The organism is Streptomyces sp. NPDC088147, assembly GCF_044741565.1.
Classification (GTDB): domain Bacteria; phylum Actinomycetota; class Actinomycetes; order Streptomycetales; family Streptomycetaceae; genus Streptomyces.
In genome coordinates, this window is the sequence record NZ_JBIUSY010000010.1 from 115344 (window position 1) to 171706 (window position 56363).

The window sequence follows — 56363 nt, forward strand, 5'->3', positions numbered from 1 at the left end:
GTCTACGGAACGTGAAGTGTTCCGCGTATCCGACCACTCGTACCTGACTCAGGGGGATCAATGAACAAGATCCGCACGTTCATGCTGAGGGCCACGGTCGGCGTCTTCGCCGCCGGCACGCTCGCGGCCGGACTGATGACGGCCCCGACCGCCGGGGCGCGGACTTCTCAGGACGTCGGCCGCCAGGCGGTCACCGCGCAGACGCCGGTCACCGCTCAGGCGCCGTTCGCCGCGCAGACGCAACGGGCCGGGCTGACGCCCGCCCAGGCGAGCGAGCTCCAGGGTCGGGTCGACGGCTATCTGGCCGAAGAGCCGGGCGGCAGGCAGGTCTCCGCCAACAGGATCGCGACCCGGGGCGGCGACCTCGTCGTCGCCGCTCCCGGCCAGCGGTACGCCCGCGACCTGGCCGGGCCGGGAGCGAGCGGCCGGGCGCCCGCCGCCTGCGCGTACGGACACCTCTGTCTCTACCGGCCCGGCGACTCGCGCGACTACTACCGGTGCGGGACGTACAGCCTGCCCTGGGTCGGGGACGGCACGTTCAACAACAACCAGACGCGCGGTACCACCGCGAGGTTCCTGAACTCCGACCGCAGCATCCGCTGGACCTCCAGGGCGCCCCAGACCGGCACGGCCACGTGGACGGGGGTCTTCTACGTCGTGCCCTGCTGACGGCCTGACGGCCGGTGGCTCCCGTGGCGTGAAGGCCGGACGGAGCGACGGCCCGAAGGCGTGACGGGCCGAAGGGCGCCGCTGGAGTTGCCGTGGCCGCGGCATCTCCACCGGCGGGCACCCCCCTCGGCCCAGGGCTCCCGGGGCGGCGGCTGTGCGCGAGTCCCCGGGAGCCCGCTGTTGTGATGCCGGTCCGCCCTCGGCCGATCTACCCATCGGGCGACGGATACGGCAGTATGAACACGGAGAGTATCGGAGTCGGTGCGTACGGCCATCACCGGCCGTCGGGGGTGCGGGGTGTCGATGGGGTCTGTCCTGTGGCGTGACTACGCCCATATGCTCGGTCTGGCCGTCGCGGTTCTGGAACACCCGGACCCGGAGCCCGCCTGGTCCTCGGTCCTCGCCGAACTGGCCCGGGGCATGCACGCGTCGGCCGTCTCGCTCTCCCACGCCAGCTACGCGAAGCGGACCGGCCGTGTGGTGGCGTGGAAGTCCGCGCACGCGCTCTCGCAGGACTATCTGGACGGACTGACCACCCGCCAGCTCCGCGCGGACAACCCCCTCGTGGCCCACTACACCTCCGCCCGCGACCACACCCCGCTGTCCGCGAGCCAGATCATGGGGGAGCGCTCCTGGCTGCGCAGCCGGAGCCACCGCCTGGCCCGGCAGACCCTCGGCGCCCATATGCTCGGGATTCCGCTGCCCGCCCCGGCCGGGGTCGCGAGGGGCTTCGTACTGCACCACGCGCAGGACGACTTCACGGCCGAGGAGCTGGCGTACGCCCGCCGCGTCCAGCCCCTTCTGGTCAGCATCGACCGCCACTACAGGGCCCTCGCGCGATGGCGCGCCGCCGCCACCCGCGCCGCTCCCTCCTGTCGCGCCCCGTCCCGTGTCGCCTCCGTCACCGACCCGGTCGAGCGGGCGGCGGAGGCGGGGCTCACACCGCGTCAGCTCACGGTCCTCACACTGCTCGCGCAGGCCATGCCCGCCACGGCGATCGCCCGCCGGCTGCACATCTCGCCGCGTACCGTCCACAAACACATCGAGGGGATCTACCGCAGGCTGGGCACCTGCGACCGGCTCTCCGCGGTCATGCGCGCCCAGTCCCTCGGCCTGCTCCCCCCACCGTCGCCGGACCCCTGAGATTCCTGGGGGTTCCGAGGTCCTGAGGGTCCTGAGGGTCTGGGGGTCCTGGGGGTCCTGAGATCCCCCGGGCCCGCGCCGGACGCACTCGTCCAGGTCCGATCCCGGGCGCCTCGGCGGGCTCAGAGGTACTTCTTCAGCTCCCGCCGCGCCAGCGACCGCTGATGCACCTCGTCGGGACCGTCCGCCAGCCGCAAGGTCCGCGCCGCGGCCCACAGTTCGGCCAGCGGGAAGTCCTGGCTCACGCCGCCCGCGCCATGCAACTGGACGGCCGAGTCGATGATGCCGACGACCGCGCGCGGGGTGGCGATCTTGATGGCCTGGATCTCGGTGTGCGCGCCCCGGTTGCCGACCGTGTCCATCAGCCAGGCCGTCTTGAGTACGAGCAGCCGCAGCTGTTCGACCGTCACCCGGGCGTCCGCGATCCAGTTCTGGACGACTCCCTGCTGGGCGATCGGCTTTCCGAACGCCGTACGGGACACGGCCCTGCGGCACATCAGCTCGATCGCCCGCTCGGCCATCCCGATCAGCCGCATGCAGTGGTGGATCCGGCCGGGGCCGAGCCGGGCCTGCGCGATCGCGAAACCGCCGCCCTCCTCGCCGACGAGATGCGAGGCGGGCACCCGCACGTTGTCGAACACCACCTCGGCATGGCCGCCGTGGTAGTGGTCCTCGTATCCGTACACCCGCATGGCGCGGCGGACTTCGAGCCCCGGGGTGTCGCGCGGGACCAGGATCATCGACTGCTGGCGGCGGATGTCCTCGCCGTCCGGATCGGTCTTGCCCATCACGATGAAGATCGCGCAGTCCGGGTTCATCGCCCCGGAGATGTACCACTTGCGGCCGTTGATGACGTAGTCGTCGCCGTCCCGTCGGATCAGCGTCTGGATGTTCGTCGCGTCCGACGAGGCCACGTCGGGTTCGGTCATGGCGAACGCCGACCGGATCTCGCCCGCGAGCAGCGGCTCCAGCCACCGCTTCTTCTGTTCGGGGGTGCCGAACTGGGCGAGCACCTCCATGTTCCCGGTGTCGGGCGCGGCGCAGTTCAGTGCGGTGGGGGCCAGCTGCGGGGAGCGTCCGGTGATCTCGGCGAGCGGCGCGTACTGGAGATTGGTCAGCCCGGCGCCGTATCCCGTGCCCGGCGCGCCGTGCTCGTCCACGAAGAAGAGATTCCACAGGCCCTGGGCGCGCGCCTCCGCCTTGAGGTCCTCGACGACCGCCGGGGTGTCCCAGGGATCGGCCAGCAGCGACCGCTGCTCCTCCGCCACCGCCTCGGCGGGCAGGACATACGCGTCCATGAAGGCGAGCAGCCTGGCCCGCAGCTCTTCGGTGCGGGCGTCGAATGCGAAGTCCATGAGGGGTACTCAGCCTTCCTGGAGGGTGGTGAGGCCGTGCCGGATGAAGACGGGTACGAGAGCGCCGATCCGGTCGAAGCCGGGCCCCACGGTCTGTCCCAGGGTGTAGCGGTAGTGGATGCCCTCCAGGATCACGGCGAGCTTGAACCAGGCGAACGCCGTGTACCAGGAGATCGCCGAGGTGTCCCGGCCCGAGCCCGCGGCGTACCGCTCGATCAGCTCGGCGGGCGCGGGATGGCCCGCCGCCCCGGCCGTCGTACTGATCGGGGACCCGGGCAGCTCCAGCCGCGCGCTGTACATCACCAGCAGCCCCAGGTCGGTGAGCGGATCGCCGAGCGTGGACATCTCCCAGTCCAGTACGGCCTTGATCCGGTCGTCCTCACCGATCAGGACATTGTCGAGCCGGTAGTCGCCATGGACCACGGTGGGCGCGGGGGAGACGGGCAGCGACCGGCCGAGGGCCGCGTGCAGCTCGTCGATACCGGCCAGCTCGCGGGCGCGGGAGGCGTCGAGCTGCTTGCCCCAGCGGCGCAGCTGCCGGCCGAGGAATCCGTCGGGGCGGCCGAAGTCGCCCAGCCCGACCGCCGCCGGGTCGACGGCGTGCAGCTCGACGAGGGTGTCGACCAGCGCCAGGACGGCGGCGCGGGTGCGCCCGGGTCCGAGCGGGGCGAGTTGCTCGGCCGTACGGTACGGCGTGCCCGCCACGTACTCCATCACGTAGAAGGGGGCGCCGAGCACGGACTCGTCCTCGCAGAGCAGCAGCGGTTCCGGCACCGGCACGGCTGTCGGGTGCAGCGCCTCGATCACGCGGTACTCGCGCCTCATGTCGTGCGCGGTGGCCAGCACATGACCGAGCGGCGGCCGGCGGACCACCCACCGGCGGGCGGGTTCGGCGGAATCGGTGACGGTGTACGTCAGATTCGACCGGCCGCCCTCGATCAGCCGTACGCCGAGCGGTCCGCTCACCAGGCCGGGAAGCGCGCGGTCGAGATAGCCGCGCAGCTGCTCGGGATCGAGTCCTGGCGGGGGGACTGGGCTCATCGTGCGTACCTCCGTGGGTGGTCGTGACCGATACCGATGACTCATGATGCCGACCAGTCGGTATGTCGTCCAGTGCGTGACCCCCCGGCCGGCCGGTGCCGGGCCCCGAACCGGCCGGTGCCGGGGCCCTCGACCGGCCGGTTCGGGGCAGGCCGGACCGGTCAGGCGTGGCAGGCCGGGCGTGGCCGGTCAGGCGTGGCAGGCCGGGATCGCGCCGCCGTTCATCGCGGCCATGTCGGTGGCCACGGTGAGCAGGGCCAGCGGCGAACCCTCGGGCAGCCCGTCCAGCTCCGCGTACGCCCGGTGCAGATTGACCACCAGCCGCTCGCTCTCCCGCAGTGCGGCGAACGTCCCGAGATCGGCGGTGCGCGCCGTCTCCAGCGGGGTGAGGCCCTTGGTGTGGCCCTCCAGGGCCAGCTCGGACACGTACCGCAGATACTCCTCCGTCGCGTCGAACACGGACGGGTCGGTGACCGGACCGTGCCCCGGTACGACGACGCTCGCGTCGAGCGAGCGCAGCAGATCCAGCGCCCGGAGGGATCCGCTCAGTGAGCCCGCCAGGATGAACGGCGTACCGCCCTGGAAGGCCAGATCGCCGGTGAAGACGATGCCGCGCTCCGGCAGGTGCACGATCGAGTCGCCCCGGGTGTGCGCCACGCCCGGGTGGATCACCCGCACCTCGGTCCCGCCGACGTGGAGCGTCAGCCGGTCGTGGTACGTCACGGCCGGCAGAGTGATCGGGATGTCGCCGAAGTCCGTCTCCGGCCAGATCAGCCGGAGTTCATGGCCGGCGGCCGACTGCTCGTCGCGACAGGTGTCATGGCCGATGACGGTCGCCTCGGGCACGAACTGAGCGTTGCCGTAGGTGTGATCGCCGTGGAAGTGCGTATTGACGAGGATCCGGGGAAGCGGGGCGCCGGTCGTCCGGATCGCCTCCCGCAGCAGCAGCGCGCGGTGTTCGGTGGCGGCGGTGTCGATGAGAAGCGTCGTCTCCCCGTCGCTGACGAACCCGGCGTTGTTGAGGCACCAGCCGCCGTCCGGCTGGACGTAGGCATGCACGTCGGGTGCCAGTCGGACGAGATACGGATCGGTGGCAGGCATCGGACCCCTTGGTGCACGAGTGAACGGACGGGGCGATCCTGCCAGTTGACGACTTCCCCGGGGACGCCGCCGTGGCGTCGTGCCCGTTTGATGCCTCCCTGCGCCGCCGTCAGGCCAGGACCCCCACCGCGAACAGGGCCAGCAGGATCGTGCAGCCCGCCGCGGCGATCGCCGCGCGCGACGGAAGCGGCCCCGGCACGGCGGCGGCCAGCGCCAGTGTGCGGCGGTGTGCCACCGCCAGAAAGGCCAGCCAGACCAGGGCGCTGAGCGCGGCGCCGGCCAGTCCGGCCGCCGTGGCGCCGCCATGGATCGCCTGCCGGGCCGCGAGCACGGCGACCACCGTGCAGGAGAGCGTCGTACGCCGCCAGGCCAGCCGGGTCCGCTCGGGCTGGAGCCCCGGATCCCTGACCGGCGCGCCGCCCCCGGCCCCGTCTCCGCCCCTGGCCCCGTCTCCGTCCGCGCCCCTGCCCCCGTCCCTCCCGGCCCCGTCTCCGTCTCCGCCCCCGGCCGGTGCGGTCATCAGCCGGCCCACCCCAGCACCACGATGACCAGCATCGCGACGGCGACCAGCCCCACCGCCAGACTCAGCAGCGTCGGAAAGGCGGAGACGGGCAGATCCTCCTTGCGCCGCATCGCCCGCTCGCACCGCACCCAGTGGTTCACCGCGCGCAGCGCGCACAGCGCGCCCGCCGCGAGCAGCGCCACCGCGAGCCCGACCCGTACGCCCCAGCGCAGGTCCGGCAGGAACTGATCGACCGCGAACCCGCCGCCCACCAGCGCGAGCGCCGTACGGATCCAGGCCAGGAAGGTGCGCTCGTTGGCGAGCGAGAAACGGTAGTCGGGGGTTTCGCCCTCCTCGGCGACACGGCTGGGCGTGACCCACAGCCGCAGGCCGCGCAGAAAGTCGTTCACGTGCCGCACCCTACGCGCGGAGCGCGCGGAGCCGCTCGTACGCCGCGAGCCCGTCCGGTGCCCACTCCCAGCCGTCCGGACCGCGACCGACCCGGCGCTCCAGCTCCGGCTCCGGAAGGAAGTCGTACCAGGCGACCTCCTCCGCCTGTGGCCGCACCGGCAGCGTGCAGCGCACCTCGTACACCCGCGACCACCAGCTCCCGGCCCCGGGCCCGTCGGCGGACTCGTACAGGAACGTGAACAGCGGTACGGGCCGGGGCAGCCCCGACACGCCCAGCTCCTCCTCGGCCTCCCGCAGCGCCGCGTCGTCGTAGCTCTCGCCCGCGCCGACGACACCGCCCACGAACATGTCGTACAGCGAGGGGAAGACCAGTTTCACCGCGGTTCTGCGATGGACGAAGACCCGGCCCTCCGCGTCCCGCGCGAGCACGAACACGGCGCGATGGCGCAGGCCCCGCGCGTACACCTCGCCGCGTGGCGCCCGCCCGACGACGTTGTCGTCCTCGTCGACGACGTCCAGGATCTCGTCAGCGGCGCTCATGAACACCATCCAACCAGTTGACGCGTTACTCGCGCGTACGGAAGATCGGACCACCCGGGCCTCACCGATCCCGCACGCGAAGGATGGCAGTCATGGCGTACGACGCTGATGTGATCGTGATCGGGGCGGGGCTCGCGGGCCTGGTGGCCGCCGCCGAGCTGGTGGACGCGGGCCGCTCCGTCATCGTCCTCGACCAGGAGCCCGAGCGGTCGATCGGCGGCCAGGCGCACTGGTCCTTCGGCGGTCTGTTCCTCGTGGACTCGCCCGAGCAGCGCCGGATGCGGATCAAGGACAGCCGGGACCTGGCCCTCCAGGACTGGCTCGGTACAGCGGGGTTCGACCGCCCCGAGGACGACCACTGGCCGCGCAAGTGGGCCGAGGCGTACGTCGACTTCGCGGCGGGCGAGAAGCGGGCCTGGCTGCACGGGCAGGGCATGCGGTTCTTCCCGGTGGTCGGCTGGGCGGAGCGCGGCGGGTACGACGCGACCGGACACGGCAATTCCGTGCCGCGCTTCCACATCACCTGGGGCACCGGGCCCGGGGTGGTCGAGCCGTTCGAACGGCGGGTGCGCGCGGGCGTCGCGAAGGGGCTCGTGACGTTCCGTTTCCGCCACCGCGTCACCGGACTCGCCACCACCGCGGGCGTGGTGGACACCGTGAACGGCGAGATCCTGGAGCCCAGCGAGGCCGCGCGCGGCACCGCGAGCAGCCGTACGGCCACCGGCGCCTTCGCGTTCAAGGCGCAGGCGGTGATCGTCACTTCGGGGGGCATCGGCGGCAATCACGAGCTGGTGCGCGCCCAGTGGCCCGAGCGGCTCGGCACCCCGCCGCGCACGATGCTCTCCGGCGTCCCCGCGCACGTCGACGGACTGATGCTCGGCATCACGGAGGCGGTCGGCGCCCGGCACATCAACCGGGACCGGATGTGGCACTACACCGAGGGCATCCAGAACTGGGACCCGATCTGGGCCGGGCACGGCATCCGTATCCTGCCCGGCCCGTCCTCGCTCTGGCTGGACGCGCGCGGCCGGCGGCTGCCCGTACCGCTCTTCCCCGGCTTCGACACGCTCGGCACGCTGGAGCACATCATGCGCTCCGGATACGAGTACACCTGGTTCGTCCTCGACCAGCGCATCATCGGCAAGGAGTTCGCGCTCTCCGGGTCCGAGCAGAACCCCGATCTGACGGGGAAGTCCGTCCGCGGGGTCATCGGGCGGGCGCGCGCCGACGTCCCCGGGCCGGTGAAGGCGTTCATGGACAACGGCGCGGACTTCGTCGTGGAGAAGGACCTGGGCGCGCTGGTGCGCGGAATGAACGCCCTCACCGGGGACGGACTGATCGACGAGGATGGGCTGCGCCGCGAGATCACCGCGCGCGACCGCGAGATCGCCAACCCCTTCACCAAGGACCTCCAGGTCATGGCGGTCCGGGGCGCCCGCAGGTATCTGGGCGACAAGCTGATCCGTACGGCCGCCCCGCACCGCCTGCTCGACCCGGCGGCGGGCCCGCTGATCGCCGTACGGCTGAACATCCTGACCCGTAAGTCGCTCGGCGGCCTGGAGACCGATCTGTCGTCCCGCGTCCTGACCGCGGCGGGCGCCCCGCTGCCCGGTGTCTACGCGGCGGGCGAGGCGGCGGGCTTCGGCGGCGGCGGCGTCCACGGCTACCGCTCCCTGGAGGGAACGTTTCTCGGCGGCTGCGTCTTCTCGGGCCGTACGGCGGGCCGGGCGGCGGCGAAAGCGGTCCGGTAACGGCGGACAGGGCGCCGGGCGGAACGGAGCGGGTCGCAAAGAGGGACCAACGGTGCGGGACGGCGGGACAGTTGGCGCACTTCGCATCAAGACACCCCTTGACGGAAAGCGTTACCTACCGCTTGGCTGTCCGCGATCAACGCTCGTTCATGTGCCCTGGAGGATTCCCGCGGATGTCCCCGCCTCCGCCACCACCCCTGGGCCGCTCGCGAAGACGGGGCTCCCGCTCCGGCCAGTTCTTCGATCCGGCCCTCGACGACGCCCGACTCGGCGCCGTACGCGACCAACTGGCCCAGGGCCGCTGGTCCGAGGCGCGCACCCTGCTCGCCGAGACCGGCGACGACTGGGACCGGCGAGGCCACCGCGTCGTCGTCCTCGCACGAGCCTCCGGCGCCGCCGCCTGGACCCGCGACTGGCTCCTCGCCGAACCGGACAGCGCGGACGCGGCCACCCTGCTCGCCTGCGCCACGGTCGTCGGCGCACTGCGCGGCAAAGAGAAGGAACAGCGCGCGCGGGACGCCTGCCGCGAAGCCGTCCGACGGGCCCCGGCCGATCCCACCCCCTGGCTCGGACTCCTGCTGCTGGCCCGCACGCTCGGCACGGAGGACGAGACCTCACGGCTCTTCGACGAGGTCAGGACCCGGCACCCGGACCACCACCACGCGCACCACCTGATGGCGGCACGGCTCGCGGAGCGCCATCCGGACGCCGGCCAGGACCCGTTGCACGAGGTGTACGACTTCGCGGCCTGGGCCGCGGAACAGGCCCCCGCCGACTCGCCGCTCGCCATCCTGCCCGTGGTCGCCCACGCCGAGCGCTACCGCGTCCTCGCCGCGGCCGGACACGAGCCGCGCGAGCCCGCGGCCTCCGGCCACTGGACCGGACGCCGCGCCCGGCAGGTGCTCAAGGTCGCTTTCGACTGGTGGCTGGAGTGGGAGGCCGAGGAGCATCCGCGCTCCCGGGTCGACCTCAACTTCCTCGCCCACGCGCAGTTCCACGACGGGCGGTTCGCCGAGGCCGCCGCGCTGTTCCAGCGGATCGGCCCGCACAACACCGCAGCCCCCTGGTCCTACCCGGACCGGGACCCCCGCACAGCGTTCCTCGCCGCGCGCGCCGCCGCGCTCGGCTCCGCCTGAAGCACCACCGAGTTCCGAAAGGACCCCCCTGTCATGTCGACGGGCAGACCGAGCACGAGCGAGCTTGAGATCAACACGTACAAGGGGCAGGAACGGGCGCTGCGCGCCGGCCGGCTCGGCACGGTGGGCCTGCTGCTCTCCGTGCTCGCCGCGAGCGCGCCGATGCTCGTCGTCGCCGGTGTCATGCCGACGGTCTTCGGTGTCATGGGCATCGTCGGCCAGCCCCTGCTCTACGTGATCCTCGGCGTCGTCCTCGTGCTGTTCAGCTTCGGGTACGCGGAGATGAGCCGGCATGTGCACAACGCCGGAGCGTTCTACGCGTACATCGCCCGCGGTCTCGGCCCGACCGCGGGCGCCGGTGCCTCGCTCGTCGCCCTCGTCGCGTACAGCGCCATGCAGGTCGGCATCTACGGGATCCTCGGCTTCGAGGTCTCCGGGCTCCTCGCCACCTATCTCGACCTGACCGTGGCCTGGTGGATCCCGGCGCTCGTCGCCGCCGCGCTCGTCGGTCTGCTCGGCTGGCTGAAGATCGACCTCAACGCCAAGGTGCTCGGCGTCCTGCTGATCATCGAGTGCGCACTGGTCGTGATCTTCGACATCGCGGCGCTCGCCGATCCGGGCACGGAGGGCATGTCCCTGGCCGCCTTCAACCCCGACACCCTCACCGGCGCGGGACTCGGGACCGCGCTCTGCTTCTGCATCGCCGCCTTCGTCGGCTTCGAACAGGCCCCCGTCTACGCCGAGGAGACAAGCCGGCCGCACGTCGTCGTCTCCCGTGTGATGTTCCTGGCGGTCGGCTACGCCGCGCTGTTCCTGGCCTTCAGCGCCTGGGCCGTGACCGTCGCGGCGGGGCCCGGCTCGGTCGTCGCCGCCGCGGGGGAGCAGGGGCCGGGACTGCTCTTCGGACTCACCGAGAGCCGGCTGGGCGCCACCTTCACCGACGTCCTGCACGTCCTGTTCGTGACCGGGATGTTCGCCGCGCTGCTCAGCTTCCACAATGTCGTCGCGCGCTACGCCTTCGCGATGGGCCGCGAAGGGCTGCTGCCCGCCGCCTTCGGCCGCACCCACACGTCCAGCGGCGCGCCCGCCTCGGGCTCCGTGCTGCAATCCGCGGTCTCGATCGCCGTCATCCTGGCCTTCGCCCTCACCGACGACAAGCCGGTCGGCGACCCGACGGCCCCGGTGCTCCATCTCTTCACCTGGATGGGCAACATCGGCGCGCTCGGGGTCATCGTGCTGATGGCCGCGGCCTCCTTCGCCGTCATCGTCTTCTTCGTACGGCGGGGAGCGGCGCGCCATCAGGCCGCGCGGCTGGTGGCCTCCGGGCTCGCGGGCATCGCGCTGCTGACCATCGCCGTCTACACCGTCAAGGACTTCGACATCCTCGTCGCGTCCGGGCCCGGCTCCGCGCTCAGCTGGGTGCTGCCGGGGATCATCGCCCTCGCGCTGATCGGCGGGGTGGTGTACGGGCTGGTGCTGCGCTCGGTCAAGCCGGAGGTGCACGCCCGGATCGGGCTCGGCAACGAGGCGTTCCAGCTGGAGAAGGCGGCCGAGTCGGAGACGAGGGCCGCGGTGTGACGGCCCCGCCGCGCGGCGGACCGGGCACGCTCCCGCACTTCCTTCCGCGCGTACGCGTACGCGCGGGAGCACGCTGCTGACGAAAGTATGACGAACACCCGCGGTCCCTGGCTTTCACGGGGCCGCGGGTGTTCTCCTCGATGCGTGACCCATCAACCAAGAGAGTCCGAGGGCACGCCGGTAGGACGGCGCCTGGTGCTCTCCATGCTCGGCCTCGGCGCCGCCGGACTCGTCACGGCGCCGTATCTCCAGCGCGGTCTCGAAGCCTTCCTCGGCTCGGCCGCGGACAAGGACCCGACCGGTCTGACCGGACTCCTGCCCAACGGCGGCGGCTTCCGCTACTACTCGGTCACCGGCTCCGTACCCCGCAAGGGCCCGGACACCTACCGGCTGACGGTCGGCGGACTGGTCGACCGGCCCGCCACCTACACCCTCGACGCGCTGCGCGCGCTGCCGCAGACCCGGATCGTGCGCGATGTGCAGTGCGTGACCGGCTGGCGCGTCCCGCACACCCCCTTCGAGGGCGTACGGCTCTCGCGGCTCCTCGACGCGGCCGGGGTACGGCCCGATGCCAGGGCGGTCCGCTTCACCTGCTTCGACGGCGCGTACAGCGAGAGCCTCACCCTCCAGCAGGCCCGCCGTGCCGATGTGATGGTCGCGCTCAGGATGCGGGACGCCCCGATCGAGCACGCCCACGGCGGCCCGGTCCGGCTCTATGTGGCGCCGATGTACTTCTACAAGTCGGCGAAGTGGCTCTCCGGGATCTCCGTCACCTCCGACGTCAGGCCCGGCTACTGGGAGGAGCGCGGCTATGACGTCGACGCCTGGGTCGGCCGGTCCAACGGCCGGGGCGACACCCCCACCGTCTGAGCCCCCGGCCCCCGGCGCGACCGGGCGGATACGGCGCTTCAGCCGGGCGGAGCGCTGGGTGCACCGCGTCACCGGCGCGCTGATGCTGCTGTGCGTGGCGACCGCGGCCTGTCTCTACGTACCCCAGCTCGCCGAACTCGTCGGCCGCCGCGCTCTCGTCGTCACGCTCCACGAGTGGTCGGGGCTGCTGCTGCCCGTGCCCCTCCTGCTCGGCCTCGCCTCCCGGGCGCTGCGCGCCGATCTGCGCCGGCTCAACCGGTTCCTGCCGTACGACACGGAGTGGCTGCGCGCGGTACGGCGGCGCGACGCCCGGCCCGGGGCGCGGCCGGCGGGCAAGTTCAACGCGGGGCAGAAGCTCTACGCGGGGTGGATCGCGGGCGCCGTGCTGGTGATGCTCGGCACCGGCCTGCTCATGTGGTTCACCGGTCTCGCGCCGGTCCTGTGGCGTACGAGCGCCACGTTCGTCCACGACTGGCTCGCCCTGGCCATCGGCGTCGTGCTCGCCGGGCACATCAGGATGGCGTACGGCGATCCGCAGGCGCGGCGCGGGATGCGCACCGGGTCGGTGGACCGCGCGTGGGCGGAGCGGGAGCACCCCCGGTGGAAAGAGGAGTGACCCGCCCCGCCCGGACGCCGGGGACCCGCGGCAGCGACGCGGCTACAACACCAGCGAGAGCAGCAGGACGAAGCCGAGCCCGACCACGGAGATGATCGTCTCCATCACCGACCAGGTCTTCAGCGTCTGGCCGACGCTCATCCCGAAGTACTCCTTCACCAGCCAGAACCCGGCGTCGTTCACATGGCTGAAGAAGAGCGAGCCCGCGCCGATCGCCAGCACCAGCAGCGCCGCGTGCGCCGTCGACATGTCCGCCGCGAGCGGCGCCACCAGTCCGGCCGCCGAGATCGTCGCCACGGTCGCCGAGCCGGTCGCCAGCCGGATCGCCACCGCGATCAGCCAGGCCAGCAGCAGCGCGGGGATCGACCAGTCCTTGGATATGTCCAGGACCATCTGGCCCACGCCCGAGTCGATCAGCGTCTGCTTGAAGCCACCGCCCGCGCCGACGATCATCAGCACGCCCGCGATCGGGGCGAGCGACTTCTCGACGGTCGAGGAGATCCGGCCCTTGGTGAACCCGGCCGCGCGGCCCAGCGTGAAGATGCCGACGAGTACGGCGGCGAGCAGCGCGATCAGCGGGGAGCCGACGACATCCGCCACACGCTGGACGGTGTTCTCCGGATCGTCCACGACGATGTCCACCAGCGCCTTGCCCAGCATCAGCACGACCGGCAGCAGCACGGTGGAGACGGTCGCGGCGAAGCTCGGCCGGGTCTCCAGGTCGTCCGAGGTGCGCTGCGGCACCATCGCGTCGGGGGCCGGGATGTCCACCCAGCGCGCCGCGTACCGGGAGAACAGCGGGCCCGCGATGATCACGGTCGGGATCGCGACGACCACACCGAGCGCCAGCGTCACACCGAGGTTGGCGCCGAGGGCGTCGATCGCGACCAGCGGCCCGGGGTGCGGCGGGATCAGACCGTGCATCACGGAGAGCCCGGCCAGCGCCGGGACGCCGATCCGCATCAGGGAGTAGTTGCCGCGCTTGGCGACCAGCAGGACGACCGGGATCAGCAGCACGATGCCGACCTCGAAGAAGAGCGGCAGGCCGATCACCGAGGCGATCAGGACCATCGCCCATGGCATGGCGCGCCCGCTCGCCCTGGCGAGGATCGTATCGACGATCTGGTCGGCGCCGCCCGAGTCGGCGAGCAGCTTGCCGAGTATCGCGCCGAGCGCGATCAGTACGCCCACCCCCGCGACCGTGGAGCCGAGGCCGGTGGTGAAGCTGGTGATGACCTTGTCCAGCGGGGCGCCCGCGAAGGCGCCGAGCGCCAGCGAGCCGAGGGTCAGGGCCAGGAAGGCATGGAGTTTGAAGACGGTGATGAGCAGGACGATGACGGCGATACCGGCGAGAACCGCTATGCCCAGCTGCGCGTTGCCCGCCGAGGTGATCGGTTCGGCTGCGTCCGCTGCCAGCGTCTCGACACTGAGACTGGTCACGGGAGTCACGGGAACTTCCTTCAGCTTTCGAGCCGGCGCAGCGCGGCGACGGCCCGGTCGGTGATTTCTTCGGGGGTGCCGGACACGTCGACGGCCACGCCCGCTTCGTCCGCGCCCAGGTTCTCCAGGGCGGCGAACTGCGAGTCCAGCAGCGCGGTGGGCATGAAGTGCCCCTTGCGCTCCGACATCCGGGATTCGATCAACGGCCGGTCGCCGGTGAGGTGGAGGAAGACGGCGCCCGGCGCGGCCGACCGCAGCCGGTCCCGGTAGGCGCGCTTGAGCGCGGAGCTGCTCACCACACCGCCGAGCCCGGACCTGCTGTGTGCCCAGGCCCCGATGGCGTCCAGCCAGGGCAGGCGGTCCGCGTCGTCGAGCGGGGTGCCGGCGGACATCTTCGCGATGTTCCCGGGCGGGTGGAAATCGTCGCCCTCGGCGTACGGGACGCCCAGTGCGGCGGCGAGCAGGGGGCCGACCGTGGTCTTGCCGGTTCCTGCCACGCCCATCACCACGACGACGTGGGGGGTGCTCATCGCATGCCTCGCTGTCTTCCTCGACATCGGCTTCAGTCCGTCCCTGGCATCGGGCCGTCGCGCTACTGAAACCTATTAGGTACGACTTATTCAAGAGGCTGTGATGTAAACGTCGTACTTAATCTGGGAGGGGTGCGGCCCGTAGGGTTGTCCCATGACCACTGAAGGTGAAGGCCGGGGCTTGCATACCCGTGTCCTGGACACTCTCGGCCTCGCCATCACCGCGGGCGAGTACCCGCAGGGCAGTGTGGTGCGCACGGACGAGGTGGCCCAGCGCTTCGATGTCTCGCGCACCGTCGTCCGCGAGGTGGTCCGCGTCCTCGAATCCATGCATCTGGTGGAGTCCCGGCGCCGGGTGGGCGTGACCGTACGCCCCACCGAGGAGTGGAACGTCTACGATCCGCGCGTCATCCGCTGGCGCCTCGCCGGCTCCGACCGGCCCCGTCAGCTGCGCTCGCTGACCGTGCTGCGCTCCGCGGTCGAACCGGTCGCCGCGGGGCTCGCCGCCCGGCACGCCACGCCCGAGCAGTGCGCCGCTCTCACCGAGCAGGCCCTCGGCATGGTCGCCACCTCCCGGGGGCGGCGGCTGGAGGAGTATCTCGTCCATGACATCGCCTTCCACCGGGTGGTGCTGAACGCGTCGGGCAACGAGATGTTCGCCCGCCTCGGCGACGTGGTCGCCGAGGTCCTCACCGGACGTACGCACCACCAGGTGATGTTCGACGACCCGGACCCGGCCGCCGTGACCCTCCATGTCCAGGTCGCCGAAGCGGTACGGGAGGGCGACGCCGTGCGCGCCGAGGAACTCACCAGGGAAATCGCCGTCGGCGCCCTGGAGGAGCTGGACGTACTGGCGCCCTGACCGCGCGTACCTCCCCTCGCACGCGCTTGGGTACGGTAGGGCGATTCGGCACGGGATAGTGGGGGATGACGAACGCTCGGTGTGTGAGCGTCCGAGCGTGTGACAGTGTGAGGAAAGGCAGGTCCTGGCAATGGCGCAGCAGGTGCAGGGGGTCGTCGCCCCCGGCAGGAACGAGCCGGTGAGGGTCGAGACGATCGTCGTACCGGACCCCGGTCCCGGCGAGGCCGTGGTGAAGGTGCAGGCGTGCGGCGTCTGCCATACGGATCTGCACTACAAGCAGGGCGGCATCAACGACGACTTCCCCTTCCTCCTCGGCCATGAGGCCGCGGGCGTGGTCGAGTCGGTCGGCGAGGGCGTCACCGATGTCGCGCCCGGCGACTTCGTGATCCTCAACTGGCGTGCGGTGTGCGGCAACTGCCGGGCCTGTCTGCGCGGACGGCCGCAGTACTGTTTCCACACCCACAACGCGGCGCGGAAGATGACGCTGACGGACGGCACCGCACTCTCCCCGGCGCTGGGCATCGGCGCCTTCGCCGAGAAGACGCTGGTCGCGTCGGGCCAGTGCACCAAGGTCGACCCGAGCGTCTCACCGGCCGTCGCCGGACTTCTCGGCTGCGGTGTGATGGCGGGCATCGGCGCCGCCATCAACACCGGCCAGGTCGGCCGGGGCGACTCGGTCGCGGTCATCGGCTGCGGCGGTGTCGGAGACGCGGCGGTCGTCGGCGCGCGCCTCGCGGGCGCGGCCCGGATCATCGCCGTCGACATCGACGACCGCAAGCTGGAGACGGCGAAGTCGATGGGCGCCACGCACACCGTCAACTCCCGCTCCACCGACCCCGTCGAGGCGATCCGCGAGCTGACCGGCGGGTTCGGCGCGGATGTCGTCATCGAGGCGGTCGGCCGCCCGGAGACGTACAAGCAGGCCTTCTACGCCCGCGATCTGGCCGGGACGGTCGTCCTGGTCGGCGTCCCCACCCCCGAGATGACGCTCGAACTGCCGCTGATCGACGTCTTCGGCCGCGGCGGCTCCCTCAAGTCCTCCTGGTACGGCGACTGTCTGCCGTCCCGCGACTTCCCCATGCTCGTCGACCTGCACCAGCAGGGCCGGATCGACCTCGGCGCGTTCGTCACCGAGACCATCGGACTCGGCGATGTCGAGAAGGCGTTCGCCCGGATGCACGAAGGCGATGTCCTGCGTTCCGTGGTGGTGTTCTGATGACCGTCCGCATCGACCATCTCGTCACCTCCGGCACCTTCTCGCTCGACGGCGGCACCTGGGACGTCGACAACAACGTCTGGATCGTCGGCGACGACACCGAGGCGATCGTCATCGACGCCGCCCATGACGCCGCCGCCATCGAGAACGCGCTCGGCGGCCGCACACTGCGCGCCATCGTCTGCACCCACGCGCACAACGACCACATCGACGCGGCACCGGCCCTCGCCGCCGCCACCGGCGCGCCCGTACTGCTGCACCCCGACGACCTGCCCCTCTGGAAGCAGACACACCCCGAGCGGCTCCCGGACGGCGAGCTGACCGACGGCGCCGCACTCACCGTCGCGGGCACCACCCTGACCGTGCTCCACACCCCCGGGCACGCCCCGGGCGCGGTCTGCCTGTACGCCCCCGAGCTGTCCTCGGTCTTCACCGGCGACACGCTCTTCCAGGGCGGACCCGGCGCCACCGGCCGGTCGTTCTCGCACTTCCCGACCATCATCGACTCGATCCGGGACCGGCTGCTCGGTCTGCCGCCGGAGACGGTGGTCCGTACCGGGCACGGCGATACGACCACCATCGGTGCCGAGGCGCCGCAACTGGCGGAGTGGATTCAGCGCGGTCACTGAGACCGCGGCCACTGAGACCGCGGCCACCGGGACAGGGCGAGCCGGCTTTCGAACCGGTGCGGCTCGCCCGTCACCGGATCGGTGAACTCCAGCACCTTCGCGAGGAGTTGCAACGGCGCCCCGTAGTCGTCGGAGTCTTCCTCCCGGACCACCGGATACACCGGGTCGTTCAGGATCGGCAGCCCCAGACGGTTCATATGGACCCGCAGCTGATGGGTTCGGCCGGTGGCCGGCGACAGCCGGTACCGGCCCAACCCGCCCCGCAGCTCCACCCTCTCGATCCGGCTCTCGGCATTCGGCTCGCCGGGGACCTCCCGCGCCGCCAGCACCCCGCGCTCCTTCTCGATCCGGCTGCGCACCGTGACCGGCAGCGCCACGGCGGGATCGTACGGCGCGACCGCCTCGTACTCCTTGCGCACCAGCCGGTCCCGGAACAGCGTCTGGTACGCGCCCCGGTCGCCGGCCCGTACGACGAAGAGCGTGAGCCCGGCCGTGAGCCGGTCGAGCCGGTGCGCGGGCTGCAACGCGGGCAGTCCGAGATCCCGCCGGAGCCGGGCCAGCGCGGTGTCGGTGATATGCCGGCCGCGCGGGGTCGTGGCCAGGAAGTGCGGCTTGTCGGCGACGACGATCCGCTCGTCGCGGTACACGATCCCGATCCCGAACGGCACCGGCTCCTCGGCGGCGAAGTCCCGGTGGAACCAGAGGTACCGCCCGGCGGCATACGGCTCCGCCGCCGCCACCGGCCCGTCCACCCCGACGAACCGCCCCTCCCGGAACATCGCGTCGACCCGGCCCGCCCCGATGGCCTCACCGAACCGCGCGACCAGATGATCCCGCACGGTCGCCCACGCGCTCTCCTCGTCGACGGGCAGCCGGAGCCGCACCGGATCGATCCCGTCCCGCTGGGGGAGGGGCGAGGGCGGCGGGGTGCGGTGTCTGCGTGCCACGGGTCCCGTGTCTTCCTCGCCGGTGGTCCCCGGCTCGCCAAGTGGTCCGGGCGGCTCTCTCCCGGCCGCCTCCGGCGCACGGAGCGCCGACGGTGCGAGTCTATCGAGGGCGGATGGCACCGGCGTCCCTCGTTCGGCCCCGCCCCGGACCGCGCGCGCCGGTATGAGAGCCCCTCCGGAACCCCTCAGCCGCATGATGGACCGGTGATCAGTGTCCTGTTCGCCGTACTGACCGCGATCAGCAACGGCTCCGCCTCGGTGCTCCAGCGCCGCGCCGCGTCCACCGTGCCCGACGCCGAGGCGATGCGTCTCTCGCTGATCAAGCACCTGCTGCGGAAGAAGGTGTGGCTGGCGGGGATCGGGCTGGTGCTCGTGGCCGCGGTGTGCCAGGCGGTGGCGCTCGCCACGGGGCCGATCGCGGTGGTCCAGCCGATCTTCGTCATCGAGCTGCCCGTCACCCTGCTGATCGCGAGCTGTACCTTCCGCGTCCGGCTGACCCGGTCGGCCTGGCTGGGCGTGGCGGCGGTGACCTGCGGTCTCGCCCTGGGCATGGCCGCCGCCGCGCCCGGCGGTGGCAGCGAGAGCGTCCCCGGGTACGCCTGGGTCCCCGCCCTGATCGTCACCGGGGTCTTCGAGGCCGTACTGATCATCTGGTCGCGGCGGCTGCACGGCAACGCGCGTGCCGCGGCCCTCGGTCTCGCCGCCGCCTGCGGATACGCGCTGACCGCCGCGCTGATGAAGGACGCCGTGTCCCGGCTGGACGACGGCGGGGGCGTCCTCGCGCTGGTGACCGCCTGGCAGCTCTACGGCATGGCGGTCGCCGGGGTGGGGGCGCTGTTCCTGCTCCAGAACGCACTCCAGGCCGGCGCCCTGGTCGCGTCCCAGCCGATGCTCACCCTCGGCGACGCGCTGATCAGCATCACGTACGGGGTGACGCTCTTCGGCGAGAGCCTGCGCTCCGGCTGGTGGCTGCTGCCCGAACTCATCGGGGTCGCCGTGATCGCCGCGGGCTGTGTGGAACTGGCCCGCTCGCCCCTCATGGCCGGCGGCACACCCCCGCAGCCCCGGGTGCGCTGAGCCGCGCTTCGGACGACCGGTTCAGGGTGCCTGCTCGTTCGACGTGGCTTCCAGCAGCCGCCGGCGTACCTCCTTCTCCTGGGCCCGCCGCGCGGTGACATCCCGGATGACCGCCCCGACGTGACTCGCGTTGCCCTCGGAATCGGTCAGCAGCACCACGCTGAACTCGATGGAGACGGTCGAACCGTCCGCCCGCAGCGCGGGCACCGCCAGAAGGTCGTCGTCCCCGTACTTACTGGTGCCGGCCGCCATGGCCGCCACGAAGCCGTCCCAGTGACGCTGCCGGTGCTTCTCGGGGATGATCACATCCAGATCGCGACCCGCGACCTCGGCCGCCGAGAAGCCGAAGATCCGCTCCGCTCCCCGGTTCCAGTAGCGGATCAGCCCCGCACGATCGACGATCACCAGACCGTCGGGTGCTCCCGCCGCCATCGCGAGAATCACTTCGGCGTCCAAGTCTCCCATGAGACCTCCACGTTGCGAGGAAGGATCCGTCGCCGACAGCCTACGGATCGCGGAAGCGATTGTATGCAGTCGACGAGTCAAGGATGCCTCGGAAGAACTCGTCGTGAGAGGGCGGATCCGTACCCGGGACCACGCACAAAAGGTGCCGACCGAAAATCGGCCGGCACCATCAGTGGGTGAACTCTTGTGTCCGAGGGGGGACTTGAACCCCCACGCCCGATAAAGGGCACTAGCACCTCAAGCTAGCGCGTCTGCCATTCCGCCACCCGGACCAGGTGTCTGCCGGACGGCCCCGGGCCGTTCCGACGTGGAAAACCATAGCAAACATTCGACGGTGCCCGATCACGGCCCGATCCGGGGGACGGCCCGGTGACGGCCCGGGGGCGCGGCGGGTGGCGGGGCTTGTGACGGGCGTATGACAGGCCGGGGGCTGTCTTGGGGTGTGGGGGTGGGGCGCGGGAGTATGTGGAGGAACAGCAGCGGGAACCACCAGCAACGACCGTGGGAGTGAGCAGCGTGAGCGAGCCGAACGCGGGCAGGACCGTCTCGGGCGAGGACGAGGTCGTCGACCTCTGCCGTGATCTGATCCGGATCGACACCAGCAACTACGGCGACCACTCGGGACCGGGGGAGCGGGCCGCCGCCGAGTACGTCGCGGAGAAGCTCGCCGAGGTGGGCCTCGAACCCCAGATCTTCGAGTCCCACAAGGGCCGTGCCTCCACCGTCGCCCGGATCGAGGGCGAGGACCCCTCCAAACCCGCGCTGCTCATCCACGGTCATACGGATGTCGTCCCGGCCAACGCCGAGGACTGGCGGCATCACCCGTTCTCGGGCGAGATCGCGGACGGCTGCGTCTGGGGCCGGGGCGCGGTCGACATGAAGGACATGGACGCGATGACCCTCGCGGTCGTACGGGACAGGATGCGCAGCGGCCGCAAACCCCCGCGCGACATCGTGCTGGCCTTCCTCGCCGACGAGGAGGCGGGCGGCACGTACGGGGCGCGGTATCTCGTCGACAAGCACCCCGGGCTCTTCGAGGGCGTCACGGAGGCGATCAGCGAGGTCGGCGGCTTCTCCTTCACCGTCAACGAGAATCTGCGGCTCTATCTCGTCGAGACGGCGCAGAAGGGCATGCACTGGATGCGCCTGACCGTGGACGGCACCGCCGGGCACGGCTCCATGACCAACAACGACAACGCCATCACCGAGCTGTGCGAGGCCGTGGGGCGGCTCGGCCGCCATCAGTGGCCGGTGAGGGTGACCAAGACCGTACGGTCCTTCCTGGACGAACTGTCCGACGCGCTGGGCACCCCGCTCGACCCGGAGGACATGGACGCCACGCTCGCCAAGCTCGGCGGCATCGCGAAGATGATCGGCGCCACCCTGCGCAACTCCGCGGCGCCCACCATGCTCGGTGCCGGCTACAAGGTGAATGTGATCCCCGGCCAGGCGACCGCGCATGTCGACGGCCGTTTCCTGCCCGGGTACGAGGAGGAGTTCCTGGCGGACCTCGACCGGATCCTCGGCCCGCGGGTCAAGCGGGAGGACGTGCACGGCGACAAGGCCCTGGAGACCAGCTTCGACGGCACGCTGGTGGACGCCATGCAGACCGCGCTGTCGGCGGAGGACCCGATCGCACGGGCCGTTCCGTACATGCTCTCGGGCGGCACCGACGCCAAGTCCTTCGACGACCTCGGCATCCGCGGCTTCGGTTTCGCGCCGCTCAAGCTGCCCCCGGAGCTGGACTTCGCCGGGATGTTCCACGGTGTGGACGAGCGGGTACCGGTTGACGGCCTTCAGTTCGGTGTGCGGGTGCTGGACCGCTTCATCGACCACAGCTGACAACGGAGTTGGCGGTTCCGGTAATCGACAGCGTGTGCAGGCGCGACTGAGAAGAGTGAATGCGACCATACGCTCGTAGCCTCATTACTTCCTCCTCGTTACAGGTGATGCGGTCCGCGGCTGGGACCGCATTTGCCAACGAGGAGGAACAATGATCAAGAAGGTCGTCGCTGCTGCGGCTGTTACTGGTGGTCTGGTGCTCGCGGGTGCGGGCATGGCCGTCGCCGACGCGGGCGCCCAGGGTGCCGCTGTCGGTTCTCCCGGTGTCCTCTCGGGCAACGTGATCCAGGTTCCGGTCCACGTTCCGGTGAACGCGTGCGGTAACACGATCTCCGTGATCGGGCTGCTGAACCCCGCCTTCGGCAACGTGTGCATCAACAACTGACGTCATATCGCTCTCACCCCGTGAGGGTCTGAGCCCGAGTGGCCCCGGAGTGCGCGCCATGCACTCCGGGGCCGCTGGGCATCCTGCCCCGGCACCGATGCCCAGGGCAGCTCCGGAAGGCAGAAGGCAGGGATCGAAGCTATGAGACAGGTCACGCGCAAGGGCCTGATCACCGTGGCGGCCGCGGGCGGCGTATTCGCCCTCGGCGGCGGCTACGCACACGCGGACTCGGGAGCGAGCGGCACCGCCGCGAACTCCCCGGGAGTGCTGTCCGGCAACAACGTTCAGGTTCCGGTGCATGTCCCGGTCAACGTGTGCGGGAACACCGTCGATGTCGTCGGGGTACTCAACCCCGCCTTCGGCAACAACTGCGCCAATGTGTCCGGCAAACCGGCCGGAGGCGCACACGGCGGGGGCCAGGACGGCGGATACGGCGGCGGGTCGCACACCGGCGGCTCCCACCCCGGCGCCACACACACCGTGCCGGGCGGCGGCTCCCACGCGGGCGGCGGCGCGGCCAACTCGCCCGGTGTCGGCTCCGGCAACGTGGTCGAGGTGCCGGTCGACGTCCCCGTGAACGTCTGCGGGAACACCATCGACGTCGTCGGTCTGCTCAACCCCGCCTTCGGGAACGGCTGCGCCAACGACGCGCCCGTCCACCCGCCGGTCAAGCCCGAGCAGCCCGGCACGCCCGGGAAGCCCGGGAAGCCGGTCGCCCCGCCCGAGCCGGGAACGCCGCCGTCCGAGCGGGCCATCCCGCCGGCGCCGGGTCGGCCCAGCGCCCCGAACAACCCGGAGACGCAGACCGTCGCACAGCCCAAGGGCACCGAGGTCCTCGCGCAGACCGGTGCGGGCGCGCTCGGGATCGCGATTCCGGTGGGCGCGGGCATGCTGCTCGCGGGCACCGTCCTCTACCGCCGCTCCCGGGCCCGTTCCGCCGCGTAGTCACACGGATACACGCCGTACGGGAACGGGTTCCGGCGGAACCGGAGACGGAACCGGCAACGGAACACGGTAGGACAGGGGCGGGCCTCGCAGCAGCGGGGCCCGTTCCGTCGTCCTCACCCTCACCAGGTGGCGCGCACCTGGCGGATGATGCGCCGGCGCAACCGCACTCTGCGACTGCCGTCCCGGTGCAGGCTCAGACGGTCCAATTCCCAGTGTCCGTACTCGGCGTGGTCGGTGAGCAGACGCGCCGCTTCCTTGCGGGAGACCCCGCGCGGCACGTACACGTCGACAAATTCGTATTCCGGCATCGCATCTATTGTGCGGGCAGAGCCCAGGTACGGATAGCGTCTGCACTATGTCTGATGCTGCGCAGCCCACCGCTGCCGAGGTACGCGCTGCCGCCGAGGCGGTCAAGGTAGCTCTGGACCGCCATCTCGCGGCGGTCGAACACCGCACGGGTGAGGACGACCCGGCTGTCTCCGACGCGTTCAACGCCCTCGCCGTCGCGGCCGAGGTCTATGACGAGCGGCTCTACAACCGGTACGACGAAGTCACCCCCTTCGAGATCCCGGACCCGGACGACTCTCTGCCGCCCTACAACGGTCCCGAGGAGCCCAACGCCCTCAGCGTGCTGATCCGGCGTGACTACGCGGTCGTGGAGCCGCAGCGGCTGCTCGCACAGGCACAGCGCATCGTCGATGTGGAAGGGGACACCGACAACGGGGGAGTGGTGGGCGGCAGTGTGCACGCCGCTCTCGGTGTGCTCTTCGGCGAGTACGAACCGGACGAGATCGCCTCCCGGCACAAGGAGTTCGGTCTTGAGGAGGGCGACTCCACCCTCTGGGTGTCGGCCGCGGACGACCTTCCCGAACCGGGGGAGTGGCTCTCGGCGCCCTTCGACCAGGCCGACCCCCAGCAGGTGGTCTGCCGCTTCGATGTCAGCGCGGTCTTCGACGAGGACGATCTCGACGCGGACATCGACGACCTGGAGGAACAGGACGCCTGACGTCCGTACCGCCCGCGCCGGACCCCGGTGGGTGCGGCGCGGGCGGTACGGACGTCCCTGCCCGGTCAGCGGCCCCGGCCGGGTCACCGGCCGGGTCTCGTCAGCGGCCGGGACCGGTCGGCCGAGCCGCGGGTCAGCCCGGCTGTGCCGCCGGCGCCAGCAGGCTCTCGATCAGCGGGCGCAGCCTGGTCGTCCGCTCCTGGAACGGGACGTCCGTCACGGCGTGTGGCAGCGCCTGGTCGACGCCGTGCACCACGGACAGATGGCGGTCACCCCGGCTGAAGGCCGTATAGACCCACGGGCGGCTCAGCCCGCGTGCGGCATCGCCGGGGAGCACCACGACCGCCGCGGGCCAGCGCATCCCCGCCGCCTGGTGCGCGGTGAGCGCCCAGCCGTGGCGTACGGCGGCCTCGACCCGCTCCCTGGGGACGACGACCGCCGTGCCCGCGCAGTCGAGACGCAGCCCGTCGGCGTCCGCGGAGACCACGGCCCCCTGGAGCGTCCTGCCGGGCGACGGTACGTAGGCGATCCTGTCGCCCGGGTCGAAGCCGCCGAACCGGCCGGGACCGGGGTTGAGCCGCTGCTTGAGCGACGCGTTCAGGGCGCGGGTGCCGGCCGAGCCGCCATGGCCCACGGTGATCACCTGCGTCTGCCCGGCGTCCACCCCGAAGGCGCGCGGCACGGACTCGGCCACCAGCTGCACCGTACGGTGCACCGCCTCGCCCGCGTCCCGCACGGGAACGATCACGACCTCCTTGCCGGGGGCCTCGACCTGGTGCAGCTCACCGATGCCGATGCCGGAGACCAGCTCGCCGATCGGCCCGGGGTCGGGGGTACGGGAGGCGACCTGCGGGCACACCCGGGCGGCCAGCAGATCGGCGAACACCCGGCCCGCGCCCGCCGACCACAGCACTCCGGGGTCGCCGCCGAGGACCAGACGGCTGCCGTCGGGCAGCGACTCGACGATCATCGCGGCCGTCTCCACATCGAGCTGTGGCGCGTCCAGCACGATCAGGAGATCGAGCGCGAACATGCCGTCCGCGTCCCGCCCGGGGCCTTCCGTGCCTGCCAGCAGTCCGGCCACGGTCACGGCTCCCGCCGTCGCGTCCAGCCGGTCGCGGCCGTTCTCGCTGTGGGCCGCGACGACCGCGCGCACCCCGAGCGCGCGGGCGGCCCCGGCCAGGGCGACCGGCTCGGCGCGCGCGGCCTCACCGCCGGTGTGCAGGACGAGTCCATGCCCGGCGACCGCGCGGATCAGCTCGGCCGCCGCGCGCGGGGCCGCCGCCGCGGCCTCGTCCCAGGAGCCGTCGGGCCCGGTCTTGACCAGCCGCGCGAGCCCGTCGGCGAGGCTCTCCTCGGCGAGCGCGTACCGGTCGAGGCCCAGCAGCACCGGGGCCGGCGGACCGGCCTCGGCCGGATCCGCACCGTCGGCCGGCTCGTCGCCCCGCACGGCCTCCCCGCCGCGCTCCGCGCCGCCTTCCGAGCCGGTCTCGGACTCATCCTCGAAGCCGTCTTCGAAGCCGTCCTCGAACTCGCCTCCGAAGCTGTCCTCCGCGCCCTCCTGGAACACCAGCACCGCGCCCTCGGCGATCGCGTGCCGCACCGCCTCGTGGGGGTCGGGCACCGCGTGCTCGGCCAGCGTGCCCCGTACCGACGCGGCCTCCAGGGCCGTGTGCCCCTGGAGCGCGGCCCGTTCCAGCAGCCAGCCGACGAGCGCGGCGGCCCGCCGTTCGTCGCCGGGACCGCACGCCGCCCCGAGCAGGGCACGCGCGAACCCGTCGGCCTGTTCGGGCCGTACCCCGGGGACGGCGAGCAGCTGCCACGGGTCCTCGCGCAGCACCTCCGCGGCCCGCTCCCCGAGAACGGCGGCGACCTGCCCGGCGAGCGCCTCCGGCGCGCCGCCCTCGACCAGCACGGCCCGGACGGCGGACACCGCCTCCTCCGGAACGGTCTGCCGCGCCGAAGCAGACGCGGGAGCAGAAGCCGGAGCGGGAGCCGAGGCAGGCGCGGAGGACGACGCCGAGGAGGGCCCCGACGCGGGCTCAGCGGCGCGCGCGGACGCCTGGGAGCGCTCCGGGGCGGCGGACGCGCGCGGGCCCAGCAGGGAGCGGTCCACGGGCGCGCCGCTCTCCACGGCCCGTACGGCGGCGAGCAGATCGGCGGCCTGCCCGCTCAGTTTGGTACCGGCGGCGATGGGTCCTGCCTTCTCCGCCTTGCGCTGCTCGATCCGCTCCCGCAGCTCCCGCTGGGCGGCCAGCTCGGCCGCCGCCTCGGACACCTCGGGCGCCTCGGACGCGGTGCTCTCCGCTGTCCCGCCCTGGGCCTCCCCGGTCTCCCCGGTTTCCGCGTCCGGCGCGTCCGCGCCCCCCACGGTGTCCGTGTCCGTGTCCGCGTGGGTGTCCGGCGCAGGCCCGGCAGCGGCTTCCGCGTCGGGCCCACCCGCCGTGGCGTGCTCAGCGGCGGTCTCGGCCGCCCCTGCGGCGGTGTCGCGGTCCGTACTCACAGCGTGCTCCAGTCCTGGTCGGGATAGCGGTGCACGGGCGCCGACACATCGTCGAGCGCCTGGCAGATCTCGTCAGGAAGAGTAAGGCTCTCCACTGACAGAGCGGCCGTGAGCTGCTGCGCGTTGCGCGCGCCGATGATCGGCGCCACCACCCCGGGACGGTCCCGGATCCATGCCAGCGCCACTTCCAGCGGCGTCGTGGCGAGCCCCTCCGCGGCCGTCGCGACCGCGTCCACGATCCGGCTCGCCGCCTCGTCCAGATACGGCTCGACGAACGGGGCCAGCAGCTCGGACGCGCCCCGCGAGTCGGGGGGCGTGGTGTGCCGGTACTTGCCGGTGAGCACCCCGCGCCCCAGCGGTGACGACGGCAGCAGTCCGACCCCGAGATCGATCGCGGCCGGGAGCACCTCCCGCTCCACCCCGCGCTGCAACAGGGAGTACTCCATCTGACTGCTGGCCAGCCGCGTCCGTATACCGGGCGAGGCCAGCTGCCAGGTGGCGGCCTTGGCCAGCTGCCAGCCGCAGAAGTTCGACACCCCCGCGTATCTGGCCCGCCCGCTGGTGACCGCGATGTCCAGCGCGTGGAGCGTCTCCTCCAGGGGCGTGCCGGTGTCAAAGGCGTGGATCTGCCACAGGTCCACATAGTCGGTGCCGAGCCGCTCCAGGGACGCGTCCAGCGCGGCGAGCAGATGACCGCGTGAACAGTCGAAGCGCCGGTAGGGATCCGGCACGCTCCCGGCCTTGGTCGCGATGATCAGATCGCGGCGCGGAACGAGCCGTTCGACGAGTTGGCCGAGCAGATATTCGGCCTCCCCGCCGCCGTACACGTCCGCCGTGTCGATCAGCGTTCCGCCCGCCTCCCAGAAGGCCTTCATCTGGTCGGCGGCGTCGTGCTCGTCGGTGTCCCGTCCCCAGGTCAGGGTGCCGAGCCCGATTCTGGACACGCGCAGGCCGGTTCGGCCGAGATGCCTCTGCTCCATGGCTGCTGAGATTACTGGCCATGGCCCCACGCGGAGAGAGCCTGTGGACAACCCGCCCTGACGGATCGCCGTATCGCGCGCTAGAGTCCCGGGGCACAGGGACGTTACTCATCGGTAAGGGAGTGGTTATGCGGCTCGGCATCAACCTCGGATACTGGGGCGCGGGGATGGACGGCGACAACCTCGCCGTCGCTCAGGAGGCCGACCGGCTCGGCTACGACGTCTGCTGGGCCGCCGAGGCGTACGGCTCCGACGCGCCGACCGTACTGAGCTGGGTCGCCGCGCAGACCGAGAGCATCGACGTCGGCTCCGCGATCCTCCAGATCCCGGCGCGCCAGCCCGCGATGACGGCCATGACCGCCGCCACCCTCGACTCCCTCTCCGGCGGCCGCTTCCGGCTCGGCCTCGGCGTCTCGGGACCCCAGGTCTCCGAGGGCTGGTACGGAGTGAAGTTCGACAAGCCCCTCGCCCGTACCCGGGAGTACGTGGAGATCGTCCGCAGGGCCATGACCCGCGAGCGGCTGTCGTACGACGGCGAGCACTGGACGCTGCCGCTGCCCGGCGGCCCCGGCAAGCCGCTGAAGCTCACCGTCCACCCGGAACGCGAGCACATCCCGCTCTACATCGCCGCGATCGGTCCCAAGAACCTGGAGCAGACCGGTGAGATCGCCGACGGCGCGCTGCTGATCTTCCCGTCCGCCGAGCACCTGGAGGACACGGCGATCCGGCATCTGCGGGCCGGCCGTGAGAAGGCCGGGCTGACCATGGACGGCTTCGACGTCTGCCCCACCGTGCCGATCGCGGTCGGCGACGACGTCAACGCGCTGGCCGATGTCTTCCGTCCGTACACCGCGCTCTATGTGGGCGGGATGGGCAGCCGCAAGCAGAACTTCTACAACCAGCTCGCGCGGCGCATGGGATACGAGAAGGAGGCCGCCGAGATCCAGGACAAGTACCTCGACGGCGACAAGAACGGCGCGGCGGCGGCCGTACCGCACGAACTGATCGACTCGACGACGCTGCTCGGCTCCATGGAGCGGATCGCCGACCGGATGGGGGCGTACGCCGCCGCCGGGGTCACGACGCTGACCCTCGCCCCCTCCGGTTTCACGCTCGACGAGCGGATCGCCGCGCTCCGCGTCGGCACGGAAGCCCTGGAGCGCGCCGGTCTGGTCTCCTAGCCCGGATCTCCTAGCCCGAACGGGCTACCGGGCCCGCGCCTCCGTGAGGGAGGGCCGCGGAGACGTACGAGGGCGCCCGGCCCGAAGTCCGCGGCCGTGGTGGGGGCTCGGGGGGTCTTCCCCGCCACGGCCGTCGTGTACGACAACGCCTCCGGGCCCCGCTCGGTTACGCGCGGGGGCTTCCGTGGCGCTCCTTCTTTCGGCTCAGCCGGCCGGCGTAGCTGTTGCCTGTTGCCCCGCACCCCATTTGACTCGGTTTCTGCGGATGTCTGTATGGAGGTGGCAGTGATGCTCTCGGCCCGAAGCCTGTTCCAGGAAATCCTGGACGACGATCGTTCCTTCCGGCTCTTCTGCTCCATCGCGGCCAGCGGCGAGGCCCAGGGCGGCTGGGAGAACGGCCGGATCGCCGCCCTGGTGCCGGACTCCATGCGGCATCTCGCCCCGAAGATCGCCCGGCACGGCGCCGACGAGGACAAGCACGGGCGGATCTTCCACGCACTGCTGCGGAAGCGCGGTCTCCGGCCGGTCCCGGTGCCCGCGGAGACCGACTACACCATGCTGCTGGAGCGGCGGGGCATCGGGCTCACCCACACGAAGCTGCGCCGTGAGGAACCGCTGACCGAGGAGGACATCCTCGTCTATCTCGCGCACAGCCGGATCACCGAGCAGCGGGCCGCCGACCAGATGGTGATGCTCGTCAGGTACTTCGGCGACAACCCCGAGGTCGGCAGGGCCGTCAAGATGATCAGCGATGACGAGGACAACCATCTCGCCTACTGCCACGAGGAGTTGCTGCGGCTGGCGCGCGCGGGCCACGGCCGTACGATCCAGCGCACCCTGCGGCGGTGCGCGCTGTCCGAGATCAGGGTCTACCGTCAGGTGAGCCTCGCCGTGATGGGCCGGATGGGTCGGATCCTGGGCTGGCCGGCGCCCAAGTCGGCGGCGCTCACGGCGGGGATCCACGCCCTGTACGCGTATGAACGGCTCATCGGCTGGCGCCGGATGGTCACGCTCACGATGCCGGAGCGGCGCGACGCGCTCGGCGGGGCCGCGACCGCCGTACCGGTCTTCTGAACGGCGGCCGGCCTTCTGCCCCGCGCCGGGCTTCTGCCCCGCGCCGGCCTCCGGAACGCGCCGCCGACCGTCCGAACCAGCGCGTCTCCACGCTCCCCCCGGACGCACCGGCGGGTCAGAGCCAGCCGCGACGCTTGAACGCCCGGTGCAGCCCGAAGACCACGACCGCCATGAAGACGAGCACGGCCGGGTACGCCCACACGTACCCCAGCTCCGGCATGTACGCGAAGTTCATCCCGTAGATCCCCGCGACCAGCGTGGGGACGGCTGCCATCGCCGCCCACGCCGAGATCTTCCGCATGTCGTCGTTCTGCCGCACCCCCATCTGCGCGAGGTGCGCCGCCAGGATGTCGGAGAGCAGCCGGTCGAGCCCCTCCACCTGTTCGTTGGCGTGCAGCAGATGGTCGTTGACGTCCCGGAAGAACGGCTGGGAGCCCGTGTCGACGAACGGCACCCCGGGGCCCGCCAGCCGGGCCATCGGCGCCGCCAGCGGACCGGTGGCCCGGCGGAACTCCATCACCTGTCGCTTGAAGTTGTAGATCCGTTCCGCGGTCGGCGTCACCGACCCCGACCGGGTCTTCGGTCCCGACCCCTGTCCCGACCCGGACGATCCGGACCCGCCGTCGCCCCCGCTCGGCGCGAAGACCTCCGCCTCCAGCTCCTCCAGATCGACCTGGAGCTCCCCGGCCACCTCGATGTAGTGGTCCACGATCGCGTCACTGACCGCGTACAGGACCGCCGTGGGACCGTGCTTGAGGACCTCGGGCTCCGCTTCGAGCCGCTGCCGTACGGCCGTCAGCGGAGCGCCCTCGCCGTGCCTGACCGTCACCACGAACGAGTCGCCGACGAAGACCATCAGCTCACCGGAGGTGACGATGTCGTGTTCGTCGTCGTACAGCACCGGTTTGAGGACCATGAACAGCGAGTCGTCGTAGATCTCCAGCTTGGGCCGCTGATGGGCGGTGAGCGCGTCCTCCACGGCCAGCGGATGCAGCCCGAACTCGCTGCTCACGAGGTCGAACTCGTGCGTCGTGGCCTCGTGCAGCCCCAGCCAGAGGAACGCGTCGCCCGTGGCGCGCGCCTCGTCGAGGGCGTCGGAGAAGTCGGCGGGGCCGTCGGTGCGGCGTCCGTCGCGGTAGATGGCGCAGTCCACGATCACGGCGGGCATTCTCCCCCTTCCGGCACCCGCCCGCATCCCCCGGGCACGGACCGGCCCATGACGCTGCCGTACCGACCGCCTACGCTGGCGGGCATGGCCACGTTGATCCTCGTACGTCATGGACGGTCCACCGCCAACACCGCGGGGCTGCTCGCGGGCTGGACGCCGGGGGTCGCCCTCGACGAGCGCGGCGCCGCCCAGGCCGCGGCGCTGCCCGGACGGCTCGCGCGGGTGCCCGTCGCCGCCGTCATCAGCAGCCCGTTGCAGCGCTGCCGGGAGACCCTTCAGCCACTGCTGGACGCCCGGCCGGAGCTGACGCTCCAGACCGACGACCGGATCGGGGAGTGCCACTACGGCGACTGGTCCGGCCGCAAGCTCGCCGAACTGGCCGACGAGCCGCTGATGACGGTCGTGCAGCAGCATCCCTCGGCCGCCGTCTTCCCCGGGGGCGAGTCGATGCGCGCGATGCAGGCGCGCGCCGTGGACGCCGTACGGGAGTGGAACGCGCGCGTCGAGGAGGAGCACGGCGAGGACGCCGTGTTCCTGATGTGCTCGCACGGGGACATCATCAAGGCGCTCGTGGCGGACGCCCTGGGCATGCATCTGGATCTTTTCCAGCGGATCCATGTGGACCCCTGCTCGGTCACGGCGGTCCGCTACACGCGGCTGCGCCCCTTCGTGCTGCGGCTCGGCGACACCGGCGATCTCGCCGGGCTGGCGCCGCGTGAGAACACCGGCGGCGGCAGCGGTGTTGTGGGAGGCGGAGCGGGAGCACCGTGATCGCTCCGCGCAGTAGGGTGGACGCGCCGTCCGTGCGATCCAGGGGATTCCCGGGACCCGCGGCCCGCCCGTCGCGATGTCCGGCCCCGTGCCAGACCGATGTGCCGTAACCGACGATTTCCAAGGGAGATCAGGACGTGTCCCGTCAGGTGTTCCTCTACGACCCACCGGACCGCTTCGTGGCCGGTACGGTCGGGCTGCCTGGACGCCGTACGTTCTTCCTGCAGGCTTCCGCCGCAGGGCGCGTCACCAGCGTCGCCCTGGAGAAGACCCAGGTGGCCGCGCTCGCCGAGCGGATCGACGAGCTGCTCGACGAGGTCGTACGCCGTACCGGTGGCAATGCCCCCGTACCCGCCATGGTGCCCTCCGATGTCGCCGACTCCGCGCCGCTCGACGCCCCGGTGGAGGAGGAGTTCCGGGTCGGCACGATGGCGCTGGCCTGGGACGGCGACGAACAGCGCATGATCGTCGAGGCGCAGGCGCTCGTCGAGCTGGACGCCGAAAGCGACGAGGATCTCGCCGAGGCCGAGGAGCGACTGCTCCAGGACGAGGAGAACGGTCCGCCGATGCTCCGCGTCCGGCTGACCGGCGCCCAGGCCAGGGCCTTCGCCAAACGCGCTCTGGACGTGGTCAACGCCGGCCGCCCGCCGTGCCCGCTGTGCAGCCTGCCGCTCGATCCGGAAGGACACGTATGCCCGCGCCAGAACGGATACCGCCGAGGAGCGTGACGGCGGTCGATCTCCTCGCCAAGGGCGAGCTGACGGTGCTCGGGCGGATCCGCGAGGCGTCCAACGCGGTGCTCTACTGCTCCGTCTCGTACGAGGGGGAGGAAGCCCACTGCGTCTACAAGCCCGTCGCGGGCGAACGGCCCCTGTGGGACTTCCCCGACGGCACGCTGGCCCAGCGCGAGGTGGCGGCGTACGAGGTCTCCGAGGCGACCGGCTGGGGGCTGGTGCCCCCGACCGTGCTCCGGGACGGACCCCACGGCGAGGGCATGTGCCAGCTGTGGATCGAGGCGGACACGGACGCGACCGCCGCGCCGCTGCTGGCCCTCGTCGAGGAGGAGGAGCCGGGCGAGGGCTGGAAGGCGATCGGCCTCGCCGAGGTCGGCGAGGGGGAGACCGCCCTGCTGGTGCACGCGGACGACGAGCGGCTGCGCCGCCTCGCCGTGCTCGACGCGGTGATCAACAACGGCGACCGCAAGGGCGGCCATCTGCTGCCCGCGCCCGGGGGCCGGCTGTACGCCATCGACCACGGCGTCACCTTCAACGTCGAGGACAAGCTGCGCACCCTGCTGTGGGGCTGGGCCGGCGAGCCCCTGCCCGCACCGGTGCTCGACGTGCTCGGCAGGCTGGAGGAGGCCCTGACGGAGGGCGCGCCCCTCGCCACCCGGCTGGCCGAATTGCTCACGGTGGCCGAGACCGACGCCATCCGGTCCCGGGTGGGTGAACTGCGCCACACGGGCCGCCATCCGGAACCCTCGGGACAGTGGCCCGCGATCCCCTGGCCACCCGTCTGACCACGGCAGGAGACCGGCCCGGCGCGGGTCGCGCGACCTGGGGCGCCGGGTCCGCCCGCGGCCCGGAGCAGCCCCCTGCGGATCGCGCAAGAGCGCCCAATAGGCCAGGACCACCCATCCGGTTCGTATGCGGAACATCCATCCGGTTACGCTCATGACATGCATGCCTGGCCCGCTTCCGAGGTCCCCGCCCTGCCTGGCAAGGGCCGCGACCTCAGGATTCACGACACCGCGACCAATGGCCGAGTCACCCTCGAGCCCGGTCCCGTCGCCCGTATCTACGTCTGCGGCATCACCCCGTACGACGCGACCCATATGGGTCACGCGGCGACCTACAACGCGTTCGACCTCGTTCAGCGCGTGTGGCTCGACACCAAGCGGCAGGTTCACTACGTCCAGAACGTGACGGATATCGACGATCCGTTGCTGGAGCGCGCGCAGCGCGACGGAGAGGACTGGACCGGGCTCGCGGAGCGCGAGACGGCGCTCTTCCGGGAGGACATGACCGCCCTTCGCATGCTGCCGCCCCAGCACTACATCGGTGCCGTGGAGGCGATACCGGGCATCGTGCCGCTGGTGGAGCGGCTGCGCGACGCGGGGGCCGCGTACGAACTCGACGGTGACATCTACTTCTCCGTGGAGGCCGACCCGCACTTCGGCGAGGTCTCACGCCTCGACGCGGAGACCATGCGGCTGCTCTCCGCCGAGCGCGGCGGCGACCCCGACCGGCCCGGCAAGAAGAACCCCCTCGACCCGATCCTCTGGCTGGCCGCGCGTCCCGGTGAGCCGAGTTGGGACGGGGGCAGCCTGGGCCGCGGCCGGCCCGGCTGGCACATCGAGTGTGTGGCCATCGCCCTGGACCATCTGGGCATGGACTTCGACGTCCAGGGCGGCGGCAGCGATCTGGCCTTCCCGCACCACGAGATGGGCGCCTCGCACGCCCAGGCGCTGACCGGCGAGCACCCGTTCGCCCGTGCCTATGTGCACGCCGGAATGGTCGCGCTGGACGGCGAGAAGATGTCCAAGTCCAAGGGCAATCTGGTCTTCGTCTCGACGCTGCGCCGCGAGGGCGTGGACCCGGCGGCGATCCGGCTCGCGCTCCTCGCGCACCACTACCGCTCCGACTGGGAGTGGACGGACCAGGTGCTCCAGGACGCCGTGGAGCGGCTGGCGCGCTGGCGGGCCGCGGTGTCGCGGCCCGACGGGCCCTCGGCCGAGGCGGTGGTCGACGAGATCCGTGCGGCGCTGGCGGACGATCTGGACGCCCCCGCGGCGCTCGTGGCCGTCGACCGCTGGGCGGCGCTCCAGGACACCGCGGGCGGTACGGACGAGGGGGCGCCCGGAGTGGTGTCGCGCGCGGTCGACGCGCTGCTCGGAGTCGCGCTGTAAGGGGCCTTGCCCCGGCGGATGTCGGAGCCCTGTCCCGGCGGACGTCGGAGCCGGGCGGACCGGCTGGTCCGGGAACGGTACGGCGGTACGGGAGCGGGGCGGTGCCAGGAAGGCGCCGCCCCGCTCCCGCGTACTTCTCGTGCCGTACTTCTCGTGCCCGTACGTCCCGGTCCCGGCGCGCTGCCCCGGGCCCGGCGTACGTTCACCGTCCCGGCGCGCTGCCCCGGGCCCGGTCCGATTGTGCGCTCAGTCCTCGGCGGGACCGTCGTCCCCGGTGTCTGTGTCCCCGTCAGGACCGGTGTCCGGCCCGGGTCCCGGGCCCCGCTCGGGTCCGGGACCCTGCTCGGGGCCCTTGCCCGTGTCGGGGCCGCCGCGCGGCGGTTTCTGCGGGCGGCGGCGGCCACCCGGCGCGTCGCGCAGATACGGCGGACCCTCACCACTCTCCGAGGCATGGCTTCCCGGCCCCTGGCCGGGATCGCCGTCACGCCGGCGCAGATACCGCTCGAACTCCCGGGCGATGGCCTCGCCGGACGCCTCGGGAAGCTCCGCGGTGTCCCGCGCCTCCTCCAGCGACTGGACGTACTCCGCCACCTCGCTGTCCTCGGCGGCCAGTTGGTCCACCCCCAGCTGCCAGGCCCGTGCGTCCTCGGCCAGTTCCCCCTGCGGGATACGGAGACCGATGAGGTCCTCCAGCCGGTTGAGGAGCGCGAGCGTGGCCTTCGGGTTGGGCGGCTGCGACACATAGTGCGGTACGGCGGCCCACAGACTCACCGCGGGCACCCCCGCGTGCGTACAGGCCTCCTGGAGGATGCCGACGATGCCGGTCGGCCCCTCGTACCGGGTCTCCTCCAGGTCCATCGTCCTGGCCAGGTCCGTGTCGGAGGTGACCCCGCTGACCGGCACCGGCCGGGTGTGCGGGGTGTCGCCGAGCAGCGCGCCCAGGATGACCACCATCTCGACGCCCAGCTCATGGGCGAAGCCGAGCAGCTCGTTGCAGAACGAGCGCCAGCGCATCGACGGCTCGATCCCGCGGACCAGCACCAGATCACGGGGCTTCTCACCGCCGACCCGCACCACGGAGAGCCGGGTGGTCGGCCAGGTGATCTTCCGCAGGCCGCCCTCCAGATAGACCGTGGGCCGGTTGACCTGGAAGTCGTAGTAGTCCTCGGCGTCCAGCGCCGCGAACACCTCGCCCTTCCACTCCCGGTCCAGATGAGCCACCGCGGTGGAGGCCGCGTCGCCCGCGTCGTTCCAGCCCTCGAACGCGGCCACCATGACCGGGTCGATCAGCTCGGGAACCCCCTCGAGCTCGATCACCCAGTGCCTCCTTCCGAAGTTCCCTCTCGTACGCACCAACCTTACGGCTTCACGCCTGCCCGCCCGCAGCCCCTTGCCCGGCAGGGTGAACTTCGCCGTACCGGGGCATAGCCCAAAGAATCACGGTCCCGCACCAACGATTCATCCGAGCTGTGATCGTAATTTTCGTCCCGGCCCTGGACGATCGGGCGCCCACGGCGCTATACATCGGATGACCAAAAGAGATCCGATGTTCTTCTCAAGGGGCGTGTATGAGTCAGACCGTCACGGGATTCGAGGTTCACGACATCCGCTTCCCCACCTCGGAACAGCTCGACGGCTCCGACGCGATGAACCCCGATCCCGATTACTCGGCCGCCTATGTGGTCCTGCGTACCGACGACGGCGCGGAGGGGCACGGCCTCTGCTTCACCATCGGGCGCGGCAACGACGTCACCGCGGCCGCCATCGGGGCGCTGCGCCCCTATGTCGTCGGCCGCCCGGCCCCCCGCACCGCGGCCGATCTCGCCGCGCTCTCCACCGAACTGACCCATGACTCGCAACTGCGGTGGCTCGGCCCGGAGAAGGGCGTGATGCACATGGCGGCGGGCGCCGTCATCAACGCCGCCTGGGATCTCGCGGCGAAGAGCGCGGGCAGACCCGTCTGGGAGTTCCTCTCCGCGATGACGCCGGAAGAGATCGTCTCGCTCGTCGACTTCCGCTATCTGACCGACGCCCTCACCCCGGACGAGGCGCTGGACATCCTGCGCGCCGCGGAGCCGGGGCGCGCCGAGCGCACCGCCCGGCTGCGGGCCGAGGGTTACCCCGCGTACACCACGTCGCCCGGCTGGCTCGGCTACGACGACGCCAAACTGGTGACGCTCGCCGAGCAGGCGGTCGCCGACGGCTTCGAACAGATCAAGCTGAAGGTCGGCGGCGACCTCGACGACGACGTCCGGCGGATGAAGCTGGCCCGCGCCGCCGTCGGCCCCGGCATCCGGATCGCCGTCGACGCCAACCAGCGCTGGGACGTGTCCGAGGCGGTGCGCTGGATGTCGGCCCTCGCACCGTACGAACCGCACTGGATCGAGGAGCCGACCAGCCCCGACGACATCCTCGGCCACGCCGCCATCCGGGCCGGCCAGCCGGTCAAGGTGGCCACCGGCGAGCATGTCGCCAACCGGGTCGTCTTCAAGCAGCTGCTCCAGGCGGGCGCCGTCGACTATGTCCAGATCGACGCGGCCCGGGTCGCCGGCGTCAACGAGAACGTGGCGATCCTGCTGCTCGCGGCCAAGTTCGGCGTGCCCGTCTGCCCGCACGCGGGCGGTGTCGGGCTCTGCGAACTGGTCCAGCATCTCTCGATGTTCGACTACATCGCCGTCTCCGGCAGCCTGGAGGGCCGGGTCATCGAGTACGTCGACCATCTCCACGAGCACTTCGCCGACCCGGCGGTGGTCGTCTCCGCGCGCTATCGGGCACCGAGCGCACCGGGCTTCTCCGCCCGGATGCTCCCCGAGTCCATCGCCGCGCACACCTACCCCGACGGGCCCGTCTGGCAGGCACGTCGCACCACCGAGGAGGCCGGCGCATGACCGCCGCGGAGGCAGGAGCAGGACAGGTGCGGGACTTCGCGGGGCTCGGCGCGCTCGTGACCGGCGGCGCCTCGGGCATCGGGGCGGCCGTCGCGACCCTGCTGCTCGCGCGGGGCGCCCGGGTCGCCGTACTGGACCGCGAGACCGCCGGAGCGCCCGCGGGAACGCTGGCCCTCACCGCCGACGTCACGGACGACGCGGCGGTACGGGCGGCCGTGGACGCGGCGGCCGAGGAGTTCGGCGGGCTGCACACGGTCGTCTCCAACGCGGGGATCGGCGCCATCGGCACCGTCGCGGACAACCCCGACGAGGAGTGGTCGCGGGTCCTCGACATCAATGTCCTCGGCATGGTCCGCACCGCACGGCACGCGCTGCCCCATCTGCGCCGTACGGCCGCCGAACGGCCCGGCTGCGTCTCGATCACCCAGACCTGTTCCATCGCCGCCACCGCGGGGCTGCCGCAACGCGCCCTGTACAGCGCCAGCAAGGGCGCGGTCCTCTCGCTGACCCTGGCGATGGCCGCCGACCATGTCCGCGAGGGCATCCGCGTCAACTGCGTCAACCCCGGTACCGCCGATACGCCCTGGGTCGGCAGACTGCTCGACCAGGCCCAGGACCCCGCGGCCGAACGCGCCGCCCTCGAAGCGCGCCAGCCCACGGGGCGGCTGGTCGGCGCGGACGAGGTCGCCGCCGCCGTCGCCTATCTCGCCAGCCCGGCCGCCGCCGCCGTCACCGGCACGGCGCTCCCGGTCGACGGCGGAATGCAGGGCCTGCGCCTGCGCCCCGCCTGAGCCGTACTCACGCATGCAACAGGGACAAAGGACGGTACAAACCATGCCGCGACACCCCGTGGGGCGCCCCCCACTCCGCAGACTCCGTACGACGAGCGCCTCGGCCTGCGCCGTGCTGCTGGCCGTGACCGCCCTGGCGGGCTGCAACCGCGACCAGGGCAGCGACGCAGCCGGCGGCGGCAAGGTCGGTATCGACCTGCCGCGCAGCGACAGCGACTTCTGGAACTCCTATCAGCAGTACGTCGAGAAGGGCGTCAAGGACGGTGAGGTCGACGCGCTCTCCCTGACCAACTCGCAGAACGACATCGGCAAGCTCGTCTCCAACGTCCAGGTCTTCACCGACCAGGGCGCCAAGGCCGTCGTCATGGCCCCGCAGGACACCGGGGCGATCGCCGAGACGCTCCAGACGCTGAGCGAGAAGAAGATCCCCGTCATCAGCGTCGACACGCGGCCCGACAAGGGCGACGTCTACATGGTCGTACGGGCCGACAACCGCGCGTACGGCCAGAAGGCCTGCGAGTACCTGGGCGAGCAGCTCAAGGGCAAGGGCAAGGTCGTCGAGTTCCAGGGCGACCTCTCCTCCATCAACGGCCGTGACCGTTCGGAGGCGTTCAAGTCCTGCATGGACGAGAAGTTCCCCGGCATCCAGGTCTTCGAGCTGGCCACCGAGTGGAAGGGTGACGTGGCCTCGGCGAAGCTCCAGTCGACGCTGGCCGCCCACCCCGACATCAACGGCATCTACATGCAGGCGGGCGGCGTCTTCCTCCAGCCGACCCTGGCCCTGCTGGAGCAGAAGAAGCTCCTCAAGGCGCCCGGCGAGGCGGGGCACATCACGATCATCTCCAACGACGGCATCCCCGAGGAGCTGGACGCGATCCGGGAGGGGAAGATCGACGCCACGGTCTCCCAGCCGGCCGACCTCTACGCCAAGTACGCGCTGTACTGGGCGAAGCAGGCGCTGGCGGGCACCACGCCCAAGGAGGGGCCGACCGACCACGACTCCACGATCATCAAGATCCCGAACGGCTTCGAGGACCAGCTCCCCGCGCCGCTGGTGACCAAGGAGAACGTGGACGACCCGAAGCTCTGGGCGAACCAGCTGGAGAAGAAGAGCTAGCCATGGAACAGAAGCAGCGGGCCCCCGCCGCCGTCCACGCGGAAGGCATCGTCAAGCGCTTCGGTCCCACGGTGGCGCTCGACGGTGTCCGGCTCACCGTACGGCCCGGCGAGTCCCACGCGCTCGTCGGGCGCAACGGCGCGGGCAAATCCACCCTGGTCAGCGTGCTCACCGGGCTGCACAGGCCGGACGCGGGCGAGGTGACCTTCGGCGGCGAGCCCGCGCCCGCCTTCGGCGACACCTCGGCCTGGCAGTCCAAGGTCGCCTGTGTGTACCAGAAGTCGATGGTCGTGCCCGATCTGACCGTCGCCGAGAACCTGTTCCTCAATGACTACGGGGTGCGGGGATCCGGGGCGGGCGCGCGCCGTCTCATCAGCTGGCGGGGGCTGCGCCGGCAGGCGCGCGAACTGCTCGCCGGGTACGGGGTCGACGTCGACCCCGACGCCCGCGCCAAGGATCTCCCGGTCGAGCAGCGGCAGTTCGTCGAGATCGCGCGTGCGCTGTCCTTCGGCGCCCGGCTCATCATCCTGGACGAGCCCACGGCGCAGCTCGACGCGCGCGGTATCCAGCGGCTCTTCGACAAGCTGCGCGAACTGCGCGACCAGGGCGTGGCGTTCCTCTTCATCTCCCACCATCTCCAGGAGGTGTACGAACTGTGCACCGCCGTCACGGTCTACCGGGACGCCCGCCATGTGCTGACCGCTCCGGTCGCCGAGCTGTCCAAGGCGGAGCTGGTGACGGCGATGACCGGCGAGTCCGCGGGCACGGCCAACGCCTGGCACGCCGCGCGCGCGGACACGGCGGACGACCCGTCGGACGTCCGGGCCGCGGCGGCCGAGCCCGTACTGAAGGCCGAGGCGCTGGCGCTGGACGGCGAGTTCGAGCCGCTGGATCTCGCCGTACGGCCCGGTGAGGTGCTCGGTCTGGCCGGAGCCGCGGCCAGCGGCAACACCGCCCTCGGCGAGACGCTCGCCGGGATGCGCGCGGCGACCTCGGGACGGATATCCGTACACGGCCGTACGGTGAAGCCGGGCAGCGTTCCGCACGCGCTGGACGCGGGCATCGGCTACATCCCCGAGGACCGGCACCGCCAGGGACTCGTCCTGGACCGCAGTGTCGCCGAGAACGCCACGCTCACGGTCACCGACCAGCTCGGACCGTGGGGGACCGTACTGCCCTCGCGGACCAGGGAGTTCGCCCGGGGCATGATCGAGTCGCTGGACATCAAGACCCAGGGCCCCGAGCAGCCGGTCTCCGGGCTGTCGGGCGGCAATCAGCAGAAGGTCGTCGTCGCCCGCGCCCTGGCGCGCGGACCCAGCGCGCTGATCGCGCTGCGGCCCACCGCGGGCGTCGACGTCAAATCGAAGGACTCGCTGCTCGGCGTGGTGCGCCGGGTGGCCGACGAGGGCAGCGCGGCCGTGATCGTCTCGGACGAGCTGGACGATCTGCGGGTGTGCGACCGGGTACTCGCCCTGTTCCACGGGCGTGTGGTGGCTACGTTCGGAAGCGGGTGGACCGACCGCGAACTGGTCGCCGCCATGGAAGGTGTGGGGGAGCGGGAATGACCGAGACGATGCGTCCGCCGGTGGCCGAGAAGGCCGACGGCGCGAGCCCGCTGAACCGGATCCGGCTCATCCGGTGGAGCGACTTCTCGCTGGTGCCGGTGATCCTGGTGCTGATGGTGATCGGCTTCATCGTCTCGCCGGTCTTCCTCACCTCCAGCAATCTGATCAGCGTCGTCCAGCAGTCCTCCGAGCTGAGCCTGCTCGTGCTCGGCCAGGCGCTGATCCTGATCTGCGGCCGGATGGACCTGTCGCTGGAGTCGACGATCGGGATCGCGCCGGTCATCGCCATGTGGCTGGTACTGCCCTCGGACGGCGGCCGGTTCGCCGGACTCGACCTGCTGCCGGTCTGGATGGCCATCCCGGCCTGTCTGCTGGTCGGCATGGCCATCGGCGTGGTCAACGGCTTCCTGATGCTGAAGCTGCGCGTCAACGGCTTCATCGCCACGCTCGGCATGCTCACGATGCTGCGCGGACTCCACATCGGCATCACCGAGGGCAAGTCGATCACCGATGTCCCGGAGTCCTTCCGGTACTTGGGCAAGACCGACTGGCTGGGCGCCCCCGCCGCCGTCTGGATCTGTCTGGCGCTCTTCGCGATCGGCGGCGCGGCCCTCGCCTGGCTGCGGCACGGCCGTTCGCTGTACGCCATCGGCGGCAACCCGGAGGCGGCCCGCGCCGCCGGGATCCGGGTGGACCGGATCACCTGGATCGTGCTCGCCATCGGCGGACTGCTCGCGGCCTTCGCGGGCATCCTCTACACCGGCCACTACGGCTCGGTCGCGGCCACCCAGGGCAACGGCTGGATCTTCCAGGTCTTCGCCGCCGCGGTGATCGGAGGCATCAGCCTGAAGGGCGGGCGCGGCACGCTCTTCGGGGCGCTGACCGGGGTGCTGACCCTTCAGCTGGTGGTCAATGTGATGACCCTCGGGGGTGTGCCCGCGCTCTGGAACCAGTTCCTGAACGGCGCGATCATCATCGTCGCGCTGGTCATCTCTCGTTTCGCGAGCGGCGAGAAGCAGGACTGACCGCCCCAGGGGGCCCGCCTTCCGAGGCGGGCCCCGTGCGGAACCTCAGAGCGTGGACCGCAGCCACATCTCCACGCTCGCGATATGGACCGTCGCCCAGGACCGGGCCGCTTCGGCGTCCCGGTCCCTGAGCGCGGCCAGGATCGCCCGGTGCTCGTGGAGCGTCCGGCTGACCGCGTCCTCCTGGGTCAGCCCGCGCCAGATCCTGGCCCGGGTCGTCGGCCCGGAGAGCCCGTCCAGGAGCGAGCAGAGCACCGAGTTGCCCGACGACTGCACGATCCCCCGGTGGAACTCCAGATCGGCGGCGACCAGCTGCTCCACCGAGGGCCGCTCTCCCAGGGCGTCCAACTGGCCGCTCAGCACGTCGAGTTCGGCCTCGGTTATCCGGGCGCTCGCCATCGCGGTCGCGGCCGGCTCCAGGATGCGCCGTACGGCCAGGAACTCCAGCACCGTGTCGTCCCGGTGGAAGTCCACGACAAAGCTGAGCGCTTCCAGCAGCAGCTGGGGATCGAGGCTGGTGACGTACGTGCCGTCGCCCTGCCGTACGTCGAGGATGCGGATCAGCGACAGGGCGCGCACCGCCTCGCGCAGTGAGTTGCGGGACAGTCCCAGCTCGGCGGCGAGTTCGCTCTCCTTGGGGAGGCGGTCTCCCGGGCGCAGCGCGCCGGAGACGATCATTCCCTTGATCTTCTCGATGGCCTCGTCGGTGACAGCCATGGGCGACCTCCATACATCCGATGTATCGGCTCCCATTATGCGTCCCCGAACGCCGAGGAGGGGCACTCCCCGGCAGGGAGTGCCCCTCCATTCGTACGGATGTGCCCGCGGCCCCGTGTTCCGGCCGCGCGCGTCTCAGCCCCGTTCGCGGAGCAGCGCCTCGACCCGGGACCGGATGTCCTCCGTGTCCAGGCCGCGGATCGTCAGCGTCGTACGGCGGCGCAGTACGTCGTCCACGGTCTCGGCCCACTCGTGGTCCCGGGCGTAGACGACCTGGGCCCAGATCTCCGGGGCGTCCGGGTGGATCCGCTCGCTCAGCGCCGGGTACTCGTTCGCCAGCCGCACGATGTCGAAGGCCAGCGAGCCGTAGTGGGTGGCGAGATGGCGGGCGGTGTCCACCGCCATCGACGGCCCCGTACCGCCGCCGTCGATCAGCAGCCGGTGGGCGACCGCGTTCGGGCTGGCGATACCGGGCAGCGGCAGCTTCTTCGGCAGCCGGGAGACGGGCTCCATGCCCTGGCCGAGCGGATGGCCCGGCAGGGACTCCAGCTTGGCGAGCACCGTACGGCCGATATGCCGGAAGGTCGTCCACTTGCCGCCGGCGACCGACAGCATGCCGCCGCGGCCCTCGGTCACCACCGTCTCGCGCTTGGCCTTGGAGGTGTCGCCGGGACCGCCGGGCAGCACCCGCAGACCCGCGAAGGAGTAGGTGATCAGATCGCGGCTCAGCTGCTGGTCGCGGACCGAGAAGGCCGCCTCGTCCAGGATCTGGTGGATGTCCTTCTCGTTGACCGCGACATCCCCCGGCTCGCCCTCGTACTCCTCGTCCGTGGTGCCGAGCAGCAGCATGTCCTCCCAGGGCAGGGCGAAGGTGATGCGGTACTTGTCTATCGGGGTCGCGAGCGCGGCCTTCCACGGGGCGGTGCGCCTGAGCACCAGATGCGCGCCCTTGGAGAGCCGGATGGAGGGCGCCGCGTCCGGGTTCTCCATCTTCCGCAGATGGTCGACCCAGGGGCCGGTGGCGTTGAGTACGAGCCTGGCGTCGACGCCGAACTCCGTCCCGTCCATCCGGTCCCTGAGGTCGGCGCCGGTCACCCGCCCGTGGGTGAAGCGCAGTCCGGTGACCTCGGCGTGGTTGAGGACGGTGGCGCCCGAGTCGACGGCGGCGCGGACCGTCATCAGCGCCATCCGCGCGTCGTTCATCTGGTCGTCCCCGTAGACGGCGACGGCCTTCAGATTGTCCGTACGCAGCTCGGGCACGGCCCGCCGCGCCTTGGCCGGGCTGATCACATGGCCGACGCCGTCACCGAACGCGGAGAGCGCGGAGTAGGCGAAGACGCCCGCGCCGAGCTTGGCCGCGCCGTGCGGTCCGCCCTTGTAGACCGGCAGATAGAAGGTGAGCGGGTTGGCCAGATGCGGTGCCACCTGCCGGGACACCGCACGGCGCTCGAAGTGGTTCTCCGCCACCAGCTTCACCGCGCCGGTCTGCAGATAGCGCAGCCCGCCGTGGAGCAGCTTCGAGGAGGCGGACGAGGTGGCGCCGGCGAAGTCGCCACCGTCCACCAGGGCCACCCGCAGTCCCGACTGGGAGGCATGCCAGGCGGTGGAGATGCCCAGAATGCCGCCGCCGATCACCAGGAGGTCGTACGTCGCGTTGGACAGTTGATCCCGGGTCTCGGCGCGGGTCGGCAGGGAACCGCCGGCCGGGTGCGTCCCCAGGGCGGGAACGCGCTGCAGGGTGCTCATTCTTCACTCCTCTTCGGATCTCACCGGCTCACCGGCGAGGCGGCTGACGGTCGGTCAGCTGTCGTCGTCGTCGAGCCAGCCCATGGTGCGCTCGACGGCCTTGAGCCAGTTCTTGTACTCACGGTCGCGGGTGTCCGCGTCCATCCGGGGCGTCCACTCGGCGGCCCTGCGCCAGTTGGCGCGCAGCGCGTCGGTGTCCGGCCAGAAGCCCACGGCCAGTCCCGCGGCGTAGGCGGCGCCGAGGCAGGTGGTCTCGGCGACCATCGGGCGCACCACGGGTGCGTCGAGGACGTCGGCGAGGGTCTGCATCAGCAGGTTGTTGGAGGTCATCCCGCCGTCGACCTTCAGCGAGGTCAGCTCGACGCCGGAGTCCTTGGTCATGGCGTCGCTGATCTCGCGGGTCTGCCAGGCCGTGGCCTCCAGCACCGCGCGGGCGATGTGCGCCTTGGTGACATAGCCGGTCAGTCCGGCGATCACCCCGCGGGCGTCGGGGCGCCAGTGCGGGGCGAAGAGACCGGAGAACGCGGGGACGAAGTACGCGCCGCCGTTGTCCTCGACCGACGACGCCAGGGTCTCGATCTCGGCCGCGGAGTTGATCAGGCCCATCTGGTCGCGCATCCACTGCACCAGCGAGCCGGTGACGGCGATGGAGCCCTCCAGCGCGTACACCGCCTGCTGGTCCCCGATGCGGTAGCCGACGGTCGTCAGCAGGCCGTTGTACGAGTTGACCGGCTTGTGCGCGGTGTTCATCAGCATGAAGGTGCCGGTGCCGTACGTCGACTTGGCCTCGCCCTCGGCGAAACACGTCTGGCCGAACAGCGCCGCCTGCTGGTCACCGAGCGCGGAGGCGACCGGGATGCCGTCCAGGGCACCGCCCTTGGCGTTCCCGTACACCTCGGCGGAGGAGCGGATCTCCGGCAGGATCGCGGCCGGGACCGCCATCGAGTCCAGGATCTTCGGGTCCCACGCCATGGTGTGCAGATTCATCAGCATCGTGCGGGAGGCGTTGGTGACGTCCGTGACATGCACCCCGCCGTCGGTGCCGCCGGTCAGATTCCAGATGACCCAGGAATCCATCGTGCCGAAGAGGATCTCGCCGCGCTCGGCGCGCTCGCGCAGGCCCTCGACGTTGTCGAGCAGCCAGCGGGCCTTCGGCCCCGCGAAGTAGCTCGCGAGCGGCAGGCCGGTCTCGCGGCGGAAGCGGTCCTGGCCGACGTTGCGGCCCAGTTCACGGCAGAGCGCGTCGGTGCGGGTGTCCTGCCAGACGATGGCGTTGTGGACGGGCTCACCGGTGTTCTTGTCCCAGAGGAGGGTGGTCTCGCGCTGGTTGGTGATGCCGATCGCCTTGACGTCGGCGGAGGTGATGCCCGCCTTCTCGATCGCCCGCGCCACGACTTCCTGGACGTTCGTCCAGATCTCCTTGGCGTTGTGTTCCACCCAGCCGGGCCGGGGAAAGATCTGCTCGTGCTCCTTCTGGTCGACCGCGACGATCCGGCCGTCCCGGTCGAAGACGATGCAGCGGCTGGAGGTGGTGCCCTGGTCGATGGCCGCGATGAACGGCCCCGTTCCGTGGGAGGACGTTCCGGTGGTGGTGGTGTCGCTCACGGTGTCTGCTCCTGTTCGATGCGGGGGTGGAGGGGGCTTACACGAGGGCCCAGTTGTAGTAACCGCCCGCCAGCGCGCCGCCGATCAGAGGCGCGACCACCGGGATCCAGGCGTACGTCCAGTCGGAGCCGCCCTTGTTCGGCAGCGGCAGGAGCGCGTGCACGATACGCGGGCCGAGGTCCCGGGCCGGGTTGATGGCGTACCCGGTGGGGCCGCCCAGCGAGAGACCGATGGCCACCACGACGAAGGAGGTGATCAGGACACCGAGCGTGCCGAGGCCGTTGCCCGAGTTGTTCAGGCCCTGCGTGAGGATCGCGATGACCAGGACGAATGTGCCGATGATCTCCGTGAGCACGTTCTGCAGGACGTTACGGACCTCGGGTCCGGTGGAGAAGACGCCGAGCACCGGCCCCGCCTTGGGCGCCGCCTTCTGGTCCACGAGCCCCTCGACCGCGGGCTGTGCCGCGAGGATCTCCGGGTCGGTCAGATGAGCCTTGAACTGGCCCAGGTAGGCCACCCAGACCAGGAAGGCGCCGATCATCGCGCCCAGCAGCTGGGAGCCGATGTAGAGCGGGACATCGCCCCACTTGACGCCGCCCTCGATCGCCAGACCGAGCGTGAGCGCCGGGTTGAGCAGAGCGCCGGAGAAGGGGGCCGACACATACGCGCCGACCATGACGGCGAAGCCCCAGCCGAAGCTGATGGCGAGCCAGCCCGCGTTCTGAGCCTTGGAACGCTTGAGAACGACGCCTGCGACCACGCCGCCACCGAGGAGGATCAGCAGGGCGGTGCCCGTGACCTCACCTATGAAGATGTCGAAGTTGGACACCCGAGACTCCTTCGTCCAGGGAAAGACAAACCGCCGGCTCATACCAGTGGTCCGCGCCCTCGGGCGAGGGCTACCGGCCCTTGGCGTTGTCACACACTAACTTGTATTGCCGGTAAGTGTTCGACAATGCCGACCGTTGAACGGCAGTTTTGTCCTGTGGTGCAGCGTCGTCAAGGGTTCAGTGACCGAAACCTCGATCAGTACCGATGATCCGGCATGCGGTTCAAAACCGCCCGGCGCCGATGTCCCTGGAGACCGCGCGGGCGCATTCGCGGACCGCCGCGACCAGCTCGGAGCGCAGTTCGCCGGCCGGGCAGAGCCGCTCGACCGCGCCGGTGATGGCGATGGCGCCGACCGGCATCCGCCGCCGGTCGTGAATGGGGGCGGCCACCGCGGCCACGCCCTCCCAGGTCTCCTCTATGTCCGCGGCCCAGCCGCGCGCCCGGGTCAGGTCCAGCACCGACTCGAACTCCGCCAACCCGGTGATGGTCCGCGGGGTGAAATCCGTACGGTCGCCCTCCACCGCCTCGCTGTGCGCCACCGGGTCGTACGCCGAGAGCACCTTCCCGAGCGCGGTGGAGTGCAGCGGCTGCATGGCCCCCACCTCGAGCACCTGCCGGCTGTCGTCCGGGCGGAAGACATGGTGGACGATCAGGACGCCCTGCTGGTGCACGACCCCCAGATGGACGCTCTCGCCGCTGGACCTGGCCAGGTCGTCCGTCCACACCAGGGCGCGCGAGCGCAGCTCGTGCACGTCCAGATAGCTGTTGCCGAGGCGCAGCAGCTCGGCCCCCAGCTGATAGCGGCCCGAGGCGGCGTCCTGTTCGACGAAGCCCTCCGCCTGGAGTGTGCGCAGGATGCCGTGCGCGGTGCCCTTGGCCAGCCCGACCGAGGAGGCGATCTCGGACAGGCCGAGCCGGCGCTCGCCGCCCGCGAGCAGCCGCAGCATCGCCGCCGCCCGTTCCAGCGACTGGATGTTCTTCGCCATCGGACCCGGACCTCCACTACGTTCGACAATGCTGAACACTATCGGTCGATGCCGACCTTCTCTCTCCATCGAGAGGATCTGTCAAGACCGCGCGCCCCGGATCTTCCCGTGGACAGGATGCCGTCCGCCCGCTGGGATGCCGCACCGGATCGGAGGCCGCCCGGCTACCCTTGCCGGGTGCGCCCTGCTCCAGCGGGCGCAAAGCCGACAGCCGTCGCATCCCCGGGAGTACTTTCATGGCCTCGTCGCCGAGCCCCTCCACTGACAGCCGGACCCGTATCGAAGCCCTCCGCGAGGCGCTCGCCACCCGCGTGGTGGTCGCCGACGGCGCGATGGGCACGATGCTCCAGGCACAGGATCCGACGATGGACGACTTCCAGAATCTGGAAGGCTGCAACGAGATCCTGAACGTGACACGCCCGGACATCGTCCGCTCCGTCCACGAGGAGTACTTCGCGGTCGGCGTCGACTGCGTGGAGACGAACACCTTCGGTACGAACTACGCGGCCCTCGCGGAGTACGACATCCCCGAGCGGGTCTTCGAGCTCGCCGAGTCCGGCGCCAGGATCGCCCGCGAGGTCGCGGACGAGTTCACCGCCTCCACCGGACAGCAGCGCTGGGTGCTCGGCTCGATGGGACCCGGCACGAAGCTGCCGACCCTGGGCCACGCCCCGTATCTCACACTGCGCGACGCCTATCAGCAGAACGCCGAGGGCATGATCGCGGGCGGCGCGGACGCGCTGCTGGTGGAGACCACGCAGGACCTGCTCCAGACCAAGGCCGCCGTCCTCGGTGCCCGCCGCGCGCTGGCCGCCACCGGAACGAACCTGCCGGTCATCTGCTCGGTCACGGTCGAGACGACCGGCACGATGCTCCTCGGCTCGGAGATCGGCGCGGCCCTGACCGCGCTGGAACCCCTCGGCATCGACATGATCGGGCTGAACTGCGCCACCGGCCCGGCCGAGATGAGCGAGCACCTGCGCTATCTCGCCCGGCACTCCCGGATCCCGCTCTCCTGCATGCCCAACGCCGGCCTTCCGGTCCTGGGCAAGGACGGAGCGCACTACCCGCTGTCGGCCGCCGAGCTCGCCGACGCCCAGGAGACCTTCGTCCAGGAGTACGGCCTGTCGCTGGTGGGCGGCTGCTGCGGTACGACGCCCGAGCACCTGCGCCAGGTGGTCGAGCGGGTGCGCGGAAAGCGGCTCACCGAGCGCGAACCGCACCCCGAGCCGGGCGCCGCCTCGCTCTACCAGACGGTGCCGTTCCGCCAGGACGCCTCGTATCTGGCGATCGGTGAGCGGACCAACGCGAACGGCTCCAAGAAGTTCCGCGAGGCCATGCTGGAGGGCCGCTGGGACGACTGTGTGGAGATGGCCCGCGACCAGATCCGCGAGGGCGCCCACCTGCTGGACCTCTGTGTCGACTACGTCGGCCGCGACGGCGTCGCCGACATGGCCGAGCTGGCGGGCCGGTTCGCCACCGCCTCCACGCTGCCGATCGTGCTGGACTCCACCGAGCTGCCCGTCCTGCGGGCCGGCCTGGAGAAGCTCGGCGGCCGGGCCGTGATCAACTCCGTCAACTACGAGGACGGCGACGGCCCGGAGTCCCGCTTCACGAAGGTCACCGAGCTGGCCAAGGAGCACGGCGCCGCGCTCATCGCCCTGACCATCGACGAGGAGGGCCAGGCCCGTACCGTCGAGCACAAGGTCGCCATCGCCGAGCGGCTGATCACGGACCTCACCACGAAGTGGGGCGTCCACGAGTCGGACATCCTCATCGACTGTCTGACCTTCACGATCTGCACCGGCCAGGAGGAGTCGCGGGGCGACGGCATCGCCACCATCGAGGCCATCCGCGAACTCAAGCGCCGCCACCCCGACGTACAGACCACGCTGGGTCTGTCCAACATCTCCTTCGGCCTCAACCCCGCCGCCCGTATCGTGCTGAACTCGGTCTTCCTCGACGAGTGCGTCAAGGCCGGACTCGACTCGGCGATCGTGCACGCCTCCAAGATCCTGCCGATCGCGCGTCTGGAGGAGGAGCAGGTCAAGGCCGCGCACGACCTGATCTACGACCGGCGCGCCGAGGGGTACGACCCGCTCCAGAAGCTCATGGAGCTGTTCGAGGGCGTCAACACCAAGTCGATGAAGGACGGCCGGGCCGAGGAACTGCTCGCCCTGCCGCTGGACGAGCGCCTCCAGCGCCGCATCATCGACGGCGAGAAGAACGGCCTGGAGGCCGACCTCGACGAGGCCCTCCAGGACACCCCGGCCCTCGACATCGTCAACAACACCCTGCTCGAAGGCATGAAGGTGGTCGGCGAACTGTTCGGCTCCGGCCAGATGCAGCTGCCGTTCGTGCTCCAGTCCGCCGAGGTCATGAAGACCGCGGTCGCCTATCTGGAACCGCACATGGAGAAGACCGACGACGACGGCAAGGGCACCATCGTGCTCGCCACCGTCCGCGGCGACGTCCATGACATCGGCAAGAACCTCGTCGACATCATCCTCTCCAACAACGGCTACAACGTGGTGAATCTGGGCATCAAGCAGCCCGTCGCCGCGATCCTGGAGGCGGCCGAGGAGCACCGGGCGGATGTCATCGGCATGTCCGGTCTGCTGGTGAAGTCGACCGTGATCATGAAGGAGAACCTGGAAGAGCTCAACCAGCGCCAGATGGCCGCCGACTACCCGGTGATCCTCGGTGGCGCGGCGCTGACCCGGGCCTATGTCGAGCAGGATCTGCACGAGATCTACGAGGGCGAGGTCCGCTACGCGCGCGACGCGTTCGAGGGGCTCCGGCTGATGGACGCCCTGATCGCCGTCAAGCGCGGCGTCCCCGGCGCCGTCCTGCCCGAGCTGAAGCAGCGCCGGGTCAAGGCCAGGCCCCAGACCCAGATCGAGGAGCGGCCGGAAGAGGGCGCGGCCCGCTCGGACGTCGCCGTCGACAACCCCATCCCGACGCCGCCGTTCTGGGGCACCCGCGTCGTCAAGGGCATCCAGCTCAAGGAGTACGCCTCCTGGCTGGACGAGGGCGCGCTCTTCAAGGGCCAGTGGGGGCTCAAGGAGGCCCGCAAGGGCGGCCCCAGCTACGAGGAGCTGGTGGAGAGCGAGGGCCGGCCCCATCTGCGCGGCTGGCTGGAGCAGATGCACACCCAGAACATGCTGGAAGCCGCCGTCGTCTACGGCTACTTCCCCTGCGTGTCCAAGGGTGACGACCTGATCCTGCTGAACGACGACGGGTCCGAGCGCACCCGCTTCACCTTCCCGCGCCAGCGCCGTGGCCGCCGCCTCTGCCTGGCGGACTTCTTCCGCCCGGAGGAGTCCGGCGAGACGGATGTGGTCGGCCTCCAGGTCGTCACCGTCGGCTCGAAGATCGGCGAGGCGACCGCGGAGCTCTTCGAGGCCAACGCCTACCGCGACTACCTGGAGCTGCACGGGCTCTCCGTCCAGCTCGCCGAGGCGCTCGCCGAGTACTGGCACGCGCGGGTCCGCTCGGAGCTGGGCTTCGCCGGCGAGGACCCGGCCGAGGTCGAGGACATGTTCGCCCTGAAGTACCGGGGCGCCCGGTTCTCGCTCGGCTACGGCGCCTGCCCGGATCTGGAGGACCGCGCGAAGATCGCGGAGCTGCTGGAGCCGGAACGCATCGGTGTCCAGCTCTCCGAGGAGTTCCAGCTCCACCCCGAGCAGTCCACCGACGCCATCGTGATCCACCACCCCGAGGCGAAGTACTTCAACGCGCGCTGAGCCCCGTCCTCGCGGCCCGCGCCGGGCCTCGGGCCCCCTCCGCCGGGAACCGAGCGGCGCGGGCGCCGGACGAGTCGTACACTTATCGGTCCAGTGCAGGCCGGTCGCCTGTCCCGGAGGGGCAACCCCGCGGGCAAGGTGACCGGCCTTCTCGTCCCTCATGGAGGTGTGCCGGATGACCAGTACGGTCCCCGCGTCCCTGACCCGAACGGCCGAAGGCTCCGCGCTTCAGGCCGTCCTTCTCGACATGGACGGCACCCTGGTCGACACCGAGGGATTCTGGTGGGAAGCCGAGGTGGAGGTCTTCAAGGCCCTCGGGCACGTCCTCGACGAGACCTGGCGCGAAGTGGTGGTCGGCGGGCCCATGACCCGCAGCGCGAGCTTCCTCATCGAGGCCACCGGCGCCGCCATCACCCTCAGCGAGCTCACCGTGCTGCTCAATGACACCTTCGAGCACCGCATCGGGCGCGATCTGCCCCTGATGCCCGGCGCGACCCGGCTGCTCACCGAGCTGGCCGCCCACGAGGTGCCCACCGCCCTGGTATCCGCCTCGCACCGGCGCATCATCGACCGGGTGCTGGCCTCCCTCGGGCCCGAGAACTTCGCGCTCACGGTGGCGGGCGACGAGGTGCCCCGTACCAAGCCGCACCCCGACCCGTATCTGCTCGCCGCGCGGGGCCTGGGCGCCGATCCGGCGCGCTGTGCCGTCATCGAGGACACGGCCACCGGTGTGGCCGCCGCCGAGGCCGCGGGCTGCCGGGTGGTCGCCGTACCCTCCGTCGCACCGATCGCCCCGGCGGCCGGCCGCACGATCGTCGGCTCGCTCGAAGAGGTCGATCTGGTATTCCTGCGCGGTTTGATGACACACGGGCGCTGAGGCGCGTACTGAGAGTCGCACCGGAATGCCGAACGGAAACTCTCGGCATTGGCACGGATATTTTCCGTGACCTCCATGACCCCAATCCGGGTCACTTTCAAACACCGTGGAAGTGACCTTTGTCACTGTCCTGTGCATCGACAGTGGAGGGCGGGGCTGATCCACGCCGGTCCGAGGTGGGGCCGACTGTGCCCTTGTGTCCCGGTTTATCGGCCGGTGTGTGATTCATTCCGTGACCCGGATATCCACGCGCCGCTATTTCCGATCACTGTGTGATTACGTTTCAGATCGGGCCCGGTCCGGCATTCCCGGAGCCTCCGACTAATCTCATCGCGAGCACTTCGCCGCTTCAACGACGTGTCCCGACGACCCACCAAGTCGCCACGCGCACAGGACCGATCGCCCTGTATCCCGGCCCGATCGCATCTGCCCCGAACGGGTGGGCGCGGCGGAGTCTCCCATTTGCACAGCTGTATCTCAGTGCCGGATGAGGGAGTACGTCCAGGATGAACCGCAAGACTTTGGCGCTGTCGGCCGTGATCGGCCTGCTTGTGCCCGTGCTCGCCGGTTGCGGTGGCTCGGACGGTGGCTCCGGCGGCGAGGCCATTGTCGTGGGCACCACGGACCAGTACATCGCGACGAAGGAGGCCATCGCCCCGCTGGACCCGGCCGCCGCGTACGACACCGGTTCCTGGAACGTCCTGCGTCAGACCATCCAGACGCTGATGCACGTCCCGCGCGGCGGCGGCAAGCCGGTCCCGGACGCCGCCTCCAAGTGCGCGTTCACCGACCGGGCGAACGAGAGCTACCGCTGCACTCTGCGCGAGGGGCTGAAGTTCGCCGGCGGCGACCCCATCACGGCCGATGACGTGAAGTACTCCATGGAACGGGTCCTGAAGATCAACGACCCCGGCGGGGTGGCCGGTCTGCTGACCAACATCGACACCATGGAGAGCGACGGCGCCCGCGAGATCGTCTTCCATCTCAAGACGCCCGACGCGACCTTCCCGTACAAGCTGTCCACGCCGCCCGCCGGCATCGTCAGCAAGAAGGACTACCCGCCGACGAAGCTCCGCGCGGGCTTCGACGTGTCCGGCTCCGGCCCGTACAACTTCGCGCCGGACGTCAAGGGCGACACCGTCACCAAGGCGACGTTCACCAAGAACCCCGACTACAAGGGCGACCTGAACATCCAGAACGACAAGGTCGAGCTGCGGCCCTTCACGGACGCGGACGACATGGGCAAGGCGCTCGACGCCGGCGACATCGACGTGATGACCCGTGCGATGACGCCGGGCCAGGTGCAGTCGATGGTCGAGAAGCCCAAGGACGGCATCCAGCTCACCGAGATGCCCGGTCTGGAGATCCGCTACCTCGTCTTCGACACCGACGCCCCGACCGTCAAGGAGAAGGCGGTGCGCCAGGCCATGGCGTACACCATCGACCGCGGCGACCTGATCACCAAGGTGTACGGCGCGATGGCCGAGCCGCTGTACTCGCTGATCCCGTCGAGCATCGCCACGCACACCAACTCGTTCTTCAACAAGTACGGCGACCGCAACCTGCCCAAGGCCGCCGACCTGCTGGAGAGCGCGGGGATCGAAACCCCCGTGAAGCTCTCGCTGGACTACACGACCGACCACTACGGCGAGGCGACGAAGCAGGAGTTCGAGAACCTCAGGGACCAGCTCAACAGCAGCAAGCTGTTCGACGTCTCCATCAAGGGCACGGAGTGGAAGACCTTCCGGCCGAACCAGATCAAGGGCGACTACTCGGTCTACGGGATGGGCTGGTTCCCCGACTTCCCGGACCCGGACAGCTACACCGCGCCCTTCCTGGACAAGGACAACTTCCTCAACATGCCCTACAACAACGCCACACTGCGCGGCGAGCTGATCCCGCAGTCGCGCCGCGAGGCCGACCGCAGCGCCGCCACGAAGACCTTCAGCCGGATCCAGGACATCGTCGCCGACGACGTGCCGGTGCTGCCGCTGTGGCAGGGCAAGCAGTACGTCGCCTCGCGCGATGACATCGCGGGTGTGGAGTGGGCGGTCAACTCCTCGGCGGAACTGCTCCTCTGGGAGCTCCGCCGCGGCCCCGGCGCGTGACCTTCCCGGGCCACCGGGAGACATCCGGAAGTTCCTGAACAGCGGACCGGCCGCGTGGGCGAGGCCCACGCGGCCGGACGCGTACCGGGCGGCGGTCCGCCGTCGTCACTGGGCGCCGGGGCGCACCAGCCCGCTCTCGTACGCGTACACCGCGGCCTGTACCCGGTCGCGCAGCCCCAGCTTGGTCAGCACATGCCCCACATGCGTCTTGACCGTGGTCTCACTGACGAAGAGGTCCGCGGCGATCTCCGCGTTGGACAGCCCCCGGGCGACCAGCTTGAGCACCTCGACCTCCCGATCGGTCAGCGTGTGCAGCGTGTCGGGCACCGGCTCCTCGCCGGACGGCAGATGATCCGCGTACTTGTCGAGCAGCCGGCGCGTGATGCTCGGCGCCAGCATCGCCTCACCCGCCGCGACCACCCGGATCGCCTGGACCAGCTCATTGGCGGGCGCGTCCTTGAGCAGGAAGCCGCTGGCCCCCGCGCGCAGCGCCTCCACCACGTACTCGTCGAGATCGAAGGTCGTCAGGACCAGCACCTTCGCCGGACCGTCCCGGCCGGGGCCGGTGATCTGACGGGTCGCCTCCACGCCGTCCATCCGGGGCATCCGGATGTCCATGAGCACCACATCGGGCTGCAACGCGCGGACCTGGTCGATGGCCTGGAGGCCGTCCCCGGCCTCGCCGACGACCGCGATGTCCTGCTCGGCCTCCAGGATCATCCGGAAGCCGGTGCGCAGCAGCGGCTGGTCATCGACCAGTAGGACGCGGACAGTCACAGGGAACTCCTTCACTAGACCGGCCCCATTCTGCCCTGACCACCCCACCGTGACTCCGCCGGGAGCGGCGGCCGGACCCGCCGCTCCCGCCGGAGTACCTACGCGCTCCCCGGCACACCGACCGTCAGCGGATAGACAGGAGGCGTACCGCCGAATTCCGGACAGACCGCCTGATGGTCGCACCAGCCGCACAGCTTCGTGGGACGCGGACGCCAGTCACCCGTCTCGGTGGCCAGCCTGATCGCCTCCCAGAGCGCGAGCAGTTTCCGCTCCACCCGCTCCAGATCGGCCTGCACCGGGTCGTACGTGACGACCTCCCCGCTGCCCAGATACACCAACTGGAGCCGGCGCGGCACCACCCGCTTCAGCCGCCAGACCACCAGCGCGTAGAACGACATCTGGAACCGCGCCCCGTCCGCGTACTCGGGCCGGGGCGCCTTGCCCGTCTTGTAGTCGACGATCCGCACCTCGCCCGTGGGCGCCACATCGACGCGGTCGATCACCCCGCGCAGCCGCAGCCCCGACTCCAGCTCCGTCTCGACGAACAGCTCCCGCTCGGCCGGTTCCAGCCGGGTCGGGTCCTCCAGCGAGAACCACCGCTCGACCAACCGCTCCGCCTCCGCCAGCCAGCGCGCCAGCCGCTCGCCGTCCGCGTCCTCCGCGAACAGCCCGGCCAGCTCGGGACGGGACTCCAGCAGCCGGTCCCACTGGCCGGGGACCAGCGCCTTCGCCCGCGGCGCCGTACGCTCCACGGCCGGCGCGTCGAAGAGCCGCTCCAGCACGGCGTGGACGAGCGTGCCGCGGGTCGCCGCCTCGCTCGGTTTCTCCGGCAGCTTGTCGATCACCCGGAACCGGTACAGCAGCGGGCACTGCATGAAGTCGCTCGCACGCGACGGCGACAGCGACATCGGCGGCCCGGCCGGAGACGCGGCGGACCGC

The 56363-nt window shown here is 71.1% G+C and carries 51 protein-coding genes and 1 tRNA gene (1 of these 52 only partly in view); 29 read left to right on the forward strand and 23 right to left on the reverse strand.

The features are described 5' to 3' along the window. Positions 1-60: 60 nt before the first annotated feature. Positions 61-669, forward strand: coding sequence for a hypothetical protein (locus ACIOGX_RS31540; RefSeq protein ID WP_356514220.1), 609 nt, complete (start codon positions 61-63; stop codon positions 667-669). A gap of 303 nt (positions 670-972) precedes the next feature. After that, entirely contained in the window at positions 973-1812 is an 840-nt protein-coding gene (locus tag ACIOGX_RS31545; protein ID WP_356514218.1) for a LuxR C-terminal-related transcriptional regulator, read from the forward strand. A 122-nt stretch (positions 1813-1934) separates the two neighbouring features. Here the strand turns inward: ACIOGX_RS31545 and ACIOGX_RS31550 are convergent, their stop codons facing one another. The 6 genes from ACIOGX_RS31550 to ACIOGX_RS31575 all read right to left on the reverse strand — a co-directional run bounded on the left by ACIOGX_RS31550 (position 1935) and on the right by ACIOGX_RS31575 (position 6762). Next, entirely contained in the window at positions 1935-3167 is a 1233-nt protein-coding gene (locus tag ACIOGX_RS31550; RefSeq protein WP_401918069.1) for an acyl-CoA dehydrogenase family protein, read from the reverse strand. A gap of 9 nt (positions 3168-3176) precedes the next feature. Next, entirely contained in the window at positions 3177-4208 is a 1032-nt protein-coding gene (locus tag ACIOGX_RS31555) for a phosphotransferase family protein (RefSeq protein WP_401918071.1), read from the reverse strand. Positions 4209-4397: 189 nt separating this feature from the next. Then, positions 4398-5309: an MBL fold metallo-hydrolase gene (locus tag ACIOGX_RS31560; RefSeq protein ID WP_356514212.1), complete on the reverse strand. Its 912-nt coding sequence runs from the start codon at positions 5307-5309 to the stop codon at positions 4398-4400. Between the two features lie 109 nt (positions 5310-5418). After that, positions 5419-5829 (reverse strand): DUF202 domain-containing protein, encoded by a 411-nt coding sequence (locus ACIOGX_RS31565; protein ID WP_401918073.1) that lies wholly within the window; start codon positions 5827-5829, stop codon positions 5419-5421. After that, entirely contained in the window at positions 5829-6221 is a 393-nt protein-coding gene (locus ACIOGX_RS31570) for a DUF202 domain-containing protein (protein WP_356514210.1), read from the reverse strand. Before ACIOGX_RS31570 ends, ACIOGX_RS31565 begins: the two co-directional genes overlap by 1 nt. 10 nt (positions 6222-6231) lie before the next feature. After that, the gene (locus ACIOGX_RS31575; protein ID WP_401918075.1) at positions 6232-6762 is read right to left on the reverse strand and encodes an NUDIX hydrolase; all 531 of its coding nucleotides are present in this window, start codon (positions 6760-6762) and stop codon (positions 6232-6234) included. 92 nt (positions 6763-6854) lie between these two features. On the opposite strand from ACIOGX_RS31575, the gene ACIOGX_RS31580 reads away from it, so the two are divergent. The 5 genes from ACIOGX_RS31580 (at position 6855) to ACIOGX_RS31600 (ending at position 12713) form a co-directional block, all read left to right on the forward strand. After that, complete coding sequence (locus ACIOGX_RS31580) at positions 6855-8513, forward strand: FAD-binding dehydrogenase (RefSeq protein ID WP_401918077.1); 1659 nt, start codon at positions 6855-6857, stop codon at positions 8511-8513. Between the two features lie 173 nt (positions 8514-8686). Then, complete coding sequence (locus ACIOGX_RS31585; protein ID WP_356514204.1) at positions 8687-9649, forward strand: hypothetical protein; 963 nt, start codon at positions 8687-8689, stop codon at positions 9647-9649. Between the two features lie 33 nt (positions 9650-9682). Beyond that, positions 9683-11227, forward strand: coding sequence for an APC family permease (locus ACIOGX_RS31590; RefSeq protein ID WP_383960753.1), 1545 nt, complete (start codon positions 9683-9685; stop codon positions 11225-11227). A gap of 204 nt (positions 11228-11431) precedes the next feature. Next, positions 11432-12097, forward strand: a complete 666-nt coding sequence (locus tag ACIOGX_RS31595) for a molybdopterin-dependent oxidoreductase (RefSeq protein ID WP_356514255.1) — start codon at positions 11432-11434, stop codon at positions 12095-12097. Beyond that, positions 12039-12713, forward strand: a complete 675-nt coding sequence (locus ACIOGX_RS31600; protein WP_356514200.1) for a cytochrome b/b6 domain-containing protein — start codon at positions 12039-12041, stop codon at positions 12711-12713. The genes ACIOGX_RS31595 and ACIOGX_RS31600 overlap by 59 nt, the downstream gene beginning before the upstream one ends. Positions 12714-12755: 42 nt before the next feature. On the opposite strand, the gene ACIOGX_RS31605 is transcribed toward ACIOGX_RS31600, so the two are convergent. Continuing rightward, on the reverse strand, positions 12756-14153 hold the full coding sequence (locus ACIOGX_RS31605) for a gluconate:H+ symporter (protein ID WP_401918080.1): 1398 nt from the start codon (positions 14151-14153) through the stop codon (positions 12756-12758). 20 nt (positions 14154-14173) lie between these two features. Further along, on the reverse strand, positions 14174-14683 hold the full coding sequence (locus tag ACIOGX_RS31610) for a gluconokinase (RefSeq protein ID WP_356514196.1): 510 nt from the start codon (positions 14681-14683) through the stop codon (positions 14174-14176). A 154-nt stretch (positions 14684-14837) separates the two neighbouring features. On the opposite strand from ACIOGX_RS31610, the gene ACIOGX_RS31615 reads away from it, so the two are divergent. The 3 genes from ACIOGX_RS31615 to ACIOGX_RS31625 all read left to right on the forward strand — a co-directional run bounded on the left by ACIOGX_RS31615 (position 14838) and on the right by ACIOGX_RS31625 (position 17390). Further along, positions 14838-15545, forward strand: a complete 708-nt coding sequence (locus ACIOGX_RS31615) for an FCD domain-containing protein (RefSeq protein WP_356514194.1) — start codon at positions 14838-14840, stop codon at positions 15543-15545. A 130-nt stretch (positions 15546-15675) separates the two neighbouring features. Continuing rightward, positions 15676-16761, forward strand: a complete 1086-nt coding sequence (locus ACIOGX_RS31620; protein WP_401764827.1) for an S-(hydroxymethyl)mycothiol dehydrogenase — start codon at positions 15676-15678, stop codon at positions 16759-16761. Then, positions 16761-17390, forward strand: coding sequence for an MBL fold metallo-hydrolase (locus ACIOGX_RS31625; RefSeq protein ID WP_356514190.1), 630 nt, complete (start codon positions 16761-16763; stop codon positions 17388-17390). Before ACIOGX_RS31620 ends, ACIOGX_RS31625 begins: the two co-directional genes overlap by 1 nt. Here the strand turns inward: ACIOGX_RS31625 and ACIOGX_RS31630 are convergent. After that, a complete protein-coding gene (locus tag ACIOGX_RS31630) occupies positions 17384-18337 on the reverse strand; it encodes a pseudouridine synthase (RefSeq protein ID WP_401918083.1) in 954 nt (317 codons plus the stop codon). The genes ACIOGX_RS31625 and ACIOGX_RS31630 overlap by 7 nt on opposite strands. Before the next feature lie 204 nt (positions 18338-18541). Between ACIOGX_RS31630 and ACIOGX_RS31635 the strand changes: the two genes are divergently transcribed. Next, a complete protein-coding gene (locus ACIOGX_RS31635; protein ID WP_401918085.1) occupies positions 18542-19414 on the forward strand; it encodes a DMT family transporter in 873 nt (290 codons plus the stop codon). 21 nt (positions 19415-19435) lie between these two features. Here ACIOGX_RS31635 and ACIOGX_RS31640 read toward each other — a convergent pair whose 3' ends face one another. Together ACIOGX_RS31640 and ACIOGX_RS31645 are read right to left on the reverse strand one after the other, a co-directional pair. Next, the gene (locus ACIOGX_RS31640) at positions 19436-19879 is read right to left on the reverse strand and encodes a PAS domain-containing protein (RefSeq protein ID WP_401918087.1); all 444 of its coding nucleotides are present in this window, start codon (positions 19877-19879) and stop codon (positions 19436-19438) included. A 187-nt stretch (positions 19880-20066) separates the two neighbouring features. After that, positions 20067-20151, reverse strand: a tRNA-Leu gene (locus ACIOGX_RS31645). A 244-nt stretch (positions 20152-20395) separates the two neighbouring features. Between ACIOGX_RS31645 and ACIOGX_RS31650 the strand changes: the two genes are divergently transcribed. The 3 genes from ACIOGX_RS31650 (at position 20396) to ACIOGX_RS31660 (ending at position 23051) form a co-directional block, all read left to right on the forward strand. Next, positions 20396-21721, forward strand: a complete 1326-nt coding sequence (locus ACIOGX_RS31650; RefSeq protein ID WP_129772582.1) for a M20/M25/M40 family metallo-hydrolase — start codon at positions 20396-20398, stop codon at positions 21719-21721. A 151-nt stretch (positions 21722-21872) separates the two neighbouring features. After that, on the forward strand, positions 21873-22106 hold the full coding sequence (chpH, locus tag ACIOGX_RS31655; RefSeq protein ID WP_356514182.1) for a chaplin ChpH: 234 nt from the start codon (positions 21873-21875) through the stop codon (positions 22104-22106). 141 nt (positions 22107-22247) lie between these two features. After that, a complete protein-coding gene (locus tag ACIOGX_RS31660) occupies positions 22248-23051 on the forward strand; it encodes a chaplin family protein (protein ID WP_401918090.1) in 804 nt (267 codons plus the stop codon). Between the two features lie 122 nt (positions 23052-23173). On the opposite strand, the gene ACIOGX_RS31665 is transcribed toward ACIOGX_RS31660, so the two are convergent. Beyond that, a complete protein-coding gene (locus ACIOGX_RS31665; RefSeq protein WP_030354641.1) occupies positions 23174-23362 on the reverse strand; it encodes a DUF5703 family protein in 189 nt (62 codons plus the stop codon). Between the two features lie 47 nt (positions 23363-23409). On the opposite strand from ACIOGX_RS31665, the gene ACIOGX_RS31670 reads away from it, so the two are divergent. Further along, a complete protein-coding gene (locus tag ACIOGX_RS31670) occupies positions 23410-24060 on the forward strand; it encodes a hypothetical protein (RefSeq protein WP_129772585.1) in 651 nt (216 codons plus the stop codon). Positions 24061-24193: 133 nt separating this feature from the next. Here the strand turns inward: ACIOGX_RS31670 and ACIOGX_RS31675 are convergent, their stop codons facing one another. Further along, positions 24194-26575, reverse strand: a complete 2382-nt coding sequence (locus tag ACIOGX_RS31675) for a helix-hairpin-helix domain-containing protein (protein ID WP_401918312.1) — start codon at positions 26573-26575, stop codon at positions 24194-24196. Next, positions 26560-27543 carry an aldo/keto reductase gene (locus ACIOGX_RS31680; RefSeq protein WP_129772587.1) on the reverse strand — a complete coding sequence of 328 codons (984 nt, stop codon included), beginning with the start codon at positions 27541-27543 and terminating at the stop codon, positions 26560-26562. Before ACIOGX_RS31680 ends, ACIOGX_RS31675 begins: the two co-directional genes overlap by 16 nt. A 128-nt stretch (positions 27544-27671) precedes the next feature. On the opposite strand from ACIOGX_RS31680, the gene ACIOGX_RS31685 reads away from it, so the two are divergent. Together ACIOGX_RS31685 and ACIOGX_RS31690 are read left to right on the forward strand one after the other, a co-directional pair. After that, the gene (locus ACIOGX_RS31685) at positions 27672-28724 is read left to right on the forward strand and encodes an LLM class F420-dependent oxidoreductase (RefSeq protein ID WP_383960777.1); all 1053 of its coding nucleotides are present in this window, start codon (positions 27672-27674) and stop codon (positions 28722-28724) included. 288 nt (positions 28725-29012) lie between these two features. Beyond that, positions 29013-29798: a ferritin-like domain-containing protein gene (locus tag ACIOGX_RS31690; RefSeq protein ID WP_401764814.1), complete on the forward strand. Its 786-nt coding sequence runs from the start codon at positions 29013-29015 to the stop codon at positions 29796-29798. A gap of 115 nt (positions 29799-29913) precedes the next feature. On the opposite strand, the gene ACIOGX_RS31695 is transcribed toward ACIOGX_RS31690, so the two are convergent. Continuing rightward, positions 29914-30966 (reverse strand): magnesium and cobalt transport protein CorA, encoded by a 1053-nt coding sequence (locus ACIOGX_RS31695; RefSeq protein ID WP_401764811.1) that lies wholly within the window; start codon positions 30964-30966, stop codon positions 29914-29916. Between the two features lie 84 nt (positions 30967-31050). On the opposite strand from ACIOGX_RS31695, the gene ACIOGX_RS31700 reads away from it, so the two are divergent. From ACIOGX_RS31700 to mshC, 4 genes are all read left to right on the forward strand, one after another. Then, positions 31051-31737, forward strand: coding sequence for a histidine phosphatase family protein (locus ACIOGX_RS31700; RefSeq protein WP_401918093.1), 687 nt, complete (start codon positions 31051-31053; stop codon positions 31735-31737). Positions 31738-31874: 137 nt separating this feature from the next. Beyond that, the gene (locus ACIOGX_RS31705; protein ID WP_356514169.1) at positions 31875-32465 is read left to right on the forward strand and encodes a DUF3090 domain-containing protein; all 591 of its coding nucleotides are present in this window, start codon (positions 31875-31877) and stop codon (positions 32463-32465) included. Further along, positions 32429-33256, forward strand: a complete 828-nt coding sequence (locus tag ACIOGX_RS31710; protein WP_401918095.1) for an SCO1664 family protein — start codon at positions 32429-32431, stop codon at positions 33254-33256. The genes ACIOGX_RS31705 and ACIOGX_RS31710 overlap by 37 nt, the downstream gene beginning before the upstream one ends. Positions 33257-33415: 159 nt before the next feature. Next, positions 33416-34645 carry a cysteine--1-D-myo-inosityl 2-amino-2-deoxy-alpha-D-glucopyranoside ligase gene (mshC, locus tag ACIOGX_RS31715; RefSeq protein WP_383960789.1) on the forward strand — a complete coding sequence of 410 codons (1230 nt, stop codon included), beginning with the start codon at positions 33416-33418 and terminating at the stop codon, positions 34643-34645. 246 nt (positions 34646-34891) lie between these two features. Here the strand turns inward: mshC and ACIOGX_RS31720 are convergent, their stop codons facing one another. After that, positions 34892-35962, reverse strand: coding sequence for a PAC2 family protein (locus ACIOGX_RS31720; protein ID WP_401918098.1), 1071 nt, complete (start codon positions 35960-35962; stop codon positions 34892-34894). Between the two features lie 251 nt (positions 35963-36213). Here ACIOGX_RS31720 and ACIOGX_RS31725 point away from each other — a divergent pair, with 251 nt between their 5' ends. The 5 genes from ACIOGX_RS31725 to ACIOGX_RS31745 are packed head-to-tail and all read left to right on the forward strand — an operon-like array spanning position 36214 to position 42031. Then, a complete protein-coding gene (locus tag ACIOGX_RS31725) occupies positions 36214-37533 on the forward strand; it encodes an enolase C-terminal domain-like protein (RefSeq protein WP_401764801.1) in 1320 nt (439 codons plus the stop codon). Next, positions 37530-38324, forward strand: a complete 795-nt coding sequence (locus ACIOGX_RS31730; RefSeq protein ID WP_356514159.1) for an SDR family oxidoreductase — start codon at positions 37530-37532, stop codon at positions 38322-38324. Before ACIOGX_RS31725 ends, ACIOGX_RS31730 begins: the two co-directional genes overlap by 4 nt. A gap of 43 nt (positions 38325-38367) precedes the next feature. Beyond that, positions 38368-39441, forward strand: a complete 1074-nt coding sequence (locus ACIOGX_RS31735; RefSeq protein WP_356514157.1) for a sugar ABC transporter substrate-binding protein — start codon at positions 38368-38370, stop codon at positions 39439-39441. A gap of 2 nt (positions 39442-39443) precedes the next feature. Beyond that, positions 39444-41006: a sugar ABC transporter ATP-binding protein gene (locus ACIOGX_RS31740; RefSeq protein ID WP_401918101.1), complete on the forward strand. Its 1563-nt coding sequence runs from the start codon at positions 39444-39446 to the stop codon at positions 41004-41006. Continuing rightward, entirely contained in the window at positions 41003-42031 is a 1029-nt protein-coding gene (locus tag ACIOGX_RS31745; protein WP_356514153.1) for an ABC transporter permease, read from the forward strand. Before ACIOGX_RS31740 ends, ACIOGX_RS31745 begins: the two co-directional genes overlap by 4 nt. Positions 42032-42076: 45 nt before the next feature. Here the strand turns inward: ACIOGX_RS31745 and ACIOGX_RS31750 are convergent, their stop codons facing one another. From ACIOGX_RS31750 to ACIOGX_RS31770, 5 genes are all read right to left on the reverse strand, one after another. After that, the gene (locus ACIOGX_RS31750) at positions 42077-42748 is read right to left on the reverse strand and encodes a FadR/GntR family transcriptional regulator (protein WP_356514151.1); all 672 of its coding nucleotides are present in this window, start codon (positions 42746-42748) and stop codon (positions 42077-42079) included. A gap of 135 nt (positions 42749-42883) precedes the next feature. Further along, positions 42884-44494: an FAD-dependent oxidoreductase gene (locus tag ACIOGX_RS31755; RefSeq protein WP_401918104.1), complete on the reverse strand. Its 1611-nt coding sequence runs from the start codon at positions 44492-44494 to the stop codon at positions 42884-42886. 54 nt (positions 44495-44548) lie between these two features. Then, positions 44549-46099 (reverse strand): glycerol kinase GlpK, encoded by a 1551-nt coding sequence (gene glpK / locus ACIOGX_RS31760; RefSeq protein WP_356514147.1) that lies wholly within the window; start codon positions 46097-46099, stop codon positions 44549-44551. Between the two features lie 37 nt (positions 46100-46136). Beyond that, a complete protein-coding gene (locus tag ACIOGX_RS31765; RefSeq protein ID WP_356514145.1) occupies positions 46137-46928 on the reverse strand; it encodes an MIP/aquaporin family protein in 792 nt (263 codons plus the stop codon). A gap of 223 nt (positions 46929-47151) precedes the next feature. Further along, a complete protein-coding gene (locus tag ACIOGX_RS31770; RefSeq protein WP_401764787.1) occupies positions 47152-47916 on the reverse strand; it encodes an IclR family transcriptional regulator in 765 nt (254 codons plus the stop codon). A gap of 236 nt (positions 47917-48152) precedes the next feature. Between ACIOGX_RS31770 and metH the strand changes: the two genes are divergently transcribed. From metH to ACIOGX_RS31785, 3 genes are all read left to right on the forward strand, one after another. Then, entirely contained in the window at positions 48153-51662 is a 3510-nt protein-coding gene (metH, locus tag ACIOGX_RS31775; RefSeq protein ID WP_356514141.1) for a methionine synthase, read from the forward strand. Positions 51663-51837: 175 nt separating this feature from the next. Further along, positions 51838-52539 (forward strand): HAD family phosphatase, encoded by a 702-nt coding sequence (locus tag ACIOGX_RS31780; RefSeq protein ID WP_356514139.1) that lies wholly within the window; start codon positions 51838-51840, stop codon positions 52537-52539. A gap of 506 nt (positions 52540-53045) precedes the next feature. Continuing rightward, the gene (locus tag ACIOGX_RS31785) at positions 53046-54647 is read left to right on the forward strand and encodes an ABC transporter substrate-binding protein (protein WP_356514137.1); all 1602 of its coding nucleotides are present in this window, start codon (positions 53046-53048) and stop codon (positions 54645-54647) included. A 105-nt stretch (positions 54648-54752) separates the two neighbouring features. Here the strand turns inward: ACIOGX_RS31785 and ACIOGX_RS31790 are convergent, their stop codons facing one another. Continuing rightward, the gene (locus ACIOGX_RS31790) at positions 54753-55424 is read right to left on the reverse strand and encodes a response regulator transcription factor (protein WP_129772608.1); all 672 of its coding nucleotides are present in this window, start codon (positions 55422-55424) and stop codon (positions 54753-54755) included. A gap of 98 nt (positions 55425-55522) precedes the next feature. After that, positions 55523-56363: the 3' portion of a RecB family exonuclease gene (locus ACIOGX_RS31795; RefSeq protein WP_384765773.1), read on the reverse strand. It continues 59 nt past the right edge of the window; the window shows 841 of its 900 coding nt (coding positions 60-900); its start codon lies beyond the right edge, outside the window; it ends in the stop codon at positions 55523-55525.

What these genes read in the sequence shown, in the direction of transcription:
- ACIOGX_RS31540 (WP_356514220.1), top strand. Translation starts at nt 61, where the DNA reads ATGAACAAGATCCGCACGTTCATGCTGAGGGCCACGGTCGGCGTCTTC.
- ACIOGX_RS31545 (WP_356514218.1), top strand. Translation starts at nt 973, where the DNA reads ATGGGGTCTGTCCTGTGGCGTGACTACGCCCATATGCTCGGTCTGGCC.
- ACIOGX_RS31550 (WP_401918069.1), bottom strand. Translation starts at nt 3,167, where the DNA reads ATGGACTTCGCATTCGACGCCCGCACCGAAGAGCTGCGGGCCAGGCTG.
- ACIOGX_RS31555 (WP_401918071.1), bottom strand. Translation starts at nt 4,208, where the DNA reads ATGAGCCCAGTCCCCCCGCCAGGACTCGATCCCGAGCAGCTGCGCGGC.
- ACIOGX_RS31560 (WP_356514212.1), bottom strand. Translation starts at nt 5,309, where the DNA reads ATGCCTGCCACCGATCCGTATCTCGTCCGACTGGCACCCGACGTGCAT.
- ACIOGX_RS31565 (WP_401918073.1), bottom strand. Translation starts at nt 5,829, where the DNA reads ATGACCGCACCGGCCGGGGGCGGAGACGGAGACGGGGCCGGGAGGGAC.
- ACIOGX_RS31575 (WP_401918075.1), bottom strand. Translation starts at nt 6,762, where the DNA reads ATGAGCGCCGCTGACGAGATCCTGGACGTCGTCGACGAGGACGACAAC.
- ACIOGX_RS31580 (WP_401918077.1), top strand. Translation starts at nt 6,855, where the DNA reads ATGGCGTACGACGCTGATGTGATCGTGATCGGGGCGGGGCTCGCGGGC.
- ACIOGX_RS31585 (WP_356514204.1), top strand. Translation starts at nt 8,687, where the DNA reads ATGTCCCCGCCTCCGCCACCACCCCTGGGCCGCTCGCGAAGACGGGGC.
- ACIOGX_RS31590 (WP_383960753.1), top strand. Translation starts at nt 9,683, where the DNA reads ATGTCGACGGGCAGACCGAGCACGAGCGAGCTTGAGATCAACACGTAC.
- ACIOGX_RS31595 (WP_356514255.1), top strand. Translation starts at nt 11,432, where the DNA reads ATGCTCGGCCTCGGCGCCGCCGGACTCGTCACGGCGCCGTATCTCCAG.
- ACIOGX_RS31600 (WP_356514200.1), top strand. Translation starts at nt 12,039, where the DNA reads ATGACGTCGACGCCTGGGTCGGCCGGTCCAACGGCCGGGGCGACACCC.
- ACIOGX_RS31610 (WP_356514196.1), bottom strand. Translation starts at nt 14,683, where the DNA reads ATGAGCACCCCCCACGTCGTCGTGGTGATGGGCGTGGCAGGAACCGGC.
- ACIOGX_RS31615 (WP_356514194.1), top strand. Translation starts at nt 14,838, where the DNA reads ATGACCACTGAAGGTGAAGGCCGGGGCTTGCATACCCGTGTCCTGGAC.
- ACIOGX_RS31620 (WP_401764827.1), top strand. Translation starts at nt 15,676, where the DNA reads ATGGCGCAGCAGGTGCAGGGGGTCGTCGCCCCCGGCAGGAACGAGCCG.
- ACIOGX_RS31625 (WP_356514190.1), top strand. Translation starts at nt 16,761, where the DNA reads ATGACCGTCCGCATCGACCATCTCGTCACCTCCGGCACCTTCTCGCTC.
- ACIOGX_RS31640 (WP_401918087.1), bottom strand. Translation starts at nt 19,879, where the DNA reads ATGGGAGACTTGGACGCCGAAGTGATTCTCGCGATGGCGGCGGGAGCA.
- chpH (WP_356514182.1), top strand. Translation starts at nt 21,873, where the DNA reads ATGATCAAGAAGGTCGTCGCTGCTGCGGCTGTTACTGGTGGTCTGGTG.
- ACIOGX_RS31660 (WP_401918090.1), top strand. Translation starts at nt 22,248, where the DNA reads ATGAGACAGGTCACGCGCAAGGGCCTGATCACCGTGGCGGCCGCGGGC.
- ACIOGX_RS31665 (WP_030354641.1), bottom strand. Translation starts at nt 23,362, where the DNA reads ATGCCGGAATACGAATTTGTCGACGTGTACGTGCCGCGCGGGGTCTCC.
- ACIOGX_RS31670 (WP_129772585.1), top strand. Translation starts at nt 23,410, where the DNA reads ATGTCTGATGCTGCGCAGCCCACCGCTGCCGAGGTACGCGCTGCCGCC.
- ACIOGX_RS31680 (WP_129772587.1), bottom strand. Translation starts at nt 27,543, where the DNA reads ATGGAGCAGAGGCATCTCGGCCGAACCGGCCTGCGCGTGTCCAGAATC.
- ACIOGX_RS31685 (WP_383960777.1), top strand. Translation starts at nt 27,672, where the DNA reads ATGCGGCTCGGCATCAACCTCGGATACTGGGGCGCGGGGATGGACGGC.
- ACIOGX_RS31690 (WP_401764814.1), top strand. Translation starts at nt 29,013, where the DNA reads ATGCTCTCGGCCCGAAGCCTGTTCCAGGAAATCCTGGACGACGATCGT.
- ACIOGX_RS31695 (WP_401764811.1), bottom strand. Translation starts at nt 30,966, where the DNA reads ATGCCCGCCGTGATCGTGGACTGCGCCATCTACCGCGACGGACGCCGC.
- ACIOGX_RS31700 (WP_401918093.1), top strand. Translation starts at nt 31,051, where the DNA reads ATGGCCACGTTGATCCTCGTACGTCATGGACGGTCCACCGCCAACACC.
- ACIOGX_RS31710 (WP_401918095.1), top strand. Translation starts at nt 32,429, where the DNA reads ATGCCCGCGCCAGAACGGATACCGCCGAGGAGCGTGACGGCGGTCGAT.
- mshC (WP_383960789.1), top strand. Translation starts at nt 33,416, where the DNA reads ATGCATGCCTGGCCCGCTTCCGAGGTCCCCGCCCTGCCTGGCAAGGGC.
- ACIOGX_RS31725 (WP_401764801.1), top strand. Translation starts at nt 36,214, where the DNA reads ATGAGTCAGACCGTCACGGGATTCGAGGTTCACGACATCCGCTTCCCC.
- ACIOGX_RS31730 (WP_356514159.1), top strand. Translation starts at nt 37,530, where the DNA reads ATGACCGCCGCGGAGGCAGGAGCAGGACAGGTGCGGGACTTCGCGGGG.
- ACIOGX_RS31735 (WP_356514157.1), top strand. Translation starts at nt 38,368, where the DNA reads ATGCCGCGACACCCCGTGGGGCGCCCCCCACTCCGCAGACTCCGTACG.
- ACIOGX_RS31740 (WP_401918101.1), top strand. Translation starts at nt 39,444, where the DNA reads ATGGAACAGAAGCAGCGGGCCCCCGCCGCCGTCCACGCGGAAGGCATC.
- ACIOGX_RS31745 (WP_356514153.1), top strand. Translation starts at nt 41,003, where the DNA reads ATGACCGAGACGATGCGTCCGCCGGTGGCCGAGAAGGCCGACGGCGCG.
- ACIOGX_RS31750 (WP_356514151.1), bottom strand. Translation starts at nt 42,748, where the DNA reads ATGGCTGTCACCGACGAGGCCATCGAGAAGATCAAGGGAATGATCGTC.
- ACIOGX_RS31755 (WP_401918104.1), bottom strand. Translation starts at nt 44,494, where the DNA reads ATGAGCACCCTGCAGCGCGTTCCCGCCCTGGGGACGCACCCGGCCGGC.
- ACIOGX_RS31770 (WP_401764787.1), bottom strand. Translation starts at nt 47,916, where the DNA reads ATGGCGAAGAACATCCAGTCGCTGGAACGGGCGGCGGCGATGCTGCGG.
- metH (WP_356514141.1), top strand. Translation starts at nt 48,153, where the DNA reads ATGGCCTCGTCGCCGAGCCCCTCCACTGACAGCCGGACCCGTATCGAA.
- ACIOGX_RS31780 (WP_356514139.1), top strand. Translation starts at nt 51,838, where the DNA reads ATGACCAGTACGGTCCCCGCGTCCCTGACCCGAACGGCCGAAGGCTCC.
- ACIOGX_RS31785 (WP_356514137.1), top strand. Translation starts at nt 53,046, where the DNA reads ATGAACCGCAAGACTTTGGCGCTGTCGGCCGTGATCGGCCTGCTTGTG.